Here is a 55679-nt window from a genome sequence, read left to right on the forward strand (position 1 = left end):
GAGCGGAGGGAGAAGCTTGAGCAGGGCCGCCGCGAACGAGAGCGGCGCCGGAAGGAGCCGATCAAAGCAGCGGCGTGATCACCGGCGAAGGTGTAACTCTCACGAGCAGGCGATTTGTTCGGGAACCGCTGAAGCAGTACACCCCTCATGCTGTTCTCGTAGTGTCCTCTGTGTCTCTGTTAGGACTTACGCAGTTGCTGTCAAAGTGAACTGGGGGTTGGCGAGGTAGGCACGGACGGCGTCGCGCGTGATGCTTAACTTTGCCTCGAACCAGCTCATTTGGGTGCGGATGCGGTTCCTCTCCAAGCGTAGAAAGGCGCGGATGGAGAGTCCGATGTGGTTGCGCTGCGCTCGGGCAGAGCGAACCTGCGCGCGCTCGACCCCGCAGAATTGCTTGAGTCCGCGATGGTACTGCTCGATCGACCACGCGAGGCCGGCATAGCGCTTCCGCTCCGGCTCCGGCATCGTCTCCTCGCTCGTGGCCCAGTAGTCCGCCTCCTTCGCGTTCCCGTTCTTGGAATCGATCCGAAAGACGCGAATGAAGCCATAGCCCCTCAGGTGCGCCCTCGCGCCCTCGGAAGGGATCGAGCACTGGGCGACCTGCCGATTCCCGGTTCCATCCGGGTTGACGTTGCGATCGTACCTCAGCCGGGTGACCCACTTCCACCCGTAGGCACGCACCACCTTCAGGTTGTCGAGCGCCGAGTACCAGGTGTCGAAGAGCACGCACTCAGGCTCGAAACCACGCGTGTAGGCGACCTCCAGCATGTCGCGGAAGTGCTCATTGTTCGTTTTGCCGTCGTTCTCTTTGTCGTAGATGCGGTAGTCGACCGGGATGTAGCGCTCGCCGTCCGTCCAGAGCAGGGTAAGCAGATTGATCCCGTCGACGATCCGCCCGTGCTTGCCCGACCAGTGGCGCCGTACCAGATCCATACGCAGGGCATACGGCTTGTCCAGCGTGGTGTCATCGAGCACCAGCACGCCCCGCTTCCGCTGCACCTGACTGCGCGCCTCGTCCCACAGCAGCTCGGGATTGGGCTCCAGCCGGTGCAGCAGGCGCGTAAATGCGTCGTGCGCTGGTGCTTGCGTGTCTCTCTCGGGCTGCACGCGGGCGGCTTCCGTGCCGCTCACGACGCGTTGGCTCGCGATTAGAAACTGAATGTAGTCGCTGTCAATCACTTTCGGTGCGTTCATAACTGTAAGCTACCTGCTTACAACCAACTGCGTAACTCCTATCTGTGTGAGGCGCAGTTTCCCCTTCTTGTACTCCGACGATGGCGACTTTCGTTCACCTCACCCCCGAGCGCCTGGTAGACCGCATCCTGCGCGCCGGGATCAGGGCGGGGCCTACGTGCTGGAAGGTGCCCGACGGCGTGTACGCGATGCCCACCACGCCCAACTTCTTCGTCTCGCACCAGTGGCTGCGCGAGCTGAAGCGGCGTGGCGACCGCACGTTCTGGGGCGTGTACTTCCGCGTTCCCAACGACCAGCTCGTCTACGTGGGGCACTACAACCAGAGGCACGAGCGTATGCCGGCCGGCGAGGCCGCCGCGATCCTCTTCGAGGCGGACGCGGCGCTTGGCTACGAGGTGATCATCCCGCGCGGTATCGCGCCCGGCGAGATCCACCGCGTTCGGCGCCTTTCGCAGCTGGTGGGATGGCGGTACTTCCCCGGCGCGCACGGGAAAGCGCCCTGCGCCTGTGAATCTTGCATCCAGCGGGGTGGATACGGCGCGCGACGAATCCGCGACCGATTTGGAGACGGATCATGACCGGCATTTCGATGCTCGCGCTGGCCCTCACGCTAGGCGCGCAGGAGCCGCGGTGCGATGCGCAGACCTTTGCCGCGATGTACCAGTGCGCGGTTGACCGCTATCGCCGGGCGCACGCGGAGCAGCAGCGCGTGTTCCGCGAGACCGCCGCGCGCCTGGAGCCGGACCCGCGCGGAAAGTTCCGCGCCGCCGAGCAGCTCTGGGAGCGCTTCCGCGAAGCCGAGTGCGACTTCCGCAGCTCCAGGTCGGCGGGCCGGCGCGAGTACCAGGTCGTGCGCCTGCGCTGCCTGGCGGAGCTCACCGAAGCCCGCACCGCCTCGCTGCGCGCGGAGAACGGATGATGCGAACCATCTCGATCAGCTTGCCCAGTGAGCTCAGAGCCGAAGTCGACCGACTCGCGGATGCCGAAGGCGTTTCGCGTAGTAAGCTGATCCGTGCGGCACTGCGTGAGCACTTTTTCGTCCGCCGGTTCCGGACTCTGCGGCAGGAGCTGATGCCGTACGCCGCTGCTCGAGGCATTTACACTGACGAGGACGTCTTCGTAGATCCTCCTACCGAGGAAGTGAATGCACCGCTATGACTGGTCGAGGCTCACGCCGCTGCAAGTAGGCAGGTATGCTGAATATTTCGTGAAGATGGAGTTCACTCTCTTCGGATTCGAGGTTTTCACGTCGGAGGTCGACGACCGCGGGGTCGACTTCGTAGTCCGGAATCAGGCCGGTCAGTTCTACGAGGTCCAGGTAAAATCGATTCGGGGCTACAACTACGCCTTTATCCCGAAAGCCAAGTTCTCCATCGCACCGAATCGGCTCGTCGCATTGGTGATCCTACAACCGGAGCAGGAGCCAGGAATCTACCTGATTCCCATGACTGCTTGGGTGTCGCCGAACGCGCTACTCGTTAGTCGCGATTATGAAGGGAAGAAGAGCATGCCTGAGTGGGGACTCAATCTTTCGAAGAAGAACCAGCATCTCCTCGACCCGTATCGGTTTGAGCGCGTCGTTACGTCGATTGATCGGCGCGGCTGATGAACGGCAACTGTTGCTTCAGCGGCTTGCGGCGAGGGTGCGGGCACCCGAGCTTGGGGCATCCACCCAAGGCACCTATTCAGGATGCACCGCCCATGATCCGCACCAGCCGCTACACTCTCGGGGCGCTCGCGCTCCTCCTGGGCGCGTGCGCGCCGCAGATGCCGCAGACCACGGGGAACGTCGCGGTGGCGGGGGGGGAGGTGGCGCGGTGGGAGCAGAGGGCGCAGAACGTCACCATCACGCGGGACGACTGGGGGATCCCGCACATCCGCGGCAGGACGGACGCGGACGCGGTGTTCGGGATGGTGTACGCGCAGGCGGAGGACGATTTCAACCGCGTGGAGACCAACTTCATCAACGCGATGGGGCGCCTGGCCGAGGCCGAGGGTGAGGCCGCGATCTGGCAGGACCTGCGCATGAAGCTGTTCATCGACCCCGACACGCTGCGCGCCCAGTACGCGGCCAGCCCGGCGTGGCTCCGCTCGCTGATGGACGCCTGGGCCGACGGGCTCAACTTCTACCTCCACACGCACCCGCAGGTCACGCCGCGCGTCATCCGCCGCTTCGAGCCGTGGATGGCGCTCTCGTTCAGCGAGGGGAGCATCGGCGGCGACATCGAGCGGGTGTCGCTGCGCGATCTGGAGGCGTTCTACGGGCGGCGCGCGGTGGCGGTGCGGCACGACGACGGCTTCAAGGAGCCGCGCGGGTCCAACGGCATCGCCATCGCGCCGCAGAACACGCTCAACCGGCGCGCGCTCCTCCTGATCAACCCGCACACCTCGTTCTTCTTTCGCGCCGAGCTGCAGATGGCGAGCGACGAGGGGCTGAACACGTACGGCGCGGTGACGTGGGGGCAGTTCTTCGTGTACCAGGGCTTCAACGAGCGCGCCGGGTGGATGCACACCTCGAGCGGCGTGGACGTGGTGGACGAGTTCCTGGAGACGATCGTGGAGCGGAACGGGCGCCACTTCTACCGCTACGGCGCCCAGGAGCGGCCCGTCATCGCTGACACCATCACCATCCCGTACCGCACGCCGGCCGGGATGGCGAGCAGGAAGTTCACCGTCTACAAGACGCACCACGGGCCCGTGGTGCGCGAGGCGGACGGGAAGTGGGTGAGCATCGCGCTGATGCAGAGGCCGGTGGAGGCACTCAGCCAGTCGTTTCTGCGCACCAGGGCGCGCAGCTACGCGGAGTTCCAGCGCGTGGCGGAGCAGATGAAGGCGAACTCGTCCAACAACACGATCTTCGCCGACGCGGAGGGGAACATCGCGTACAGCCACCCGCACTTCATCCCGCGGCGCGACGACCGCTTCGACTACACGAAGCCCGTGGACGGCAGCGATCCGGCGACCGATTGGAAGGGGCTGCACACGCTGGCCGAGGCGCCGCACCTGCTGAACCCGCCCAACGGCTGGATCCAGAACACCAACAACTGGCCGTACTCGGCGGCGGGGCCGTACAGCCCCAGGCGCGAGAACTTTCCGCGCTACATGGACGTGGCCGGCGAGAACCCGCGCGGCATCCACGCCATCATGGTGCTGGAGAACAAAAAGGACTTCACCATCGAGTCGCTGCGCGCGGCGGCGTACGATCCGTACCTGACGGCGTTCGCGCGGCTGATCCCCACGCTGCTGCAGGCGTACGACCGCACCCCCGCGTCCGATCCGCTCAAGGCGCGCCTGGCCGAGCAGATCGGGGTGCTGCGCGGGTGGGACTTCCGCTGGTCGGCGGCGTCGGTGCCCACCTCGCTGGCGGTGTTCTGGGGCGAGGAGATGTGGGGCCGTGTGGGCGCGGACGCGCGACGCGCGGGGATGAACGTGTACGACTACATCGCCACGCGCGCCACCGCCGATCAGAAGCTCCAGGCGCTCGCCACCGCCTCCGACCGGCTGCAGCAGGACTTCGGCGGCTGGCGCACGCCTTGGGGCGAGATCAACCGCTTCCAGCGCCTGACCGGCGCCATCGTGCAGCCGTTCACCGATGCGGGGCCCAGCATCGCGGTGCCCTTTACGTCCGCGCAGTGGGGCTCGCTCGCCTCCTTTGGCGCGCGCCGCTACCCGGGGACGAAGCGCTACTACGGCACCAGCGGCAACAGCTTCGTCGCCGTCGTCGAGTTCGGCGACAGCGTGCGGGCGCGCGCCGTCACCGCGGGCGGGCAGAGCGGCGACCCGCGCTCGCCGCACTTCAACGACCAGGCGGAGCGCTACGCCACCGGCAACCTGCGCGAGGTGTACTTCTACCCCGGGCAGCTTCGCGGGCACACCGAGCGGGAGTACCGGCCGGGGCGGTGAACGGCGCATCACACAGAGGGCACGGAGGGAACTTCGAAGGCACGGAGAAAGCCTTTCCCGGTGTTCCCGTCGTGCCCCTCTGTGCCTGTGTGTGAAGCGGCCCTTTTGCGGATCGCCCATCACCGATTATACTCCGCGAAGCCTTCCGCCTGCTCTCCCCCCGAGGCAATCTCCCATGCGTCCCATCCGGTTGTTCGTCGCCGTACTGCTCGCCACGGCGGCGGGCGCTGGTTCCATCGCCGCGCAGACCGCCACGCCGGAGCAGGAAGTTAAGGCGGTGGTCGAGCGGCTCTTCAACGGGATGCGGGCCGCGGACAGCGCGGCGGTGCACGCCGTCTTCCATCCGCAGGCGCGGCTGCAGACGACGGCGGTGCGCCAGGGCGAGCCGGTGCTGCGCACGGACAGCATCGAGGCGTTCCTGCGCGCCGTCGGCACGCCGCACACGGAGGTGTGGGACGAGCGCGTCTCCAACCTCGAGATCCGCACGGACGGCGGCCTGGCCACCGCCTGGATGGACTACGCCTTCTACATCGGCGAGCGGTTCAGCCACTGCGGGGTGAACGCGCTGCAGCTCTTCCGCACGAAGGACAGGGGGTGGCAGATCATCCAGATCATCGACACGCGCCGCCGCGAGTGCCCGCGCATCCCGGGCGCACGCCCCGCGCCCTGATCCGCACAGCCAGCCGCTCCGCGATGAAGAAGGCCGCCGGGGAGGCCGATCCGAGGTTCATCCCGGTGGTGGACGCCTTCACCGAGGATACAGAGGTAACGTCGGGGACGATGATGTCCGCGTTCGGCCTCAAGGTGAACGGGAAGATCTTTGCGATGGTGGCGAGGGGCCGGCTGGTGGCCAAGCTGCCGCGAACGCGCGTGGACGAGATGGTGGATGCCGGCCAGGGCGAGCGCTTCGACCCTGGGCACGGCCGGCGGATGAAGGAGTGGATCTCCGTTACGGCGGAGGACGTGGACTGGGTGGCGCTCGCGAGGGAAGCCCACCACTTCGTAAAGACGGCCTCGCGATAACGGCGGTACCGGCACCCGCCACGGAACCCCAACGACCGGGCGCGCGCCCGGGAAGGACCAGGAGACTTCATGCGCCGCATCGTATTCGCACTCGGCTTCGCCCTCGCGCTCGCCACTCCCGCGGCCGCGCAGGACACGGCACGCAGCTTCACGCCCTCGCACCTGGCGGTGGCGCGGGAGCTTCTGCAGGAGATCCAGATCCAGAAGCTCTCCATGGCGGGCGTGGAGGCCATGTTCGGCGAGCAGATCCGCACGAACCCGGAGATGGGCCGCTACCGCGAGGCCATGCTCGGCTGGGCACGTGACATCTTCTCCAGCGAGGAGGCGATCAACGCCTTCGCGGCGCTCTACGCCGGAGCGTTCAGCGAAGAAGACCTCCGTGCGCTGACCGCCTTCTACCGGACGCCGCTGGGGCAGCGGGTTGCCGCCATGCAGCCCGTGATGGCCGTGCGTGGCGCCGACCTGGGCCGGCGCCTGGCCGAGAGGAAGCAGGCCGACCTCATCGCCCGCCTTCAGCAGGTGGACAGCAAGCGCACCACGCCCTGAGACCCCGGACCGGCGGTGCGCGACGGGATGGTCACCGCGGTAAGCCGCGGCCCCGAGCATTCCTTCGGCAAGCCGAACCAGGAGCGCATCCGCCTCCTGGCCGGATTGGGGGTGGAGGGCGACGCGCACCAGGGCGCCACCGTACAGCACCTCTCGCGCGTGGCCCGCGACCCCACGCAGCCCAACCTGCGCCAGCTTCACCTGATCCACGCCGAGCTGCACGACGAGCTGCGGGCGGCCGGCTTCACCGTGCAGCCGGGCGAGATGGGTGAGAACGTGACCACGCGCGGCGTCGACCTGCTGGCCCTTCCCGTGGGCACGCGGCTGCACCTGGGCGGCGAGGCCGTCGTGGAAGTCACCGGCCTTCGCAACCCGTGCCATCAGCTCGACCGCTTCCAGCCCGGCCTGATGTCCGCCGTCCTCGGCCGCGACGCCGAGGGGAATCTGGTGCGCAGGGCGGGCATCATGGGCGTCGTCCTCGCGGGCGGCGAGGTGCGCGCGGGCGACGGCATCCGCGTGGAGCTCCCTCCCGAGCCCCACCACCCCCTCGTGCCCGTCTGAACAGGACGGCACGAGCTCTCCGTTCTCTTGCCATTTCCCTCCGTGTCTCTGTGTGAGGCGTGCCGTTGCCTTGACCCGGAGCCCGTACTCGCTTACCGTCCATGCGAGCGGATTCAGTTCCATCCACCGTGAGGGCCCCATGAACGTCAAGTGCGACTGTCCGGACTGCGACTGCACCGAGTGCTGCGAGAGCTGCGACTGCTGCAAGGAGAAGTGCTGCGGCTGAGCCCGGCGCTCTGTCGCTGCATGTGAAAGGGCGGTCCCCCGGGGCCGCCTTTCCCTTTCCACACCCCCACCGAACCCGACCATGACGGAAGCCACCCGCCCCCCGCTGCGCAAGATCGCCCTGGGCGACCTGGAAACCGAGATCGCCACCACGCGCCGCGTGCTGGAGCGCATCCCGGAAGAGCACTTCGATTGGAAGCCGCACGCGAAGTCGATGTCGCTGGGCGGGCTCGCCACGCACATCGCCACGATTCCGTTCTACGGGACGGCGGTGCTGGAGGGCCAGGAGTTCGACGTGGCCGCCCCGCTGCCGCCCAACCCGCTCGCCACGACGCGCGACGACATCCTGCGCCGCTTCGACGAGACGGCGGCCGCCTTTACCGCGCTGCTGGAGGGTGCGGACGACCTGTCGCTGCGCGAGCCCTGGACCCTTCGCAACGGCGAGCGGGTCGTGTTCACGCAGCCGCGCATCGGCATGCTGCGCGGGATGGTCGTGAGCCACATGGTGCACCACCGCGGGCAGCTCAGCGTGTACCTGCGCCTGCTGGACGTGCCGGTCCCCTCCATCTACGGCCCCTCGGCCGACGAACCCTGGTCCTGAAGCGGCGGCGCGCGCGGGGCGTTACCTTGTGCGCGGCACCGCCCGTGCGGCGGGTGCGCATCGTGCAGCGGAAGCGGACCGGTTCCGCATCCGCGTCACACCCACACGTGAGGACACATGAGACAACCGACGCGCCGCGGCCCTCCCGGCCGCGCTGCCGATAACGACGGTGAAGAGGGAGGCTTCAACGCGCCGGCCCGCGCCCGCGGCTCGCGCTCCGAGGATCTGCTGGAGATGGCGGACGCGCTGGAAGAGCAGGGCCGCGCGCTGTTGAGCCAGGCCCGCCAGCTCCAGCGCATCGCCCAGGGGATGGAGCGCTCCGAGGAGGACCGCCCCGCCCCTCGCGCCCGCCCGAGCACGGCCCCGCGCGAGCGCTCCGGCCCGTCGGAGCGATCAGGCCCCGGCTACGGCACGCGCGGCGGCTCGGCCGGCCGCACCGGTGGCGGCCCGCGCGGCGGCACCCGCGGCGCCCCACCCCGCTCCCGCGACCGCGACGAAGACGAGGCCCCGCGCGACGCGAAGCCGCGCCGCGGTCCCGGCAAGCCGCCCTTCAAGGGCCCGGCGCGGGGTCCGTCCAAAGGCCCCGGCCGCGGCGGCGGAGGCGGCGGGCGCAAGAAGTTTTGAGCACAAAGGAGGCGCGGAGAGATCATCTCTCCGCGCCTCCTTTCTATCGTGCGTCTTCAGGCGACCGCTATCTCACACAGAGAACACGGAGGGGAAGAGAAAGACACAGAGAAACAGCACAACTCTTCACTCGTGTTAGAGCAGCAGATCGGCGGGAATGCCCAGCTTGTCCCGAAGCGCTGCGATCTGCCCCTTGGAGAGATCACGCTTGCCGTTGAAGAAGTCGGACACCCGGCTCCGCCCGCCCATGATCTCCGCGAGATCCGCGCGGCTCATTCCTTTCTGGTCGAGCATGAAGTCGACCGCGTCCTGCGGCGTCAGGTCGGAATCATCGATCGGGTGGTTTCGCGAGTCGTAGTCCTCCACCAGGAGCGACAGCATCTCCAGCCGGTCGTACTCCTCGCTATAGGGACGTGGATCCAGGTCCAGGAGCCGGTCGATCTCTGCAACAGCGGCACCATATTCCTCCTCGGTGCGCAGAAGGCGCGGGGCCGGCATGTCGATGACGGTTTTCATCTATGCTCCATTGAAGTCCACAGCCGCGTGAGAGCCGTCGTAATCAGAGGCTACCCAACCTGTCGTACTCGTCGTGCGTGAGTACGTGGCGGATGTAGACCCGTTGCAAGTCGTACCTCATCGTGACCACCAGCCGGTACTTGTTCCCCCCGACGTCGAAGACCGTCACTCCGTTCCTCAAGAAATCCGCCGCGGGAAAATCGGCTCTGACCTCGTGCGGCGTCTGGTACTGCTTCGCCCTCATTGTGCGCCGCCACAGCTTCATCGGCTTTTCGGCGTGGGGGTGCTCTTTCCAGAACGCCGTCAGCCTGCTCTCGGTAATGATGCGAATGCTCCCTCCCCGGTGAGGGACTCCGGTTCCGTGGATCAGGGGGGGCTGTCGTTACCATAATGGTAACAGCTGACATGTCCACGTCAAGGGCCACGCCAATTCTCGCGTTGCATCCGTCTTCCCTGCTTTCTCTGTGGCTCCGTGTCTCTGTGTGAGCCCCGCCGTTGCAGTTCTCTTTCTGCGTCGCTGCGCCTCCGCGTGAGCCATGCAGTTGCAGTTTCACCCCGCTGCACGAAAAGCCACAGAGGAACAGCACCACCCTTTTCCGTTCCCTCTTGCAGTGCCTCTCTGTGTCTCTGTGTGAGGCTCTTTTCCTCAGCTCGCCGCCGCCGCGCGCACCTTGGCCTTGGGCAGCTCCGGCTCGGGCGTAAAGTCCTCGCCGGGGTTCACGAAGCGGTCCGACTCCCACGCGTACTGCCGGTCGTGCAGGTCGCGGTAGCGGCCGCCCAGCGCCATCAGCTCGGTGTGCGTGCCGCGCTCCACCACCTCGCCGGCCTCCAGCACCAGGATCTGGTCCGCGCTGCGGATGGTGGAGAGGCGGTGCGCGATCACGAACGAGGTGCGCCCCTGCCGCAGCCGCCACAGCCCCTCCTGGATCAGCGCCTCGCTCTCGCTGTCCAGCGCCGAGGTGGCCTCGTCCAGGATCAGGATGCGCGGGTCGGCCAGGATGGCGCGCGCGATGGCGATCCGCTGCCGCTGCCCGCCCGAGAGCTTGATTCCGCGCTCGCCCACGACCGTGTCGTACCCCTGCGGAAAGCCACGGATGAACTCGTCCGCGTTGGCGATGCGCGCCACCTCCTCGATCTCGTCTCGCGTGGCGTCGGGGCGGCTGAAGCGGATGTTGTCCGCCACCGTGCCGTCGAAGAGGAAGTTCTCCTGCAGCACCACGCCCAGCTGCGCGCGGTAGTCGCCCAGGCGGATGTCGTTCAGGTCGCGCCCATCCACCAGGAGCATCCCCCGCGAGGGGCGGTTGAAGGCCATCACCAGGCTCACCAGCGTGCTCTTTCCCGAGCCGCTGGAGCCCACCAGCGCCGTCGTGCTCCCGGCCGGGGCGTCCACCGTGACCCCCTTGAGCACCGGCTGCCCGGGGTTGTACTCGAACCACACGTCGCGCAGCTCGATGTCGCCGTGGATGCGGCCGATGGAGCCGCGCTCCTCGTCCTCCTCGTCCTCGGTGCGCATCTTCATGATCTCGCGGATGCGGTCCAGCCCCGCGAACGCCTCGCTGATCTGCGTGCCGATGGAGGCGATCTGGAAGACGGGCGCCGCCAGCAGCCCCGTGAGGACGGTGTACGAAAAGAGGTCGCCCAGCGTCATGCTGCCGTCGAGGATGGCACGCCCGCCCACCACGATCATCGCCACCGACACGAGCCCGATCACCACCGTGGCCGCCGAGCTGACGACCGACACCCCGGTGATGCTCTTTGCGATGTTGCGGAAGAGCTGGTTGACGCCGCGCGCGAACACCCGCTGCTCGCGCTTCTCGGTGCCGTACGCCTTCACCACGCGGATGCCGCCCAGCGTCTCGGTAAGGCGCCCCGTGATGCGCGCGTTGATCTCGTTACGCTCGCGGAAGACGGGGCGCAGGCTGGTAAAGGTGCGCGCCATCGCGCCGCCGAACACCAGCAGGATGACGAGGATGATGGCCGTCAGCAGCCAGTTGAGGTAGAAGAGCCACACCAGCGCCGCGAGCGCCGTCACGATGCCGCCCACCAGCTGGATGATGCCGGTACCCACCAGGTTCCGGATCCCCTCCGCGTCGGTCATGATGCGCGTTACCAGCACGCCGGATTGCGTGGAGTCGAAGTAGCCGACCGGCAGGCGGGTGACCTTGTTCATCACGCGGCGGCGCATGTCGTTGATGGCCCGCTGCGCCGTGACGCTGATGACCTGCGAAAGGGAGAACGAGGTCAGCGCCTGGATCAGCGTCGCCCCGGCCACGCCGATGGCGAGCGGCATCAGGAGCTGGGCGCGCCCCTTTCCGACCACGTCGTCGATCAGGAACTTGGATGCGGCCGCCGGCACCAGCCCGGCCACGCGCGAGATGAGCATCAGCACCATCCCGATGCTCAGCTTGCCGCGGTGCTGCCAGACCAGCGCGCGCGCCTCGGCCCACGCCTCGGCGGTGACCTTGTTCTTCTTCTTTTCCGAGCCGTTGGACAAAGCGCAATCTCCTTGAGTTCAGTCGGCGGCCGCGGTGCGCGGCGCCTCCAGCGGTGCCGCGAGCGGGGGCGCGCCGGCTTCCAGCATCGTAGCGCGCTCCGGCTTCACCTCGCGGAGACGGCGGACGAGCCAAAGCGTGAGCAGGTTGGCGGCGATGGCCAGCGCGCCCACTCGCGCGTATCCCAGCATCCGGCCGTCCGGCGCGCGGCCGATCATCAGCCCCCCCACGAAGGCGGCGATCCCCGCGGCGCCCTGCTGCACGGCGGCATTGAGGCTCATGAAGCTCCCGCGCCGCGCCGGCAGCACCACACCGGTCACCAGTGCCGTGGCCGCGATCATCCGCCCGGATCCCAGCACCATCATCAACGTGGTGGCGGTGAGCACCAGCGGCAGCCCGACGGGCGGCAGGTTGGTGACGGCCACGATGGGGACGATGCTCACCACCGCCGTAATCTTGAACACCCGCGCGTGGCCGAAGCGGTCGGCCAGCCACCCCATGGCGGGCCCGGTGAAGAGCGTCGCCAGCCCGCCGGCCAGGTAGATCAGGTCCAGCCGCGACTCCGCGACCCCGGCGTTGAAGGTCAGGTACGGGCTGAGGAAGGGGACCACCGTGAATGCGGCGAACATCAGCGCCGTCGTGAACCCCAGGGCGCGCAGGTGCGACGGCTCGCGCGCCACCGCCCACAGGTCGCGCATCGGCGATTTTCCCCGCGGCGCGGAAAGGTGCCTGCGCATGGGGGGGAGCGCCAGGGCGCCCGCGAGCACCACCCCCGCCGTGAGCGCCGCCAGCAGCACGAAGGGCGCCTGCCACCCCTGCCGCTCCGCCACCGAGAGCCCCAGCGGCAGCCCGAGCACCGACGCGGCGCTGAACCCGGCCATCACCACCCCGGTGGCGCGCCCCCGCCGCTCGGGCGGGATCTGGTCGCCGATGATGGCGAAGACGACGCCGGCCAGCACCCCGCCGCACGCGCCGGCCGCCACCCGCGCCGCCATCAACAGCGCGAAGCTCCCCGCCAGCCCGCAGAGCAGCGTCCCCACGGCGAACCCAGCAAGCAGCACCAGCAGCATCCGCTTGCGGTCGAAGCGGTCCATCACCGACGCCGCGAACAGCCCCGTGATGGCGGCGCTGAAGGTGTACGCGGAGACGAGCAGCGCAAACTGGCTCGCCCCGATGCCAAAGGAGCGCATGAGCTGCGGCCCCAGCGGCATGATGATCACGAAATCGAGGATGTGGCAGAACTGGACGGCGGTCAGCACCGCCAGCAGCACCCACTCGCTCCGCCGGCTGTTCGCGGCGGGTACAGTATCGGGCAACAGAAAGCTCTCTGGACGTATGTAAAGCGAATCACCGGGCGTGCGGCCCGGTGATTCGCGCCGTTCTCGTACCCCGCCGGGTGCGCGTCGTTCAGCGCGCGCCGGCCGCCTCCAGCGTCGGGTAGTCGACGTAGCCGCGCTCGCCGCCGGTGTAGAAGGTGGCGCGGTCGGGCGCGTTCAGCGGCGCACGCTCGCGCAGGCGGCGCGGCAGGTCCGGGTTGGCGAGGAAGGGGATGCCGAACGCCACCAGGTCCGCCTCTCCGCGGGCGATGGCCGCATCGGCCGTCTCGCGCCCGTAGCCGCCGTTGGCGATCAGCGCCCCGCGGAAGATGGCCCGCAGCGTGGGTGTGACGCGCGGCTCCGCCCCGGCCGCCGGCTCGGTGACGTGCAGGTACGCCAGCCCGAAGCGGTTGAGCGCGTACGTGGCGTACGCAAAGATCGCCAGCGGATCGCTGTCGCTCATCCCGTTCCCCGCGCTCACCGGCGAGATGCGCACCCCCACCCGGTCGCCGCCCCACACCCCCGTCACCGCCTCGGTGACTTCGAGGAGGAAGCGCGTCCGGTTCGCCACGCTCCCGCCGTACTCGTCGCGGCGGCGGTTGGCGCCGTCGCGGAGGAACTGGTCGATCAGGTAGCCGTTGGCGCCGTGCAGCTCCACGCCGTCGAAACCCGCCCGGTACGCGTGCCGCGCGCCGTCCTCGAACTGCTCCACCACGCCGCGGATCTCGTCGCGCTCCAGCGCGTGGGGGGTCACGAAGGGCTTCGGTCCGTCCGCGGTGAAGACGCTCCCCTCGATCCCCAGCGCCGACGGCGCCACCGGCTGGCTCCCGCCCGGCTGCAGCGACGGGTGCGACACCCGCCCCACGTGCCAGAGCTGGAGGAAGATGCGCCCGCCCGCCGCGTGCACCGCCTCGGTCACGCGGCGCCACCCCGCCACCTGCTCAGCGGTGTGGATGCCGGGCGTGCTCACGTACCCCGCCCCCTGCTGCGACACCTGCGCCCCCTCGGTCACGATCAGCCCGGCCGAGGCGCGCTGCGCGTAGTAGTCCGGCGCGAGGTCGGAGGGCACGCCTCCGGCTCCGGCGCGGCTGCGCGTCATCGGCGCCATCACCACGCGGTTCGCCAGCTCGTACGGTCCCACCCGGACCGGCTCGAAAAGGCTCCGCTCGTGCGTGCTGCTCATCACCACCCCCATCGTCTATTGGACAGGCTCCCGGCGGTGCGCAGGGTGCCAATTCGAAACCATTCAAGTTACAGATTGCAGCGCACTTGGCCCGGCGGCCGGGCCTCTCCCGGCCGTCGTGCGTTCCCGCCGCTACGGCTGCCGCAGCGCCGCCCTCGGCACCGTGCGCGCCGGCCGCAGCCGGGCGATCACCGTCTCGCGTTCGCCGGGCTCCACCGTCACCCGCGTGGTCCGCGTGGCGAAGCCGGGGCGCTCGGCCCGCAGCGTGTACGTTCCCGCCGCCACCCGGGCGAACTCGAACCCGCCCGTCTCGCCCGACGAAGTGCTGACGCGCGAGCTGTCCGCATCCGACACCAGCACCAGCGTCGCGCCTCGCACGGGGTTCCCCGCGCCGTCCGTGATCCGCCCGACCAGCCTTCCCGGCTCCTGCGCCGCGCCCTGCTCCGCCGCCAGCAGCATCCCTATCAGCAGCAGCAGAATCGGCGATCCTCGTACCACCCGGCTGAACCATGCCATGGTGTCCTCCTCCGCTCGCCCGCCCGGCCGCGCCCGGCACCCGCCGGTCCGCGGCCGCCGCGGTGAAATTTATCCTACACGGCGCCGGCCTCCGCCGCGCCGCGCCCCGCATCCTGGTACTTCTCCGGCGCGCCGCAGCACCCCGCCGCGCGCGCCTTCCCCATCACCTCGCGCCCGATCTGCGCGACGGTGACCCCCGCCAGCACCTCCTCCATCGCCGAGTGCGCGCGGACGAACACGCCCTGCAGCACCTCGACGATGTTCGCCCCCACGTTGCACTCGCGCGAGGGCGGCTGCGCATGCACGGAGAAGAGTTCGCCCCCGTCCTCCACGGCCCGATACACTTCCAGCAGGGTGATCTCGTCCGGATGGCGGGCCAGCACCGCGCCGCCGCCCACCCCGGGCTGAACGGACACCATCCCCGCGTTGCGCAGCGCCCCCACAATGCGCCGCACCACCACCGGATTGGTGTTTACGCTGGCAGCGATGCGTTCGGATGTCGAAGGTCCGTCGCTCCGCCACGCCAGGTACGCCAGCACGTGCACCGCCACCGCCACCCTGCTGCTGATCATCGAGCTCCTCGGAACGGTTGAACTGTAACCAGAATAGTTTCGAATAGGGGCCGAGTCAATGGCGATGGTAAACCAGGAGGGAATGTACCAGGAGCAGATGCATCAGCAGAGGATATATCGAAAGAGGCTATATCAGTATCAGATATATCACGAGCGCATGTAGCCGGCGCTGGAACCACGCAGAATCCGCCTGCGCGGACTCACGCTTGCGGGGGCGCACATCCCCCACCCTTTGTCATCCTGAGCGACGCGCCGCGCGGACTCAGCCCTCGCGCCGTCCTTTGGCGCGGAGCGAAGGATATACTGCGCGTTCCGAGGGTCTCGCGTGACGTGCGGGCCTCTTGCCTCGCCGGCTAGATCCTTCGGTCGCCGCAGGAGTCCTGCCGGCATTGCGTGCGTTCGTCGGGCGGCTTCCTCAGGATGACATAGAAAAACAAGGTGGCGTCCGACGCACTAACGCACTCCCTCCCTCACGGCGCCGCATCCCGCAGCCGGCGGTGCTCGGCCTGGCGGGCGCGGGCCTGCTGCGCCTCGCTGGCGCGGCCCACGCGCGTGAGGAGCTCCACCAGGCGCTCGTAGTCCACCACCAGGACGCGGTGGTTGGGGCTCGGCACCGCTTCCTGCGCGCGGATGCCGGCCCAGAGCGCGTCCGCGGCTTCGCTCTCGCGCGACTGCTGGACGAGGGCGTTGGAGAGCGCCAGGTGATACGTGGGGTTCGAGGGGCGTTGCTGGACCGCCGTACGAAGGAGCGCCTCCGCATCACGCCAGCGGCCCTGCCGGCCTAGCGTCGTCGCCTGCTCCCACGAGCGCCGGGCCTGCTCCTCCGCTGCGCGCTCCACCTCCTCGGCGCTGGGCGGCGGCGCGGCTGGGAGCGGCACAGGCGCCGGCGGGGGGGGCGGCGGCGGGGGCATACACGCGGGGAGCCCCGTCACGAGCAGCGCAAACGTCAGAGTTCGGATCTTCATCAGCTTCCCAGCAAGAGCAAGGTCGGCAGCGAGCTTTCCGCGGCAGGGACGGGTACCCGGCGCCATGAGACCGCGTTCCCCGTGCCACTGGCGATGTGGTGACAATCCGACATCTCACAACTGAGTTGATCGTTACAAAGGTCGGTCACCGCCATCTCGGCGTTCGGCGTCATCCTCGTCGCCACCGCCGCCGCCTGGATCCCCGTCCGCCGCGCCGCCTCCGTTGACCCCGCCATTACGCTACGGGGAGGGTGAGGGGGGCGGGGGAGATAAGGCACTGGGGAACTCGGGCGAGTGAACTCGCTGCAACAAAAGCACAAAGTCCGCCTGCGCGGACTCGGGGGCGAGATTGGCCCGGGTCGGTAAAACCGGCGCGGGCAGAAGGTCGCTCCACGCGCGGATGAAGGCCGCGGTAACCACGCGAACTTCGTCTCCGCGCACCGGCTGCGGCTCGCGAGACGGCTTCAGCCGTCTTCCCGTAGTTCCAGCCGGGGGCTTCAGCCCCCGGGATTCAGCCCCCGGTCCCTCGCGGGGGCGGGATTCACCCGGTGTTGCGCACCAGCGCGCCCCGCCCCTTGGCATTTCTGGTTGATCGGAGCGCGTGTACACCTTACGATGCGTCCCGCCGGGTGACCCCGTCGAAAACGTAAAGCCGACGTTCACACCAACGGAACGCCACGCATGCAGTCTCAGTCGTTCATCGACGCAACCGGGTTGGCCTGGGAATCCCCCGAACCCGGAGTGGAGCGGCAGGTCCTCGCCTACGATTCCACGCTGATGATGGTCCGCGTCCGCTTCGCCGCCGGGGCGACGGGCGCGCTCCACAGCCATCCGCACCGCCAGGTCAGCTACGTGGCGGAGGGCGCCTTCGAGGTCCAGATCGGCGACGAATCCCGTGTCCTGCGCTCCGGCGACAGCTTCATCATCGCGCCGGACGTGGTGCACGGAGTCGTTGCGCGCGAGGCCGGCGTCCTGATCGACGTCTTCAGCCCGGCGCGCGAAGAGTTCGTCGCCGAGCGGGGATGAATCGTGACGCCTTCGCGGGCGCTGGCGAGTCTCTGATGGTGATTGCAGCGCCGTCAGCCACATCTCGGGACAGGTGACAGGATGCCGCAGCTCTACGACGAGATCGGCCCCGGCTACACGCACTACCGCAGACCGGACCCTCGAATCGGCGACGCCATACTCGGCGCGCTGGGCGACGCGGAGAGCATGGTGAACGTAGGTGCGGGCGCGGGATCGTATGAGCCGACTGATCGCGCCGTCGTCGCCGTGGAACCGTCGCTCGAGATGATCCGGCAGCGCCGCGCGGGAAGTGCTCCGGTGGTGCAGGCCAGCGCGACGGACCTGCCGTTCCGGGAAGACGCGTTCGACGCGGCGCTCGCGATCCTGACGGTGCACCACTGGCCCGATCGCGTACGCGGCCTCGCCGAGCTCGCCCGGGTGGCGAGGCGCCGGATCGTCATCCTCACGGCGTCACCAGGCGCGTCCGGTTTCTGGCTCGTGGACGACTACTTTCCGGAGATCGGGGAGATAGACCGCCGCATCCTCCCGTCCATGGAGGAGATCGGGGGCGTGCTGGGGGAGATGGAAGTGCGTCCGCTGATTGTGCCGCACGACTGCGTCGATGGGTTTCTGGGGGCATACTGGCGGCGGCCGCACGCTTACCTGGACGCGGGCGTCCGCGGCGCGATCTCCCTCTTCTCCATGATCGGCGACGTGGAGCCCGGGCTGGCCCGCCTGCGCGCCGATCTCGCGGATGGCACGTGGGAGCGCCGGCACGGAGACCTCCTGCGCCGGACCGAGGTGGACCTGGGATACCGGCTCGTGATCGCGCACCGAGGAGGCGACCGCACGCCCTGAGCCGCAACGCCCGGCGGCGCGGCCCGGCACGTGCGCTGCGGTGCGGCGATCCCCGGCGTGCACCCCAAAGACAGGCCCAGCGGATGCCACACACCCGATCCATCGCCCTGGCCGCGATGCTGGCCCTCGCGGCCGGCGCCGCCGCGGCGCAGACCCCCCGCGCCACCGCCTCGAGCGCCTCGAGCGCCGCGCCCCCCGCGCTCACCGCCATCACCCGCGAGGAGCTCCGCCGCGACCTCTTCGCCATGGCGTCGGACTCGATGCGCGGGCGCGAGGGCGCGACGCAGGACGAGCTGCGCGCCTCCGTCTGGGTGGCGGAGCGCGCGAGGCAGGCGGGGATGCTGCCCGCGGGCGACGACGGCACCTACTTCCAGTTCTTCCCCCTGCGCCGCATCCGGCAGACGGCGGCGAGCACCGTGGCCATTGGCGGCGCGCCGCTGGCGCTGTGGGAGGACGCGGTCCTCCTCTCGCCGGTTACCGCGCGGGTGGACGCGGCGGTCGCCCGCGTGGAGGGCACGGGCGCCGCGACGGAGGGGCGCGTGGTGGTGGCGCGGCTGAGGGCGCCCACGCGCGTTCCCCCGCGCGGCGTGAGCCTGTGGGAGTGGCGCTACGCCATGGGCGCCATGCGCGAGCAGAGCACGGCGCTGCGCGCGGGGAACCCCGCCGCCATCGTGCTCGTCGCGGACACCGTCGCCGCGGTCGCCTTCGGGCGGATGCAGCACTGGCAGCGCGAGGGCCTCTACCTCCTGGACGAGCCGGGTACCGCGGTGCCCGCCGCCGCCGGCCCGCCCGTCTTCCTCGTGCGCGCGGAGGTGATGGAGCGCCTGGCGGATGGCGCCCGCTTCACCGCGGATCTCGGGGTGGAGAGCTTCGTCTATCCGTCGGTCAACGTGGTGGCGCGCGTCCCCGGCACCGATCCGCGCCTGCGCGCCGAGCACGTGGTGTTCAGCGGCCACCAGGACCACGATGGCATCGGCGAGCCGGTGAACGGCGACTCCATCTGGAACGGCGCCGACGACAACGCCACCGTCAGCGTGGCGCTCCTGGCCATCGGGCGCGCCTTCGCGAGGCGGCCGGGGCGGCGCTCGGCGCTCTTCGTGTGGCACGGGGCGGAGGAGCGGGGGCTGCTGGGCTCGCGCTGGTACTCCGCGCGGCCCACGGTGCCGAAGGAGTCGCTGGTGGCGGTGCTCAACGGCGACATGATCGGCCGCAACCACCCGGACAGCGCCGCGCTCCTGGGCTCCATCGCGCCGCACCGCAACTCGACCGCGCTGGTGGAGATGGCGCTGGAGGCCAACCGCCGCCACACCCGCTTCGCCCTGGACACCACCTGGGACGACCCCGCGCACCCGGAGGGATGGTACTTCCGCAGCGACCACCTGCCGTACGCGCGGGCGGGAGTGCCGGCCATCTTCTTCACCACCCTCCTGCACCCCGACTACCACACCCTGGAAGACGAGCCGGAGCGGATCGACGTCGCCAAGCTCACGCGCATGACGCAGTGGATGTACGCCACCGGCTGGGCCGTCGCCAACGCCGCCCAGCGCCCGCGCGTAGACCCCGGGTTCAAACTGGAGCGCTGACTTCGCGCCTGCTCGCGCACGAGTTTACCGGCGACCCCTGATTGCGCGGAGGACTTCGTGCAGCCTTGTGAGGACTGGATCTCGAACGGGAACGCAAGCCAGAGGGGCTACGTGAGCCGAGAATTCAGCGTGGTGATCGAAAGCGACTCGGAGGGCTACTACGTCGCTTCTGTCCCCGCGCTCCCCGGATGCCACACCCAGGCCCGGTCACTGGATGAGCTGATGGAGCGCGTCCCCGAGGCCGCCGAGCTCTGCGTCGAGGTGCAGGGTGACGATGTCGAGAGCATGGATTTCGTGGGCGTGCAGGCGCTGGATCGTCGCACCGCACAGCAGCAGGCCGAGATCGCCTGCATGGCTCACACAGAGACACAGAGCCACAGAGAGAACCGCAAAAGGTTTTCTCTGTGGCTTTCAGTTCCTTCTGTGGCCTCTGTGTGAGGCTTTCGCTGTTGTTCTCTCCCTGCGTCTCTGCGCCTCCGCGTGAGACCGCCGTTCGTCAGCCGACCACCGCCCCGTTGACCAGCGGGATCACCTCTTCGGCGAAGCGCTCCATCTCCTCCAGCTGCGGCGAGAACTGGAGGAGGAGCAGGTCCAGCCCGGCGCGCTCGAACTCAAGGATGCGCTCCGCCACCTGCTCCGGCGTGCCGACCAGCCCCGAGCGCAGGCCGCGGTTGGAGACGGAGTAGTCCTCCAGCGATACGCGCTGCTCGAGCTGCGTGTTGTTGAGCCAGTCCTGGTAGTTGGCGTACCCCGCGGTCCCCTCGCGCACCTCGGTGATGCGCGCCACCTCGCGCTGCGCCTCGGCCTCGGAGCCGCGCACGATGGCGTAGCCGGCCGCGCCGAACTTCATCGGCGGCAGCTCCAGCCGCTCGCGGCGCTCGCGAAGGTCGGCCACCTTGGCGGCGATCGTCTCCGGCGGGTCGCCGTGGGTGAGCCAGGCATCGCACTTCTGCGAGATCAGCGCCTTGGCGGCGGGCGACTCGCCCCCGGCGTAGATCGTGGGGCGCGGGCGCTGCACCGGCTTGGGCTCCAGGATGGCGTCATCCACCCCGTAGTACTTCCCCTGGTAGCTGAAGCGCGGCTCCTGCCACATCCCGTCCACCACGTCCAGCCACTCGCTGGTGCGGGCGTAGCGGTCGTCGTGCTGGTCGAACTGGATGCCGTACTTCTTCGCCTCGGTGGCCCACCACGATGACACGACGTTCAGCGACAGCCGGCCGTTGCTGATGCGGTCGATGTTGGCCGCCTGCTTGGCGAGGAGAGCGGGCTGATGAAAGGTGGGGCGCACCGCCACCATGATCTCCAGCCGCTCCGTGACCGCCGCCAGCGCCGCCGCCGTCGACCAGGCGTCCAGCGACGGGGCGTCCATCCCCTTGATGTCGTTCAGGTTGAGCTCCGCCACCAGCGTCAGGTCGAAGCCGATCTGCTCGGCCCGCTGCGTCAGCCGCTTGGCGTACTCCCACGACGCCGCCATTCCCTCGTCGGGAACGTTGCGCAGCCACCCGCCGAAGACCGGGAGCCAGAAGCCGAACCTCATACCCCCACCTCCTGCAGCACCGGCGCCTCGATCCCCGCCTGCTCCTCCAGGTAGTCCGCCAGCCGCGCGAACGGGTCGAAGCCGATCACGTTGGGCGCGTCGGCCACGAAGTTGGAGAGGGCGTTGATGTCGTAGAAGTAGAGCTGCCCGTCGCGCGCGTCGATCATGTACTCGATTCCGCCCACGTCGATGTGCGCGGCGCGCATGATCGCCTCCACCTGCTCGCGGATCTCGGCGGGGGGCTCATACCCTTCCACGCGCAGCCCTCGCTTGGGCGCGTCCACGGCGCAGATCTGCGCGTCGAGCTCGGCGCCGTCCACCCGCTGGCAGACGTCGGCGGGGCACAGGTCGAAGGAGTTGCCTGGGGTGTAGATGCGGATGCCGTACAGGTACTCGCCGCCCAGCACCTCCACGCGCACGATGCGGCTCTCCTCCTGCGGGATGAACTCCTGCACCAGCGCCACCGAGTCGATCCCCAGCTCCAGCTCGCCGGCCTCCGCGGCCGCCGCCAGCTCCGCCAGGGAGTCGAAGCGCCGCACCCCCGCGCCGCTCCCGCCGATGTTCGGCTTGATGACGATGGGAAAGCGCAGCCCCTCCGCCGCGCCTGTCGCCTGCGACGCGTGGTTGATGGCGCGCGCCTTCGGGTACGGCAGCCCCAGCCGGTGCAGCAGCGCGAGCTGGTGCGCCTTGGAGATCTCGGTGAGCCACGCGTCGTAGCCGTTGATGACGCGGATTCCCTTCTCGCGCAGGAAGCCCAGGTACGAGGTGGTGTAGAAGATGGCGTTCCCGTTGCCGCGGTTGAACGCGGACGGGCTCATCCGGTTGAACACCAGCGAGTACTCTGGCTCCTCGGCCGGATCGAAGGCATGCTCGCCCGCGTGGATCTTGACGTACGGGGTGCCGCGGCGGTCCAGCTCCGCGAAGAGCGGGCGGAACCACTCCGGGTGCTCGTAGAAGATGGCGATCGGGCGTTCAGGTGTAGCGGACATCGGCGCTCCTGTCGTGCTCTGAAGTATGTTGAAAAGCCGCAACTCCCGTTCGGGGGTCGCGGCCTCGTCGCTTCGTGGGACGGGGGTTGTCTCACCCCATCGTCGGTCAGGTCATGCCGACCCGTTCCCACGCACGCGCGCCGCGCCCCTCTGCCGGCGATGCCGGCAGGGACAACAGCACATGCGCATGGAAGCGTGGTTCGCCATGCCTTCGAGTGTAAACGGTTGCGGCGAAACGGGCAAGGGGTGCCGGGCCAGCGCCTCGCACCGGGGCTGGCCTGTGGAACGCGTAGCCCCATCCTTGCACCCGCGCCCCGCCATGAAAGCAACCATCTACGCCCGCGTCACCGGGGCCAAGCTCCGCCACCTGGTGCCCCCCGCCTACCAGGACGCCGTCACCGCCGACACCCGGCCTGAGGGCGAGTATTCGCTCCTCCTCTTCGCCCACACCCCGCGGGACGTGGTCCCCTCGCCGCCGGTCCGCAAAGCGCTCGGCCGCCTGGACACCCCCGCCCCCGACGGCATCCTGGCCGTGGGCACCGTCTTCACCGAGGAAGCGCTCGACCTTTTGGCCGCCGCCGGCGCGCGCCCCATCGCCTTTCGCAAAGCCAGGTGGACCGATGAATCCGCGCGAGCGCGCCAACTCTGAGGAGGAGCCATGAAGAACGAGTTGTTCGACGAACTGGTTGGGAGCATCAAAGAGGCAGGTGCTTACCTGCGGAGTGAGCAGACTCCTGCCGTGGTGAGCTTCGTGGCCGAGCCGGACCCCCGACCGATCCGCAAGCGGCTTGGGCTGACGCAGGATCAGTTTGCCGTGGCGCTCTGCGGAAGCGTGACGACACTCCGCGATTGGGAGCAGGGTCGTCGCGATCCCAGCGGCCCGGCAATGCGGCTCCTCCAGATCGCGGCCAAGCACCCGGAGATCATCCTCGAATCAGAGTAGTTTTCGGGCTCGGGATCACACCACGGGTTCGCTCCACCTAAGTCTACCGTTCCGCGAGCCGGATCTTCACCACCACCTTGCGGACGTCGTGGCGCGCGCCGGCCATGCATCCGGGCTTGTGCGCGTCCTCGGGGAAGAAGAGCGCCGCGTCGCCAGGGTTGAGGAAGAGGGAGGAGCTCACCTTCGGCTCCTCGAAGAAGAGGATGTCGTTTTCGTCGCTGTACGGCTCAGCGACGGTGAGTCGGTCTGTGGGGAGATAGAGGATGCGCTCGGAGCCGGAGGCGATCCACTGGACGTCGGCGTGGCGGCGGTGGGCCTCGAAGCGCTTCTCGGTGGACGGGCCCGTGGCGTACGACGAGACCAGCGCGAAGACGCGGTCGCCGTCGATGGCGTGGCGGCCATCGGGGAGGGCGGCGTCGAAGGCACGTAGCCAGGCGAGCGCCTCCGCCATCCCCGGCAGGGCGGGGAGGTAGCGGTCCGCGTGGTGGAGCGGGGTCAGGATCACTCGCCGCGCTCCACGTGGTCGATGCCGCGCGCGGTGATGCGAACGGTAAGGCCGTGGCGCCCCGTCGTCATCGCGAAGCCGTGGTCCTCGTGGTAGCGGACGATGCGCTCCGCGTCCTGGCGCGTGAGCTGGAGCGCGTCGGCGAGCTCATAGCCGTCCAGGTACTCGCTGTCGCCATGCTCGCTGGCGTCGTACAGCCGCTCCAGGAAGCGGCGGCGGTTCTCGCGGCGTGCGCGGACGTCGTCGTTCATCCGCCGCTCGCGGTGAAGAAGACCTGAGTCCAGTAGCTGGCCGCCACGCCCACGCCGGTGTGGGTCAGCGCGCAGTTCTCTATGTTGGCGCGGTGCCCGGGGCTGTTGATCCAACCGCGTACCGTGGCCTGCGCACCCCCGCCGTTCATGGCGATGTTCTCGGCGGCGCGCGTGAAGCTGAGCCCCTGCGCGCGCATGCGGTCCCACGGCTGCGTACCCTCCGGCGAGGTGTGGCTGAAGAAGCGGCGGCGCACCATGTCTTCGCTGTGCCGCTGGGCCGCGCGCGCCGCACCCTCGCTCCACACCAGCGGCGCGCACCCGCGGCTCTGCCTGTGCCGGTTGACAGCGGCATGTACGGCCTGCGCGTCGTTTGCCGGTGCTGCCGGCGCGCTCGCCACCCGCGCCGATCCACCGCCGCGCGCGGGCGGGGTCATCGTCGCGGGGGGAACGCACGCGGCCTGGAGCGCGAGCGCCGCCCACATTATCCACGTTCTCATTTCTTCATCCCGTTCAGCAGCTCGATCATGCGCACGTCCCAGGGGTCGCCGGCGGGGTCGTCGTCGGCGATCTCGGGGTTTTCCTGCGGCGTCTCCAGGATCAGCGGGATGTCGCGGCTGCGGGGGTCGGACAGGAGCCACCCGAACGCGTCCGCGCCGATCTCGCCCTCGCCGATCAGCAGGTGGCGGTCCTTGTTGCTCCCCATCGTCCCCTCGCTGTCGTTGAGGTGGATGAAACCGGGGTGCTCGCCCGTGGCCTCCTCCCACTCGTCCAGGATCTCGCCGACCCGCTTCTTCGATTCGTTCAGCGGGTAGCCGGAGGCGAAGAGGTGGCAGGTGTCCAGCCCGTATCCCGTGCGCTCCCGCAGCTCGTCAGGGACGTGGCGCAGGATGTCGCCCACCTCCGCGGCGGTGCGGCCGAGCGTCTTTCCGGCGCCGGCCGTGTTCTCCACCAGCACCCGTGTGGAGCCCTCCACCGCACGCAGCGCCGCGGTGATGGCGCGGGCGACGCGCTCCGCCGCGGCCGCCGTGTCGCCGTCGCTGGCGGAGCCCGGGTGGAAGCAGATCGCGCCCACCCCCAGCGCCGTCGAGCGCTCCAGCTCTTTCGTGAGGCCGGCGCTGGCCCGCACCCACTTCGCCTCGTCCGGCGTGGCGACGCCCAGCACGTACGCGCCGTGCACCACCACGTGCTCCGGCCTGATCCCCACCTCCGAGAGCGCGGCGTGGAAGCGGCGCACCTTCTCCGGCTTCATCCCCGCCTTTTCGCCGTAGAAGCGCGGCGGCGCGGTGAAGATCTGCAGCGCCCGCGCTCCGGAGTTGCCGGCCCGCAGCGCGGCCATGTGGATGCCGCCGTTGTCGATGGTGTGCGCGCCGATGAAGTGGGGCATGAGCGGCCGGGCTGAAGGGATCGGTGCGGGGGCGGTTCCCCCACCCCCCGGCCCCCTTCCCCCGCAAGCGGGGGAGGGGGTGACTACGGGCGGGGGTCCGCGCCGGGCGGATGGATCTCGGCACGCAAGGTTTGGAGCACCTGGTCGATCCGGTCGAGCACGTCCTCGTTTCGGAAGCGGATCACGCGGATGCCGCGCGCCGCGAGCGCGTTCGTGCGTTCCTCGTCGTGCTCGCGCTGATGTTCGTGGATCTCGCCGTCCACCTCGATCGCCAGCTTGCGCGAGGCGCAGTAGAAGTCGAGCACGAAGCGGTCGACCGGGTGTTGGCGTCGAAAAGGGACGTCGCAGAAGCGGTTGTCGCGCAACTCGTTCCAGAGCACCCGTTCAGCCGGCGTCGGATCCTTCCGCATGGCGCGCGCCGCTTGCAGTACCTGCGGGATGCGCCTGCCCGTGTGCTTGCGGTCCACGCCAGCTCCCGAGGATGCGGGGATGTGCTCCCGGAACTCCTCCAAGCTCCACACCCACCCCCCCGCGCCGCAACCCCCGGAACCGATCCGGTGCGCGCGGTGGCGCGTAAACACCGGTTGCCATTTCCAGCCGGTGCTACTAAACTAGCAGGCCGTCGCGGATCTCCATTCCGCGCGCCGCTCCTCCCCGGAGCACGCAGCACCCCAGCGGTCGGGAGGCCTCCCGTCTGCATCCGTCATCCGCACGAGGGATCTATGAAACGACTCCTGTTCGTCGCGCCCCTGCTGGCGCTCGCGCCGGGCATCGCCGCCGCCCAACGCGCGCCCGCCGGCGAGTCCGTCCGCATCGCCTACACCGAAGAGACGCTTCCCAACGGCCTCAAGGTGCTGTACCACGTGGACCGCTCGGCGCCGGTGGCGGCGGTGGCGGTGTGGTACAACGTGGGCTCCAAGCACGAGCAGCCGGGCCGCACCGGCTTCGCGCACCTCTTTGAGCACGTGATGTTCAAGGGGAGCCGCAACGTGCCGGATGGCAAGCACTTCGCCCTGCTGGAGGACGCCGGCGCCCGCGCCGGATCGGACATCAACGGCACCACCAACACGGACCGCACCAACTACTTCGAGACGGTGCCCTCCAACCAGGTGGAGCTGGCGATCTGGCTGGAGAGCGACCGGATGGGGACGCTGCTGGAGACGCTCAACACCGGCAAGCTGGACAACCAGCGCGAGGTGGTGAAGAACGAGCGCCGCCAGGGCGTGGACAACCAGCCGTACGGCGTGTGGCAGGAGCGGATGCTCGCCAAGGTCTTCCCCGCAGGCCACCCGTACCACCACTCCGTGATCGGGTCGATGGAAGACCTCTCGGCCGCCACGGTCGACGACGTCAAGAGCTTCTTCCGCACCTACTACGCGCCCAACAACGCCGTGCTGGTGGTGGCGGGCGACATCGACGTGGAGCGCACCAAGGCGATGGTGCGCAGGCACTTCAGCGACATCCAGCGCGGCCCGGCCCCGCCGCCGCTGCGCAGCATGACGCTGCCGCCCATCATCGGGCAGGGCTCGCGCGAGGTGATCGAGGACGCCAACGCCCCCGCCCCGGCCGTGTACATCGGCTTCCGCATGCCCGCCGCGCGCGACCGCCAGGGCGACGCGGTGCAGCTGCTGGCCGGGATGCTCACGTCGCGCACCGGGCCGCTCTTCCAGTCGCTGGTTCGCGGGCGGCAGGTTGCGACGGGCGCCGGCGCCTTCAACTTCGGCTTCGTGGACGGCGCCGACCTGATGATCGTGACGGCCACCGGCAAGCCCGGCTCCCGCCCCGACTCGCTGGAGGCCGCGCTCACCGAGGAGCTGGACCGCATCGCCGCCTCCATCACCCCGGCGGCGCTGGACCGCATCAAGGTCAACGCCCGCTTCGCCCTGATCAACGGGCTGCAGACGATGGGCGGCTTCGGCGGCCGCGCGGACGTGCTGGCGCAGGGGTACACCTTTTACCGCAACCCCAACTGGATCAACACGCGCCTCCAGGCGATCCAGGCCGTGACGGCGGCGCAGGTGCAGGCGCTGGTGCGCGAGCGGATGGTGCCCGCCAACCGCGCCGTGCTGGTGTTCGTTCCCAAGCCGCGCCCGGCCACCCCGGCCCCCACCACCGCCACGCAGGTGAACCGATGAACCGCTTTCTCCTTTCCGCCGCCTGCGCGGGAGTGATGGCCCTTGCGCTCCCCGCGAGCGCGCAGCAGCCCGCGCCCATCGAGCAGCCGCCCGCCCCGGGGCCGCTCCGCCCCTTCACCGTGCCCCCCGTACGCGAGATGCGCCTTTCCAACGGCGTGCGCGTGGTGGTGGTGGAGAAGCACTCCCTTCCCATCGTAACCGGCCGCGTGCTGGTGGCGGCGGGGAGCGTGTACGAGCCGGCCGAGAAGAACGGCCTGGCCTCGCTGACGGCGCAGATGCTGGACGAGGGGACGCGCACCCTCACCGGCCCGCAGCTCGCCGAGCGCGTGGAGGCACTGGGTGCGCAGCTCGGCACCGGTGCCGGCTACAACTACGCCACCGTCAGCGTCACGGCGCCCAAGGGCACCTTTGCCCAGGCGATGAACCTGGCCGCCACCACCCTCACCGAGCCCGCGTTCCTGGAGGGTGAGGTGACCCGGGTGCGCAACCAGCTGGCCGCGGCGTACATGAACAGCACCTCCACCGTGCAGGGGCTCGCGGCGATCGCCTTCAACCGCGCCGTGTACGATCCCGCGAGCGGCTACTCGCGCCCGGTGAGCGGCACCGCGGCCACGCTCCCCCGCATCAACCGCGGCGACGTGGTGGGCTTCCACCAGCGGATGTACTCGCCGGCCAACACCACGGTGCTCCTGGTGGGCGACGTGACGCCGGAAGAGGGGCGCCGCATCGCCGAGCAGGCGCTGGGCCGCTGGACGGCTCCCGGCGCGGTGCAGGCCACTCTTCCGGCCCCGGCGCCGGTGGCGTCGTCGGGCACGCGCATCATCCTGGTGGACCGCCCCGGTTCGGTTCAGTCCGGCGTCTTCGTGGGCCAGCCCGGTCTCGCGGCGACGAGCCCGGACGTCATCCCCATGAGCGCGCTGTCGCAGGTGCTGGGCGGCGGCTTCCGCGCCCGCATCAACATGAACCTGCGCGAGGCGCACGGGTGGACGTACGGCGCGTTCAGCGGAATGACCACCTTCCCCAACGCCGGCGACTTCGTGGTGAACTCGTCGGTGCGCACCAACGCCACCGACTCGGCCGTCGCGGAGATCGTGCGCGAGTACAGGCGCATCGCCACCGAGGCGGTGCCGCAGGAGGAGCTGCGCGGCTCGCTGGCGAACGTGGTTTCCAGCTTCCCCAACTCCGTGCAGACGGTGCAGGGCCTGGCGGGGCGGATGCAGACGCTGCTCCAGAACGGCCAGCCGCTCAACTACTACAACACGTACCTCCAGCAGATGTCAGCCGTGACCCCGGCCGACATCAGCCGCGTGGGCCGCGAGCGCCTCACGCCGGGCGCGCTGACCATCGTGGTGGCCGGCGACCTGTCCAAGATCGAAGCGCCGATCCGCGCCCTGAACCTGGGCAACGTCGAGGTGCTGGACGCATCGGGCACCAAGGTGCGCTGATCCCGCTGTCCCGGGGACGCAGGGAGGGGCCGCGGATTCGTCCGCGGCCCCTCCTCTTTTACGTTCGTCACCAATCACGCATCGAGAATCCGCCGCCTGGCGACTACACTCCCTCGGTGACCCTGGAGCGCCGCGGATCGTCCACTTGTGCCGCGCATGTGCGCTGCAACGCAGGCGCGTGACAGTCACGTGTAGACTTGCCCAGCGCGGCCATGTGGCATGATATTGGTCGGTCGGGTGGGACGTTCGGGGGGAATTCAACTGGTTACGTGGCAAAGGCATATGCGAATCTGTCGTCGGTGTTTGGTGGGGGCGCTGGGGCTGCTTGGGGTACCCGCGATGTCGAGCGCGCAGTCCACGGCGCCACGGGACACGGGGCTGATCGTGTCCACGATGGAGAGCGCGGTTTCGCAGCCGGTGACCAGGGCCGAGCGCCTGACCGTGACGGTGGACCTCTCCGATCGCACGCTCTTCGTGATGGATGGGCAGCGGGTGCTGCGGCGTTTTCCGGTGTCGATCGGCGCCGCGGGATACCCCACGCCGCAGGGGAGCTTCACCATCCGGCACATGATCTGGAACCCGAGCTGGCGTCCGCCGCCGTCCGGCTGGGCGCGCGGCAAGAGCTACGAGCCGCCCGGTTCCCCGGAGAACCCGATGGGGCGCATCAAGATTTTCTTCCGCGCGCCGGACTTCTACATCCACGGCACCGGGCTCACCAGCTCGCTGGGCCGCCCCGCGTCGCACGGGTGCATCCGCATGCGCAACATCGACGCGGCGGAGCTGGGGCGCATCCTGATGGAGCACGGCGGCGCCTCCCGCGACCCGGAGTGGTTCCAGAAGACGCTCGCCGAGGCGACCACCTCGCGTGAGGTGCGCCTCGCCAGGCCGGTCCCCGTCCGCATCCGCGCATAGCGGCTGCCCGCGGGCGTAAAGACGAGAGGCACGGAGAAGTCATCCGTGCCTCTCGTCGTTACATCCCCCAGCCGCCTCAGCGGGGCCGGAAGTAACTGTCGCCGGGCACCCGCCATCCGCTCCCCGCGCCCAACCCCACCGCGCCGAGGAAGAAACATCCGGACCACGCGTTCGGGGTCTTCTTCTCCCTGGGTGAGAGGGCACGCCCCAGAATCGCGCCCGACACGCAGCCGATGGCGCCGCCCAGCAACCCTCCCAGCGTCGGGTCCTTGGGCCAGAGCTCCGCTTGCAGGCGGTACTCCGAGCCGTCGAGCGGACGGGCGGCGGGGAACGACGGCGCGGGAGCGCTTGGAAGCGGGAGGGCTCGAGCAGGGGCCGGGGCTTGTGCCGCCAGGGGCGTGTTCCAGGCCAGCAGCGCGAACCCGAGAAGCAGATAGCTGCGTGACATCTAACGTTCTCCGCTAAAAGAGCGACGTCTGCTCGGACAGGAGCGACGGGTCCACGGGACGCATGCCGAGGCGGCGCTGGAGCTCGCGGGCGGTGGCGGGGCTGTGGCCCGAAAAGTGGTTGTTGAAGAAGCCAAAGATCTGCACCCCCTTCGTCGCCACGCGCCCGAGCACCTCCGTCCACGACTCGAGCTCCTCCTCGCGCGGGAACTGCACGTGCGAGTAGTCCACCACGTCACGGTTGGGGCCCATCCAGCGCACGTAGTGAAAGGGTGCGGTGGGGCGCATCGCCAGCTCCATCATCGTCTCGCGCGGAATCCACTTGCCGTCGCTGAGCGCCAGCGCCGCCTCGTGCTCCGCGAGCAGGGAGAGGAGCTCGGCGAGAACGGCCGGCTTCATCCACTTCCGGTTGCGCACCTCCACGGCGAAGCTCACGTCGCGCGGCAGCCCGGGGAGGAAGCGGCGGAGGGCGTCCAGCTCGTGAGGCTGGAAGTCGGGTCCCATCTGCACCAGGATCGGCCCCAGCTTGGGCCCCAGCTCGCGCGCCGCGTCCATGAACTCCGCGACGACGTCCCCCGCGTCCTGCAGGCGCCGCTCGTGGGTGATCTCCTGCGGCATCTTGAGGGCGAAGGTGAACCCTTCCGGCGTGCGCTCGGCCCACCCGCGCACCGTCTTCGGGGCGGGGACGGCGTAAAAGGTGGAGTCGACCTCCACCACGTCGAACGCCTTCGCGTACAGGCCGAGGAAGTCGGCGGGGCGCGTGCCGTCAGGGTAGAAGGCGCCCACCCACCCGGTGTAGTTCCACCCCTGCGTGCCGATGCGGATGCGGCCGGGCTCGGTCATTCGCCTCTAGTTGGTGCGGGTTAACTGCAGCCTCACACAGAGACACAGAGGACACTGCAAGAAAAGAAGAAGGGGTTCTCTGTGCCTTCGCAGTTCTCTCTGTGTTCTCTGTGTGATGCTTTTCAGTTGTGCTGCGCCGTCGCGCGGGCCAGGAGGCGGTGGAGGACGATGCGTGTGGCGGCCACGTAGTCGCGGTAGGGCGCGCGGCGATCCTCGGGGATCGGGCCGTGCTCCAGGTCCGCCTCCGCGTTGTGAAGCTGCTCCAGCTGGTCCGCCACGAGAGCCGGATAGTCGCGCGGGCGCTCCTCCATGAACGCGGAACCCAGCGCGTAGACGTAGCTGCGCAGGTGGTCCAGCGCGAACTCGACCGTGTAGCTGGGCTCCCCGCTCCGATTCGCGCGGTAGGTGTCCACGGGGAGCGGCGTGTGGCGCCAGCTGTACCATGCGCGGATGAACTCGCGTTGCGCTTCGTCCGTATCGCTCATTGCCGGAGTGCTCGCGGGCCGGTTTTCGCGGTCGAGGGGTGCGCGGGCAACTTCGATACCGATGCCGTTGAAACTCTCCGGGTACCGACCGCGTAGGGGCACAAGACCGCCGGAAACAACAGCGTTTTCACCTGGAGGACCCCGTGAGCAACCGCAATTCCGATTTCGAGAACGTGCTGAAGTGGATCGTGATCGTGATCCTGGCCATCTTCGCGCTGAAGATCGTCGCGACCGTGCTGGGGATCGCGTGGTTCCTGGGCGGGTTCCTGATCACCAAGATCCTGCCGCTCGTCGTCCTCGTGTGGCTGGTGATGAAGGCGGTGCAGTACTTCCGCGGCTCCAGCAGCACGAGCCCCACGCCTCCGCCGTCCAGCTTCTGACACGGCTCGGCGGAAGGATCGCGGGCGGCCCCTGAGCTCAGGGGCCGCCCGTCCGTGCTTCCCCCTGCGCCCAGTGCCAGCGCCCCTCCTCCAGCACCACCCGCACCGTTCCCTCGCGCTCCATCGCCGCCAGGAAGCCCAGCAGAGCCGCCCGGTTCAGCACCCACGACGACGGGTTGTCCAGCCGCATCCCCATCGCCGCGGCGAACTCCACGAGCAGCTCCTCGGTGGACCCAGGCGCGCGGCGCACCCGCTCGCCCAGCCAGTCGAAGGCGCGCTCCAGCGCCGCGAAGTTCTCGGCGAACACCGGGTTGCGCGCGTCGTTCTCCGGTTCGCCGTGGCCGGGGACGTACCAGGCGGCGGGGTGTGACTGGAGACGCCGAAGGCTGTTCTGCATCCCGCGCGCATCCACCAGGTACGGGACGCCGTGCTTGGCGAGCGGCTCGCTGCCAAAGAAGGCGTCCGCGGCGAAGAGGACGCCCTGCGCCGTATCCAGATCGACACCCACGCCGATCTGTGCCATGCTGTGACCGGCGAGGTCGACCAGCGAGAGAACGCGTCCGTCAACTGTAACGCTCTCCCCGGCGTGGACCACGTGGTCCACCGGGGACGGCTCTGCCTGGAGAAACTTGTTGGCGAGGCCGCTGACCGGCTCGGCGCCGCCGAACAGGTAGACGGGCTCCAGGCGCGGGTGGCGGATGGTCGCCTCCTCGATGGCGGGGGCGTACACCGGAATGCCGAAGCGGCGGACGAGCTGCGCGTTGCCGCCGTGGTGGTCCGCGTGGGCGTGGGTGTTGAGGATGGCGACAAGAGGGCGCCCCAGCTCCTCCGCGGCCCGCGCGATCCGGTTTGCGGCGCCGCGGTCGAGCCCCGTGTCGATGGCGACGAGCCCGCGCTCCGTCTCCACCAGCCCGCTGTTCACCGTTCCACGCAGGACGTGCACGCCGCCGCCGAGCGAGGTCAGCTCCATCCATCCTCCCCGTTCCATTCGTCGTGGAAGCGCCGCAGGAACTCCTCCATGAAGCGGTGCCGGCCCTCCGCCAGGCGGCGCGCGGCGGCGGTGTTCATCCTGTCGCGCAGGAGGAAGAGCTTCTCGTGGAAGTGGTGCGTGGTGCCGCCCGTTCCGGCGCGGTACGCGTCAAAGGTGGCGTGCAGCTCGGGCGCCGTCTCCGGATCGTGCAGCGGACGCCCGCGGCTCCCCCCGAAGGCGAAGGCCCGCGCGATCCCCACGGCCCCGATTGCGTCCAGGCGGTCGGCGTCCTGCACCACGGCACCCTCCAGCGTCCTTATGGGAGTGGCGACGCCGGCCCCCTTGAACGACAATCCGGCCACGATCTCGCACACGTGCTCAACGAGAGGCTCCTCCGCGCCGGCCTCTTGCAGCCAGCGGCGGATCTCGCGCGGGGCCACGCTGTCGTCGCCGGCGTGGAGCTTGTGGTCCCAGACGTCGTGCAGCAGCGCGGCGAGCTCCACGACGTAGGGATCGGCGCCCTCCTTGCCCGCCAGGCGCAACGCCGTGCGGCGCACGCGGTCCACGTGCCACCAGTCGTGGCCGGAGCCGTCGCCGTGCATGCGCTGGCGGACGAAGAGCTCGGTGCGCGCCAGGATCTCGTGCGGGCTCGTCATGTGCGGCGGGGTGCGTGTGCGGGCGTGGAGGCGCGCCCAATGTACGCGCCCGGCGGAGCCCGGCAAGCGTGCGGCACCGCGTGTGCGTCGCTCGCGTGCGGAGCCATCGAACCTCACCAGCCCCGGACCCCGCGGATGCCCACTCCCGTCTTCACCGTACCGCTCTACTTTGACAGCGATCCCGGCGGCGTCAGCGACCCGGAGCGGCTGCGCCAGGGCATCTCCGCCGTGGAGCGCACAGGCGACTTCCTGTGGCTGGCCTGCGACGAAACGCCCACGCTGGAGCGCCTGAGCCTGCGCCCGGATGGCAGCTTCGGAGCGCACCGGACGTACCCCCTGGCCGACTTCATCGACCTCCCCGCCGACGGCGAGGTGGACGTGGAGGGGCTGGCCTACGCCGCGCCCTACCTGTGGGTGGTCGGCTCCAACAGCCGCAAGCGGAGTAAGGCGAAGGAGGGGGAGGACGACGCGGAGTGCATCGCGCGGCTCGCAAAGGTGGAGACCGACGCCAGCCGGTACTTCCTTGCGCGTATCCCCCTGGCGCAGGACCCGGACGGCGGTGGGCTGGTCCCCGTGCGCTCGTCTCCTGATCCGGGCAATCCGGAGGCAGAGCTGACCGCCGCGCGGTTGCGGGGGAAGGGGTCGAAGGGCGGCATCTTTCGCGAACTCCAGGAGGACGCGCACCTGGGCCGCTTCATGCGCATCCCGGGCAAGGACAACGGCTTCGACATCGAGGGGCTGGCGGTGCTGGGCGACCGAATCTTCGTGGGGCTGCGAGGCCCGGTGCTGCGCGGCTGGGCGATCATCCTGGAGCTGGAGCCCGTCCCCGACCGCGAGCGCCCGGACCGCCTGCGCCTCCGCAAGATCGGCGACGACGGGGAGCGTTACAGGAAACACTTCCTGGACCTGGAAGGGATGGGGATCCGCGACATCCGCCGCGACGGCGACGACCTCCTGGTGCTGGCCGGCGCCACGATGGACCTCTCTGCACCCTCGACGCTCTGGCGCTGGCCGGGCGGCGCGAAGTCCGAGCGGCCCTCGCTGGTGCGCGGCAACGAGCTGCACCCCGCGCTGCAGCTTCCGCACGAGCGCGCCCGCCGCGACGATCACCCGGAAGCCGTGGCGCTCTTCCCCGGCGGCGCGCGCGCCTCGGTGATGGTGCTGTACGATGCCGCGTCCGAGGGGAGGCTGGTGCCCGGCGGGGTGCTGGCGGACGTCTTCGAGCTGGACGAATGAGCATGAGCCAGGGCCCGGCGCACATCTTCATCAAAAAGGGCGACGCGCTGCGCGAGGTGGACGCGGCGCTGGCGCGATGCGCGGAGCGCGGGCTGGATCGCGCGGCGGCGGGGTTCAACAAGTATCTGTTCGCCACCCAGGCGGACCAGACGATCGTCTTCCTGGCGAGCCGCGACGCCGCCCTCGCCGTGGAGCTGCGCGCAATTCCCGGGTGGAGCGAGCCGGGCGATCAGCCGCTTCAATGAAGTGCGTGAGTGCGTGAGTGCGTGGGCACGGCGCGGATCCGGCCCCCGAGTCCGCGCAGGCGGACTTTGTGCTGTTGTTGCCGCGAGTTCACTCGCCCGGGCGGGTTGTGACAGGTAACGGGCCAGTTTTCACATTCCGGAGATTCGGATGCAGACGGGAGAGATCGCGCTTCAGCCGGTTCAGGACGAGGAGCTGAAGCAGACGCAGCTCACCACGATGAAGCGCCGCGCGACGGGGCTGCTGGTGCTGGCGTTCGTGGTGTACGTCGCGGCGCGGATACTGGAGACGCGCTGGCCCGGCTTCGGGTACCTGCGCGCTACCGCGGAGGCGGCCATGATCGGCGGGCTGGCAGACTGGTTCGCCGTCACCGCCCTCTTCCGCTACCCGATGGGGATCAAGATCCCCCACACCGCCATCATCCCCAACCGCAAGGACCGGATCGGGAGGAGCCTGGGGAACTTCGTCCAGAACAACTTCCTCTCCCCCGCCATCATCCGCACGCGCCTTCGCTCTGCGGGGGCGGCGCGAAAGGGGGCCGAGTGGCTCGCCCGCCCCGAGCACGGCGAGTCGGTGGGAAGGCACGCCGCGGCCGCCGTTTCGGGCGTGGTGCAGGTGCTGCGCGACGAGGACGTGCAGGAGATCATCCAGGACAACGTGATGGGCCGCGTGCGCAGGACCCAGGTCACTCCCGTGGTCGCGCGTGTCCTGTCACTTGTCACGCAGGACAACCGGCACCAGGAGCTGCTCGATTCCGCCATCCGCCTGCTGGGGCGCCTGGTGGACGAGAACCACGGGATGATCCGCGAGCGCATCGGCCGCGAGACGCCGTGGTGGGTGCCGACGCAGGTGGACGACAAGATCTTCGAGAAGCTGGTGGGGAGCGTGGAGAAGACGCTTCACGAGGTGGCCTCCGACCCCGGGCACCCGCTGCGGGCGCGCTTCAACGAGGCGGTCGCGGAGTTCATCGTGCGCCTCCAGGAGTCGCCTCAGACCATTGAGCGCGGCGAGGCGTTCAAGGAGGAGGTCCTCAGCCACCCCGCGGTGCGCGAGTACTCCGCCTCGCTGTGGGGCGACCTCAAGGCATCGCTCCTCAAGAACGCCGCCGACCCGGAGAGCGAGTTCCGCCGCCGCATCGGCCACGCCGTCACACGCGTGGGGCAGTCGCTGGTGGAGGACGAGGAGCTGCTGGAGAAGGTGGAGCTGTGGATCGAGAACGCGGTGATCTACGTGGTGGAGCAGTACCGCCACGAGATCGCGGGGCTCATCTCCACCACCGTAGCCGCGTGGGACCCGGAAGACACCACGCGCAAGATAGAGCTCCAGATCGGCAAGGATCTCCAGTTTATCCGCATCAACGGCACGCTGGTGGGCGGCCTCGCGGGGCTCGCGATCTACGCCATCGGGCGCGTCTTTGGGGTGTAGGCGTGCGGCGGCGCGGAGAATTCGATCTCCGCGCCGCCCTCGCGATGTACGAAATCGTTGCGGCAAAGCAGCCTGCGCATTAGCATCAGCCCGAGCCGCAGCATCTTTTTCGCCCGCCGTTCGAGTCCACCTACGTCCCGTCGACGCGCCCTTCGATCCGCCCGCGCGAAACTCGCACGGCGGCGCCGCGTACTCAGGTGGCGATCCAACCCGTGAAGCCGCAGGACCTTACCCACCGCGGCACCCGCCGCGCCACGCCCGAGGAGACCATGACCGAGTCCTACACCAGCGGAGCCCCCTTCGCACGCCGTACCCTCGTACAGCGCGCCATCGGCGCCGCCCGGCTGGACATCCCCACCTATGAAGAGGTGGAGGCCGATCGCGATGCCACCGGTCAGGCCGCCGTGGTGGTGGCGGTGGCGGCGGTCTGTTCCGCCATCGGCAGCATCGGCCAGGGGACGACCGGGATGATCGGAGGGCTGATCATGGCGATCGTCGGATGGCTCGTCTGGTCCGGCGTCACGTACCTGATCGGGACGATGCTCTTCGGCGGCACGGCGGATTGGGGCGAGCTGCTGCGCACCATCGGCTTCGCGCAGGCGCCCGGTGTGCTCTACATCCTGGGGATCATACCCATCCTGGGTGGACCGGTCAGGATCGTGGTGATGATCTGGATCCTGGTGGCGGGGATCGTCGCCATCCGCCAGGCGCTGGACGTGAGCACGGGGAAGGCGGTGCTCACCGCGATTGTCGGATGGCTGGCGCTTCTGATCCCGATGATGCTGCTCGGCGGGATGGCGGCGATGGCGGGCGTCGGCCGCTAACCGCGTCGCTTGTGACGTGGCGGATGGGGGGCGGGCTCCTGGCGCTGGTGCTGGCGGCGGCGTGCGCCCGCCCCGGCGCCGGACCCCTTCCCGAGCAGGCTCCGGACATCATCGGGGCCGTCACCGGCCGCCGCGAGGTGCAGGGCGGGGTGTCCGTGCGGATCCAGCAGGATTCCATGCGCAGCGCCGGCTACCCCGTGGCGCAGGTGACGGTGGGGAGCGGCGCGCGCGTCCTGCGGCGCACCGCCGGCGGTCTCGCCCCCGCCGCCGTGGAAGAGCTGCGGGTGGGCACGCGCGTGCAGGCGTGGTTCACCGGGCCCGTGCTGAGGTCCTACCCGGCGCAGGCCACGGCCCGGTTGGTGGTGATCGTGCCCGAGCAGGCTCCGTAAAACGGCAGAGAGTTCGCACAGGAAAACGCGGCGGCCGCTCCCAAAAGGGTGCGGCCGCCGACGTTTGTGGAGCGGACTTCCGGTCAGCGAGGCGACGCGCCTTCCAGCAGCACCGGCGCGTAACGCCGGTGATAGACGGGCGCCAGGCGGACGCAGAAGTCTTCGGCCGTGCCGCCGCGCGCCAGGAAACAGCGCATCAGCGCACACTGCAGTGCCACGTACGCCGCGAACCGCGACGGGCAACTCTCCACGTACCGACGAGCAACTTCCATGGTAACCTCCCTTGGGCGATGGACTTCGCCCGTACCCGTACTTCGCATCCGATGTGCCGCCCCTCTCATATCCAAACGTGGCGCAAATGCTGGGAGTTTCGTTGTGCGGGGAGGACGTGGGGTGGGGTGGGTGTCCCATGCGGGGAGCAGCGGGTGGCCCATGGGGGGTGCGAGGGGGGCCCTCACCCCCGGCTCGTTACACTCGCCTGCCCCCTCTCCCGATAACAGGAGAGGGCTCCGCCCTCTGTTATCGAGAGAGGGGGCGGAACCCCGCGCGCTGCACCGCCGCCCCTGTAGGGGCGTGATTTGTCGCGTCCGTGTCCCGCGTGCGCGCGTGGCCTTGGGGTACCCGAGCTGATCTCGCCCCCCAGTCCGCGCAGGCGGACTTTGTGCTGTTGTTGCTGCGAGTTCACTCGCCAGGCCTCAATCCACGTACGTCTCAAAGAAACCGGGGAGCCGCGCGACGATCCGCCCGCGCTCGCGGATGGTGGCGGTGCCGCGCATCTGGACGAAGTGGCGGCGGCGGGGGCGCTCGCGGTCGGTGAGGTGGACGGAGGCGACCTCGACGTCCACGCGGAGGGCGGTGGAGGGGTCCTCGAAGTGGAAGCGGCGGGGGACCTGGATCGTGCGGCCGGCGGACCGGGAGGGCTGCGACTCGGTGAAGCGGATGGGGCCGGGGCGGTGCACGCCGCGAACGCCGTCCGCATCCACCAGGTAGGCGAAGAGGCCCTCGGTGGTCGTGGAGTCGCCGCGGACGACGCCGTAGAGGAGCGACATCTCCTCGCCCGAGGCGGAGCCCCACTCCCACGACACGTTCCTCCACACGCCCCAGTTGTGGTCGTGGTACGCCTGCGCGCCGCGCACCGCCTCGCAGCGGGGAAGGCACACCGTCCCCTCTGCGCGGGCGAAGAGGGCGGGGGCAACGTAGCCGGAGACGAGCGCCGCGCCGCCGAGGTCGGTGGGGGGGAAGTAGCGGCGCGGAGCGGGGGTGACGCGAAGGTCCACGCGCGCGCCGCCCGCATCAGCAGTGACGTGGTAGACGCCGTTCTCCTGCTTCACCCCCGCGCGCTCGCCGAAGCGCAGGTCGGCGGAGGCGGTGTCGAAGCGGATCTCGCGGTCGGTGAGGTTGCGGGTGAGGGAGCGGTGGGTGCCGTCCGCCTCGCGAAGCGTCAACAGGATCTGGCCGCCCCACTGCCCCGGCGTCCCCACGCGCCCGCCGACGGCCAGCGTCAGGTACACCCAGCGGCGCTCGTCCAGCACGACGTTGAAGTAGTGCCACTCCGCCCAGGTGCTGTCGCGCGCCGCATCGCCGGTGGGCTGGTGGAAGTGGTCGATCTCGCGAAAGAGCTGGTCGGCGGTGGGCGCGGCCCATGCGCGGTCCGCGTCCGAGTCGTCCCACTTGCCGTTCAGCAGCGCGGGGAGCGCCCGCGCGGCCCGCGCCCGCGAGGGGATCTCGCCGGTGCCGACGGCCTTCCAGACCCGGCCGCGCGCGAACAGCTCCACCTGCTTGCCGTCCAGGAGCGGAGACGCCGCGACGACGCCGTGCTCCTGGCGCGCGCGCGGCGACTCCAGCACCTGGCGGTGGATGAAGCGCGCGTGGTCGATTCCCAGGAAGAGCGAAGCGACGCCGCCCGATTTGAGCATCTCCGCGCTTACGCCGGAGGGGACGACGACCACGTCGCCGCCGCCCACGAGTTCCTTGTCACGCGCCTGCTCCAGCATCGCCTCGCCCACGGCCAGGAGCACCACCATCACCGCCACGCCCAGCGCGTAGCCGCCCAGCAGGAAGAGGGCGCGCCCCGGGCGATTGCGCAGCTCGGCGAGCGCCAGGCGGAGGATCACGGGCGTTCTCCCGCGCTCACCACCAGCCCGTCCGCCATCTCCACCACGCGCGGCGCGCTCTCGGCCACCTTGGCGTCATGGGTGACGACGACCAGCGTCGTCCCCTCGCCGTTGAGGCGCGCGAAGAGGGCGATGATCTCGGCGCCGGTGCGGCGATCCAGCTCGCCGGTGGGCTCGTCGGCGAAGATCACCTCCGGCCGGTTCGCCAGCGCGCGCGCGATGGCCACGCGCTGCTGCTCGCCGCCGGAGAGGTGCGGCGGGCGGTGGCCCGTGCGGTGCCCGAGCCCCACGTAGTCGAGCAGCTCACGGGCGCGGTCGCGGCGCTCGCGCTTGGGGACGCCGGCCTCGGCCATGGGGAGCTCCACGTTCTCCGCGGCGCTGAGGACGGCCAGGAGGTGGAAGCGCTGGAAGATGAAGCCGACCTTCCGCAGCCGCAGGCGGGAGCGCGCCCCTTCCTCCAGCCCGTACAGGTCTTCACCCAGCAGGCGCACGGTCCCGCGGGTGGGCGGATCGATGCCGGCCAGCACGTTGAGCAGGGAGCTCTTTCCGCACCCCGACGGCCCCACCACTGCCACCATCTCGCCGGCGGCCACGTCCACCTCCACCCCGCGCAGCGCCCGCACGGCGTCGCCCTGGTAGGGGTATTCCTTGATGATACCGCGCGCCTCGATCACGTGGCGTGGCTGGCTTGTCACTTGTAACCCTGGTTGATGCGGGGTGCCCTCACCCCCGGCTCGTTACACTCGCCAGCCCCCTCTCCCGATAACAGGAGAGGGCTGCGCCCTCCTGTCATCGAGAGAGGGGGCGGAGGGCGGAGATCGGTGTGCTCTTCGGGGCCCGTCGCACTCCCCCGGCGCTCCTCCGGGACCCGCAAAGGTGCCGATGATGCGCCGATACGCTCCCCCCTCTCTCGGTAACAGAGGCGCCAGCCTCTCCTGTTATCGGGAGAGGGGGCTGGGGGGGTGAGGGGCCCCTCACTCCGCCTCTTCCCGTAGCGCCTGCGAGAGCGCGGAGCGCACGGCGGCGAGGCCGGGGATGCACCCGGCCAGCCCTCCGATGGCGATCACCAGGCCCATGGCGAGGGCAACGCGCTCGGCTTCCCAGGCGAAAAAGGTCATCCGGGCGGGGATGCCGGGGAAGGAGAGGAGGATGCGGTCCAGGCGGCGTGCCATCCACAGGCCCAGCGGGAGGCCGGCCAGGCACCCGACGGCGGCGAGGACGAGTCCCTCGGTGACCACGGCGAGCAGGATGCGGCCGCGCGCCACGCCGATCGCCCGCAGCGTCGCGATCTCGCCGAAGCGCTCGCGCACGCCGATGGTGACGATGGTGGAGATCAGGAGCGCCGTCACCACCATCGCGATGCTCCCCAGGATGGTGGCGAGCTGGCGGAAGTAGAGGAGGCGCCGGTCCATCTCGCGCATCAGCTCGCGCGTGGAGAGAGCGGTGACTTCCGGGATCGCGGCGGCGATGCGGCGCGCCAGGTCGTCGCCATCCGCCCCGTCGGCGACGGCGACGCCGAAGAGCGAGACCTCGCCGGGCCTTCCCGTCGCCCGCTGCACTTCGCCGATGGGCATGGCGAGGGAGCGCTGCTCCGCATAGTCGTACAGGAAGTCGCCCACGCCGCTCACGCGCACCGTGCGCGTGTCGCGGCGCCCCAGCGACACGTCCGCGCCCGCGAGCAGCAGCGTGCTCCCCACGCGGATGCCGTCCAGCCGCGCCATCGGCTCGCTGACCACCACTTCGCCAGGGCCGGGCTCGCGGCCCTCCACGATGCGGTAGAGGAACTGCGCGCCGGGGGTTATCCCCGTGGTGAAGAGCGGCGCCCCGGCGGAGTCGCCGCGCACCACGCGGAACTGCGCGCCCAGCACCGGCGCGACGGACTTCACCCCCGGGATGCGTGCGATGCGCGCGCCCACCGCGTCGCCACCGGGGATGCCGGCCTCGCTATCGAAGGGGAGGATTCCCTTCGGCGTTACGCGTAACGCATAGCCGCTCACCCCCAGCAGCTCGCCGAAGGAGCGGGTGAGGCCGGAGGCGAGCATGGTCATGTCCAGCAGGAGCGCGGCGGACACGGCGATCCCCGCCAGCGCCAGCGCCGTGCGCCCGCGGCGGCGCCCCAGCGCGCGCAGCGAGGCGGCTACGATCACCGCTCCCCCAGCTTCTGCGGCGCGACCTGCACCACGCGCCAGGCGGCGAGCGCTCCCGCCAGGGCGCCCAGCGCCAGCCCCAGCAGCGCCGCCAGGACGACGATGCGAGGCGTTACAAGTGCGAAGCGCAGCGTGGTGTCGTAGACCTGCGCATAGTAGGCATTGACGATGCGCGCCACGATCATCCCGAGCACCGCCCCTGCCGCGCTCCCCACCACCGCGATCGCGATCGCCTCCAGCACGATGGCGCGGAAGACGGTGCCGCGGCTCACCCCGATCAGCCGCAGCACTCCCATGTCGCGGCGCCGCTCGTCCACCCGAATCACCATCACGCAGAGGAGGAAGATGGCGCTTGCCAGGATCGTCACGATGCCGATGGCGTCGTGGAAGCGGGAGACTACGGCAAAGGTGGCGCTGGTGCGCTCGGCCAGCCCCGTGCTGGAGTAGGCGCGCGTGCCGAGCGCCGTCGTCTCGATCCACCGCGCCGCCGAGTCGCCCCGCGCGCCGGGGGCGAGCACCACGGCGAAGCGGTCCACGCGGTCGTGGTTGGGGAGGAGGGCTTCCAGGTCGGGCAGGTGGAAGCGGACCTCGAGGTCGTTGCGGGCGATGCGGTTGGGGTCCGCGGCGCGCTCAAAGATGCCGGCGACGACGAAGGGGCGCGGTGGGTGGCCGCTAGCCAGGGCGCGCACGCGGACGGTGTCGCCCACCTGCAGCGGTACGGTCTCGGCCACGCGTCGCTCGATCAGGAGGCCGGGCACGGGATCGGCTGCCAGTGCCGCGGCGAGCGCCAGGCTCAGGAGCAAAGGGTCCTCTCGGTCATGCGGGGGAAGCTAGCCGGTGAAAAGCAGGTACGTCCAGCGGGGGGTTGGTGGATGCAGTGGGCGGTGCGGAGGGCGGGGGTCAGGAGGGAGGTGAGGGTGGGCAGGCACCGCAGGTCTGACCCTACCGTCTCGTGATAAGTTATGGGTCGGGCGGCAGGTGGTGGGGGAGGGTAAGGGTGAAGGTGCTGCCGGTGCCGGGGGCGCTGCGGACGGTGAGGTCACCGCCCAGGATGCGCGCGTACTCGCGTGCCAGGGGGAGGCCCAGGCCGGTGCCGCCCTCGCGGCGCGTCATCGTGGGCTCCACCTGGTAAAAGGGCTCCCAGACGCGCTCCACGTGCTCGGCGGCGATTCCGGGGCCGGTGTCCTCCACTTCGACCGCCACGCCGCCGTCGTGGGGGCGGACGCGCACGACCACTCCACCATGCTCGGTGAACTTGAGCGCGTTGCCGACCATGTTCGTGAGGATCTGGCGCACCATCCCCAGATCCGTGCGGATGCGGGGGGTGGCCTCGGATTCGATTTGAAGCGTGAGGTGCTTGCGCTCGGCGGCGCCGCACAGGGCGTCCACCACCGAGCCGGCGAGGGAGACGAGGTTCACCTCCTCCGGCTCGGGGCGCTTGGCGCCGGCTTCGAGGCGCGCGACGTCCAGCACCTGCTCGATGAGGCCGAGGAGGTGGCGCTGCGACGCCCGCATCCGCGAGAGGGCGTGCGCCTGGCGCTGGTTGACGGCGCCGTAGATCTCGTCCGCCATCAGCGAGGCGTACCCCTCCAGCGCGTTCAGCGGGGTGCGCAGCTCGTGGCTCATCGTCGCCAGGAAGTTGCTCTTGGCGTGGCTGGCCTCCTGCGCCGCCTCGTACAGCCGCGCGTTGCGCACGGCGATGGCGGCGTGGTTCGCCAGGAGCGAAAGGAGGCGCAGGTGCTCGCCGGTAAAGGCGGGGGCGCCCGGCGGGTTCACCACGGCGATCACGCCCAGCCCCTCGTCGCCCACGCGGAGCGGCGCCGCGGCGAGCACGCCTACACCGAGCTGTGACAGGTTACGCAGCGGCGCGGGCGCGTCGGGATCGCCGGTGTCCAGGATGAGCGGCGCGCCGCCGCGGAGGACCTGCTCGGTGAGCGAGCCCGCCAGCACCCCCTCCAGCCCCTGGATGGGCACCAGCGGCCCGGTCGCTACGGCCGTCCTCACCCGGTCCTGCGCCTTGCCCGTCACCAGCGTCAGCCCCGCACCCGCGGCGCCCGTCAGCTCCTCCGCGATCCCGACGATGCGCGCCGTCACCTCGGCGGGGTCGAGGGTGGAGGAGAGCGCCTCGGCGGCGGCGAGAAGGGCGCGGCTCTCGTCGGCGCGACGCCGCTCGCCTGCCAGGAGGCGGGCGTTGTGCATCGCCATGGCGGCGGAGTCGGCCAGAGCCTCGAGCACCCGGACGTCTTCCGGGGTGAAGGGCTCGGCGCGGTCCACCACGCCGAGGACGCCGAACGACTCACCGAAGGCGCGCATCGGCGCCAGGATGACGTTGCGCACGCCCAGCCGATGAAAGGTCGCGAGCGTTCCCGTGCCGCCGGGGATCTCGCCCGGCGAGTTGTAGACCAGGGTGCGCCCCTCGCGCTGCACGATCTCCAGCGACGAGCCGGCGAGCGGGAAGACGGCCCCGTTCACCTGCGCCATGATGCCGAGCGCCGGCCCCACGCGCGCCCTGCCGTCCCCGCGCGCCGCGTTCACGTAGGCGCCGCGCGATCCCAACAGCTCCATGGCGGAGCGGGTCGCGAGATCCAGCACGCGCGCGGGGTCCAGCTCGGACACCAGGAGGCGCCCGATCTCGCGGAGGGCGCGGCTCTCCTCGGCGCGCAGGGCGGCGTCGGCGGCGGCGGCTTCGGCCTCCACCTGGCGCTCGATCAGCGCCCGCTCCAGCCGCAGCCGCTCGGTGATGTCGTAGAAGGCGACCATTGCGCGGTCCACCTCCCCCGCCGCGTCGCGCAGCGGCACGCCTATCCCCAGCACCGTGCGCTCCTTTCCGTCCGGCAGGGGGATGACCATCTCCACCTCGGGCGTCGCCTCGCCGCGGAGGGCGCGAACCAGGGGGATATCTTCCGGGTCAAAGGGCTCGCCGGCGGGGGTGCGGAGCGGCCAGTGCGCCAGGTAGCTCCCCGCGTCGTCGTCGCCCAGCTCTTCCGACGTGCGCCCGCCCAGGCTGGCGCCCGCGGGGTTGACGTACGCGATCCTCCCCTCCGGCGCCCACGCTACCACCACGCCGACCGGCAGCGTGTCGAGGATGTCGAAGAGGGCCCGCCGCTCCGCCTCGGCCGCACGGCGGGCGCGCACCGGGTTCGTCACCTCCACCGCGACGACGAGGAGGTGGCGGCGGCCGTCCGGGACGTCCACCATGCGCACGTTCAGCCGCAGCCACACCGGGCGCGGCCCGGTGGGAGGCACGCGGAGCTCCGCCACTTCCCACGGCTCGCCGGTCTCCACCACCCGCTTCACCCGCTGCTCCGCCTCCGACCCCGCCCAGCCCGGGACGATCTCGGCCGGCGTGTGCCCCGCCAGCGAGCCCGGCGCGCGCCAGGGGGCGGTGAGCAGGGTGTGGCAGGCGGCGTTGGCCTCGCGCACCTCCAGCGTCTCCGCATCCAGCAGCGCGACGGCGACGGGGAGGTGGGCGACCATCGATGCCAGGCGCGCTTCGCGCGTGGCGGCCGTTTCGGGCGCGGGAGTGGCGCGCGGGGTGGCGTGCCGCACGTGAACGCGCAGGTCGCCGGAGGGGAGCGGCTCGGCCTCCACCTCCCAGGTGCGCCCGGCCCCGCGCGCGCCCGCCACACGGAAGCAGACGGCGGCGCGGTCCTCCATCGCCCGCTCCAGCGACTCGGCCTCCGGCGTCCCGCGCCACCCCGGGAGCGCATCCCACAGCGACGACACCCCCTCGCGCTTCCCCAGCAGGTGGAGGATCTCCAGCAGCGAGGCGTTTACGTAGCGGAAGCGCCAGTCCGGCGCCAGCACGCACACGCCTTCACGCGCGGCGCCGTAGCGCGCTTCGTGGTCGCGGTGGCGGGCTTCTGGGCTGGGCATGGCGCGGGGCCAGGGTGTGCGTGACGGAACCGGCGGTGTGGTGGCAAGAAGACGGCCACCCGTGATCTCGCACGGAGGGACGGACGCACCGAGAAAGAATCGCCTACATGCCTCTGTGGTCCCAGCTTGAGCCGGAACGCGTCAGGTCAGTTCTGATAGCGGTCGGATGCCTGGGATGCTCTCCACCATCGCTCGCTCCTCCGACGCGAGGTCGAGGAGGTGGCGCGGGTCTCCGGTAATGTGGTACTCCGCGCCGGCGTCTAGCAGCCGTACTCCAAGTTCCAGCTCTGGATACGTCCCGGCGAGCGAGTTCCAGAGGCGGACCCACTCCCGCAACGCGTCAGGTGCGATCACAGTATTTGCGATCACTCCCAACGACTTCACAACTGCGGTTGAGAGGATAGGGAGCAGACCGCGTTGCGCGTAGAGCCCCGCGACCGACGCCATCTCGCCGCTCCAATGTGAGCTCGATCGGGCTTCTAGCCACCGCTTCAGTATTTCTTCACTAGCCCCCAGATCAGTTGTAGTCTCTTCCAACCTTATCGGAATTATGGCAAGAGCGGAGAGCGCCTGTTCCCATTCTCCGCTGTCGGCTAGGAGCTTAGAGATGCGGAATTGCAGCGGACGGCCTCCCGGTGTCAGCTCCATTGCCCTCTGATATCGTGCGATTGCTTCGCTCCGTTTATTTGCGAGCTCCAGTGAGTAACCCGCTAATGCCTGGATGACGAAATCGTCGGGCGCGAGTTCAGCCGCTCTTACAGATGCGTCTGCTGCCGCCTCTGGATTGTGCCGGGCATGTTCAACGCTGCTTAATGTTATCCATGCAAGCGATTCGTTTGGGTCTAGCTCGACCGCACGTAGAAGTTGCAACTCCCCCTGCTCTAATTTCCCCATATCGAGCAGTAGTTTTCCAAGTAGTGCTCTCGTGTGTGCGGTTTCTTCTAGAGCGATGGCCTCGGTGTAAGCTTCAACACCCTCAATAGTACGCCCAACAGACGCAAGAGCAGATCCTCGTATCCGAAGGAACCACGGGTCTTTCTCCGCCTCAGGCGTGTCCATCACGAGTTGGAGCACATCGTCAAACCGCCTCATTGCCATGTACACGATCCCAATAAGACGGGTTAATACTCGCTGGTTAGTATCTAATTTGCTTACTTCCTGAAGGCACTCTAGACATTGCTCAAACTGCTGCAAATTGAATAAACTATCTGCTTTGCGCATGTAATCGGTAGGTGCTCCCCGCATGTGAACGAGCAGTTCGGCGAATTCCAACGCCTGCGGAAAATCTCGTTGATCGCTGGATCTCAAAAATTGTTCTTCCCACGCGCGGATTTGGTTGTCCTGGGAAAACGAGGTCATATCCCATTCATTCAGCGCGCGAAAGAAATATTCCCGGTCCATTGGGTTCATTGTTTCGGTGGACTGCAGCCGCTTCTCCAGTTCGGCTTTTGTATACCAGTATCGCAGGAAGTCGACGAACAGGCGGATCGGCTCTCCTCGTTGCTTCTTCACCTCAAGTGAGAGGCGGAGCAGAGGCTCCATAAGCTCGTAGTACGATTCGCGGCCCACGCTGAAGGAGCGGACGAAGCCGCGTTCTTTGAGCAACTTGAGCTGGGCGGATGCCGTCTGCTGCGTGATGAAGCAGCGTTGCGCGATCTCCTTTACTGGGACGGCGTGCCGGATTTCACACAGAAAGTCGACGACCTTCCGTTGCTGCGGCGAGAGTGACTGCATCCGCGCCTGGTAGTACGGCGTCAGGTGGTCCATCGTGGTCAGGAATGGATCCACCAGCTCGTCCAGGGTCTCGCGTGTGAGGAATTCGGAAAAGATGACGTAGATCCGATGGTTGCCCCCCGCGAGGTGGTGCACCGCACGGATTCGTGCGCGCCCGACCGGGGTGCTGACGAAAGAGGCCAGGTCTTCGCGACCGCTGAGCTCCGCGATCTTCTGGAGGAGCTCGATCGCCTCATCGACCGAGAGCTCCTTCAGGTGGCGGACTCGAAAGAACCCGTAGAATGGCGAGCTCTGGAGGGAGATCCCGCTGAACAGACCCGGTGCGGTCGCGAGGATGGTCCACGAAGCGCGGTCCTGCAGATACGCGCGGAATTGCTGCTGCCCTACGTCGTCCAGCCCCTCGAATAACTGATCGAGGTTCTCGGTGAGCAGGAAGACTGTGCGGTCGCCAACGAACTCGTCCAGCAACGCGACGGCTTCGCGTTCGGCTTGCTCCGGCTTGTGCGCGAAGAGCCCGTCAATCCTCGGGGCCATCCCAACCTGCGGATATTCCTCATCCAGCGCGCGCAGGACTCGGATTACGAAATCTAGGAATGACGCGATCCCCCACTCCTCCTCGCGCAGCCACGCAATCCGAATCTGGTCCGCCAGCTCGGGTATGGCGCGAACACGGTGGTAGACGAGGGACGCGAGGTGCGTCTTGCCGATGCCGCGTGGGCCGACGATCAGTGTGTGGTGCTTGGCGGTGCCGAGGACGCTTTCGCGGACGAGGGTAACGAGGCGGCTCGCCAGGCGTTTGCGCTGGACGAAGATCCGCTCGATCACGTCCTCGGGCATCATGCTCGGGGTGAAGTGCGAAAGGAAGGTGACCATTGTCAGAGGCCTCGATGAAGGCGCCACCAGCGGCGGATGATGGGGACGCGGAATGAGTACGTGCCGTCGCGCGGATTCTGCACGACGTAGTGGTCGCGCTTCAGGAGGTCGAGCGTGTCGTGAACGTCCTGCTTGGCGATTCCGGTATGCTGTGCGTCCACGGCATTGCGCAGCTCGGCGAAGGGAACCGCATTTTCAGCGGTCGCGAGGTGATCGAGAATCGCGAACGCGACATCGATGGCTTCACCTTCGTAGTACGTGCGGATACGCTCCACGTAGTGGCGCAGGTGCCAGGGGTCCTGCGCGTCGGCGAGGCGTTCCTCGATGATCGCATCCACGGCCGCGGTACTGTGGTCGTCCCGCTCCGTCAGGCTGTCGACGACGTGGTGGATGTAGAACGGGAGCCGGTCCACTGCCTCCGCGATATGCCCGGCGAGCGCATCGGGGTCCGCGGACGTGAGCTGCTCGCCGTCGACCAGGCGCCGCGCGAGCGTCCTTGCGTCGGATTCCGAGAGTGACTGCATGTCGATGGTGAGCATGTCGTTCACCGGATCGTTCGCGTAACCGCCGCGCTTCAGCGACGACAGCACGTTGTGCAGCCCAATTGACCCGGTGAACACCATCCGAACGGTCGCGTGGTGCTGGCGGAGCGCCCTCAGCGAGTCCAGTACGTCCATCGCGAGCTCCTCCCCGAAGCGCGCCTTGAGGTTGTAGAGCATCAGCGGGATCTCGTCCCAGAAAAAGAGGACCTGCTGCTTCTGGAAGCTCGCGAGATCCGCGATGGTCGCGTCGAGGAGCGCCTTCCAATCCTGGTCATCGAAGGCGGGGAACTTGATGACGGCTCCCATCTCGAATCCTGCTAGCGCGCCCATCAGTGCGCGTGCGCGGCTTTTGCCACGATCCCGGGCACTGAGACTGCTGTCGACGTCCTCCACCACCTTCTGCACGAACTCCAGAGGGGTTCGCACTCCCTCGAGATCGCGGTAGAAGACGAGCGTGCCGGAAGGGCATTCAAGCTTCATCTTCTTCAACACGGTGGTCTTGCCGATCCGGCGCTCGGCCGTGAGCAGAACACTCTGACGGTCCAGGACCTTCCAAAGGCGATCGATTAGCGCGCCGCGGCCGATTACCTCCGATGGTGCGATCTGACCTCCTGGGTTCGCTCTCATAACGGGGATCTCCCATCGTACGTTGAAACCGTTGTACGTTGATTTCAACGTATAACTAGCGTCGTTCGCAAGCAAGGGGCTGCGTTGGTCGGAGGACGCCACAACATTTGTTTTCACTTCGTTCAGTATTGACTGAACGAAACGAACGCTATAGTTTGCGGTCCTCGAAATCCCCTGACCCGGTGAGCGAATGGAAGGATCGGTACAGCAGTTCGTGGAGCGGATGGGGCTCCTTTGCGAGCGCGAGGGGATGCCCCGCGGGGCCGGGCGCATGTTCGGGCTCCTGCTGATCGGCGACCGGGCGTACTCGCTGGACGAGCTCGCGGAGAAGCTGCAGGCGAGCAAGGCGTCCGTCAGCACCAACGCGCGCATGCTGGAGTCGCTGGGGCTCATCGAGCGGGTGTCGTCGCTGGGGGACCGGCGTGACTTCTACCGCGCGGGCGACGATCCGTGGGAGAGGATGCTCCGCGTGGCGCAGGGGCGCTGGATGGACATGATCCAGCTCTTCGACGAGGCCCGCGAGAGCCTCCCCGCCGACCGCGCCGTGGGGTGCGAGCGCCTGTGCGGGGCGGCCCGCTTCCACCGGCTCCTGGTGGACCGGGTGGAAGGACTGATCCAGGAGTGGAAGGAGACCCGCCGCGCCAGCCGCCGCACCGCGGGCGATGCGGCGTGACGCGAAACAGCGCGGCCGGTGGTTCGGCCTCGCCCCGAAACCTTGAGACGAAACGTTCAGACATGAGATCGCATAAAGGGTATCGCCGCGCGGCGGCCGCCCTCTTCCTACTTGCATTCGCGCCCCCGCTGGCGGCCCAGACGCCGGTGGCCGGGCGACCCGGGGCCGGCGCGACGCTCTCGCTGGATGACGCGCTGCGCGTGGCCGAGGACGCCAGCGAGACGGTGGCCGTTGCGCGGGCCGGGGTGACGCGGGCGCGCGGGCAGGTGCTGCAGGCGCGCAGCCAGCGGCTTCCGCAGATCGCCGGGAACCTGTCGTACTCGCGCACGCTGGCTTCGCAGTTCGCGGGGTTCGGGGGCGCCGGTGGGGACACCACGGGAACGGGTTCGATCGCCGGGTGTCCCGTGCCGCCGCCCACCGGGCCGTACACGCCCAACCCGGCGCTCCCCATTGCACAGCGGGTGGACTCGCTGGAGCAGCGGCTGCGCTGCGCGGGGCAGGGGGCGAACCCTTTCGCGGGGCTCAGCAGCGCCGGCTTCGGCAGCGAGAACACCTGGCGCTACGGGGTGACGGCGCAGCAGAACCTGTTCAACGGCGGCGCGCTCAACGCGCAGAACCGCATCGCGGACGCGGGGCGGCGCGTGGCCGAGGTGACGCTGAGCACCCAGCGCGCGCAGCTCGCCCTGGACGTGACGCAGGCGTACTTCGACGCGGGGCTCGCCAACCAGCTGGTCGACATCGCGGAGGCGACGCTGGCGCAGGCGGAGACGACGCTGCGGCAGACGACGCTCGCGCGGCAGGTGGGGAACCAGCCGGAGTTCGACCTGCTGCGCGCCCAGGTCTCGCGCGACAACCTGCGCCCGGTGCTCATCCAGCGCCGGGCCGAGCGCGACCTGGCGTACCTGCGCCTCAAGCAGCTCCTGGACCTTCCGGCCGACGCGCCCATCACCCTCACCACGCCGCTGGACGACGCGCGGCCGGTGTCGGTGGCGCGCTTCGCCAGCCGCGACGGGGCGCTGGGCGACACATCCACCGCGTTGCGCGCGCCCGTACGGCAGGCGGCGGAGGCGGTGCGCGTGCAGGAGGAGCAGCGGCGGATCGCGCGGGCGGCCTCGCTGCCGAGCGTGGCGCTGACCTTCAGCTACGGGCGGGTGGCGTTCCCGCAGGAAGTGCTTCCCGCGTACGACGACTTCCGCACCAACGCCAGCGTGGGGGCGGGGCTCTCGGTGCCCATCTTCACCGGCGGGCGGCTGCGCGGCGAGCGGCTGGTGGCCGAGGCCAACCTTGCCGAGGCGCAGGCGCAGTACCGCCAGACTCGCGAGGCGGCGTCACTCGATACGCGCACCGCGCTGGAGCAGCTGGAGGCGGCGCAGGCGTCGTGGCAGGCATCGACCGGCACGGTGGAGCAGGCGCGGCGCGCGTACTCCATCGCCGAGATCCGCTACAGGGAAGGGATCTCCACGCAGATCGAGGTGGCGGACTCGCGCATCCTCCTGCAGCAGGCGGAGGCCAACCGCGCCCAGGCCGCGCGGGACCTGGCGGTGGCGCGCGTGAGGCTGGCGCTCCTTCCCGACCTCCCGTTCAACCTGGGCGGCGCGGCGCGCATGCCGGCTTCGGGCGCGGGGCAGAACACACAACAGCAGCGGCCGCGACAGCAGCAGCCGCCCGCGACGGATCCCACACAGGCGGCGTTTACCGGAGGCGGTCAATGAGGAATAGAGGAATGCGCGGCTTCGCGGCGGCGTCGGTGCTGGTGCTTGCGGCGTGCGGGCGGGAGTCGGACGCGGCGGTGGCCAAGGGGCCGGCGGAGATCGTGCTGGGACCGGAGGCGATCGAGGTCGTGTCCACCCGCGAGGTGTCGTCCGGGCCCACGCTTTCCGGCACGCTGGCGGCGGAGCGGGAGGCGACGGTGACGGCGCAGCTCGGCGGGACCGTGTTACAGGTGACGGCGGACCGCGGGCAGCCAGTGCGCGCGGGGCAGACGCTGGGGCGCATCGACGACTCCGCGATCCGCGACGCGGTGATCTCGGCGCAGTCCGGGGTGAGGTCGGCGCAGATCAGCGTGAGCACGGCGCAACGCAACGCGGAGCGCGCGGCCACGCTCAACCAGGCCGGCGCCGTGGCGGACCGCGACCTTGAGCTGGCGCGCACTCAGCTGGCGACGGGTCAGGCGCAGCTCGCCGACGCCCGCACGCGGCTGGCGCAGGCGCGGAAGCAGCAGTCCAACACCATCATCTCCGCGCCGATATCAGGCATCGTGAGCGCGCGGCCGGTGAGCGCGGGCGACGTGGTGCAGCCGGGGACGCCGCTCTTCACCATCATCGACCCCGGCAGCATGCGGCTGGAGGCGGCGGTGCCGGCGGAGCAGCTCAGCGCGCTTCGCATCGGGACGCCGGTGAGGTTCACCATCAGCGCGTACCCGGGGCGCACCTTCACCGGCACCATCCAGCGCATCTCCCCCGCGGCCGACCCGGCCACGCGGCAGATCCCGGTGGTGGTGACGATCCCCAACCAGGACGGGGTGCTGGTCGCCGGCCTCTTCGCCGAGGGGCGGGTGCAGGCGGGGGCGCGGCAGGCGGTCACGGTGCCGGCGGACGCGGTGGACGAGCGCGGCGTAGCGCCCAGCGTGCTGCGGCTGCGCGCCGGCAAGGCGGAGCGGGTGACGGTGCAGCTCGGCGCGCGCGATTCGGAGACGGACCGCGTGGAGGTGATCACGGGGCTGGCGCCAGGCGACACGGTGCTGGTGGGCGCGGCGGTCGGCACCACGCCGGGAGCTCCCGTACGGGTGCGCGCCGCGGGCGCCGCCCCGGCCCGGTAAGGAGAGCGCGCCATGTTCATCTCGGATTTCGCCATCAAGAAGCCCGTCGTCACCGTGGTGACGATGCTGGCGCTTGTGGTGTTCGGTCTCTTTGCGCTCTGGAACCTGGACACCGACGAGTTCCCGGAGGTAGCGCCCCCCATCGTCAACGTGGCCGTGCCGTACCCCGGCGCCTCGCCGGACATCGTGGAGCGCGAGGTGGTGGAGCCGATGGAGGAGGCGATCGCCGGGATCAGCGGCGTGGACCGCGTGACCTCGCAGTCGCTGGACGGCTTCGGCACCATCCTGGTGGAGTTCAACTTCGAAAAGGATCTGCAGCAGGCCACGCAGGACATCCGCGACGCCGTGTCGCAGATCCGCGGCGACCTGCCGCCGGAGATGGAGGAGCCGATCCTCACCCGCTTCGACCCGAACGACCAGCCGATCGTCTCGCTGACCCTTTCGTCCGAGGCGCTGCGCTCCCCCGAGCTCACGCGGCTGGCCGACCCCGGCGTCACGCGGCAGCTGCGCGGGCTGCAGGGCGTGGCCGAGGTGAACGTGGTGGGCGGCGTGGAGCGCGAGCTGACGGTGGAGGTCGATCCGCAGCGCATGCAGGCGGCGGGCATCGGCATCCCGCAGGTGGTGCAGGCGGTGCAGTCGCAGAACCTGGCCGCACCCGTGGGGCGCATCAACGGCGCGCTCGACGAGCGCACCATCCGCCTGCGCGGCCGCCTTGCGGACCCCGCCGAGTTCTCGCAGCTCGTGGTGGCGCAGCGCGGCGGGCAGATCATCCGCCTGGGCGAGATCGCCAGCGTGCGCGACGGCACCGAGGAGGCGCGGTCGGTGGCGCTCTTCAACGGTCGTCCCGCGGTGGGGATCGAGGTGGTGAAGTCGCAGGGGTACAGCACCACCGCAGTCGCCGAGCGGGTGCTGGCCGAGATCACGGAGCTTCAGAAGACGCTGCCGGCCGGCGTGAAGCTGGACGTGGTGCAGAACGCGGGCGAGCGGGTGGAGAACTCGGTGGACAACGTGCAGGAGACGCTGTTCGAGGGCGCGCTCCTCACGGTGCTGGTCGTCTTCATCTTCCTCAACTCGTGGCGCAGCACCATCATCACGGGCCTGGCGCTGCCGGTGTCGGTGCTGGCCTCGTTCACGGCGGTGTGGGCCTTCGGCTTCACGCTCAACACGATGTCGCTGCTGGGCCTCTCGCTCGCCATCGGCATCCTGATCGACGACGCCATCGTGGTGCGAGAAAACATCGTGCGCCACGTGGAGATGGGTAAGGACCACTACACGGCGGCGCGCGAGGGCACGGACGAGATCGGCCTGGCGGTGGCGGCCACGACGTTCTCCATCGTCTGCGTCTTCGTCCCCATCGCCTTCATGGGGAGCCTGGCGGAGCAGTGGTTCGCGCCCTTTGCGCTCACCATCGCCTGCTCGGTGCTGGTGTCGCTCTTCGTGTCGTTCTCGCTGGACCCGATGCTCTCCGCCTATTGGCCGGACCCGCACGTCCCCGAGAACGAGAAGTGGTGGATCACGCGCACGCTGGACCGCTTCAACCGCTGGTTCGACCACCAGGCGCACCGCTACCGCGGCGTGATCGGGTGGGCGCTGGACCACCGGCTGTTCATCGTGATGCTGGCGCTGGGGATGTTCCTGGGCGCCCTGCAGATCCCCGCCACCGGCATCCTGGGCTTCGCCGTGGTGCTGGCGATGGCGCTGCTGGCCTCGGTCGTCGCCCCGCTCGTCCCCATCGGGCGCAGGCGCCGCGCGAAGGTCCTGGGAGGGATCGGGCGCGCGGTGGTGGTGCTGGGCTCGCTGATGGTGGGGATGATGGCCGCGGGGATGGTGCCCGTCGTCTACAAGCTGGGCGGCGAGTTCTTTCCCAAGGACGACCGCAGCGAGTTCATGGTGGAGATCGACACGCCGCCGGGCTCCAACCTGGCCTACACGCAGATGAAGGCCGAGGAGGTGGCGGCGCTGGCCCGCGCCAAGCCCGAGGTGCGCTACACGTACACCACGGTGGGCGGGCGCGGCGGCGCGGTGGACGAGGCGACGGTCTACGTGCGCCTCACCCCCAAGGGCGACCGCAAGCGCGGGCAGGAGGTGATCTCCGCCGAGCTTCGCGAAGAGGCCAAGCGCATCGGCGGCGCGCAGGCGGCGCTGGCCACGGGCGGCTTCGGCAACCAGAAGCAGATCCAGATCCAGCTGCGCGGCCCGGACCTGGCCACCCTCAACACCCTCGCCGAGCAGGTGATGGGCGAGGTGAAGCAGGTGCCCGGGGCGGTGGACGTCAGCCTCTCCACCAAGGGCCAGCGCCCGGAGCTCACGGTGGAGCTGAACCGCGGGCTGGCGGGCTCGCTGGGCGTGACGGCGGGGCAGGTGGCGCAGGCTCTCCGCCCCGCCTTCGCCGGGATCGACGCGGGCGACTGGGTGGACCCCTCGGGCGAGACGCGCGACGTGTACGTGCGCTTCTCCGCGGAGGCGCGCAGCCGCACGGCCAACCTGGAGGCGGTGCCGCTGGTGCTCCCCCCCACGGGCGCGGGTGGGCCGGTATCCGTGCCGCTGGGGCAGGTGGCCCGCGTGCAGCGCAACCTGGGCCCCGCCGTCATCAG

59 protein-coding genes (1 of these 59 running past the window's edge) are annotated in these 55679 nt (G+C 69.6%); 30 read left to right on the forward strand and 29 right to left on the reverse strand.

What is annotated here, in order from left to right; genetic code table 11:
* Positions 1–186 precede the first annotated feature (186 nt).
* A complete protein-coding gene (locus tag VF584_05385; protein HEX8209598.1) occupies positions 187–1194 on the reverse strand; it encodes a transposase in 1008 nt (335 codons plus the stop codon).
* A gap of 80 nt (positions 1195–1274) precedes the next feature.
* Here VF584_05385 and VF584_05390 point away from each other — a divergent pair, with 80 nt between their 5' ends.
* From VF584_05390 to VF584_05440, 11 genes are all read left to right on the forward strand, one after another.
* Positions 1275–1772, forward strand: a complete 498-nt coding sequence (locus VF584_05390; GenBank protein HEX8209599.1) for a hypothetical protein — start codon at positions 1275–1277, stop codon at positions 1770–1772.
* Positions 1769–2113 (forward strand): lysozyme inhibitor LprI family protein, encoded by a 345-nt coding sequence (locus tag VF584_05395; GenBank protein ID HEX8209600.1) that lies wholly within the window; start codon positions 1769–1771, stop codon positions 2111–2113. Before VF584_05390 ends, VF584_05395 begins: the two co-directional genes overlap by 4 nt.
* Positions 2110–2352: a ribbon-helix-helix protein, CopG family gene (locus tag VF584_05400; GenBank protein HEX8209601.1), complete on the forward strand. Its 243-nt coding sequence runs from the start codon at positions 2110–2112 to the stop codon at positions 2350–2352. The genes VF584_05395 and VF584_05400 overlap by 4 nt, the downstream gene beginning before the upstream one ends.
* Positions 2339–2800 carry a hypothetical protein gene (locus VF584_05405; protein ID HEX8209602.1) on the forward strand — a complete coding sequence of 154 codons (462 nt, stop codon included), beginning with the start codon at positions 2339–2341 and terminating at the stop codon, positions 2798–2800. The genes VF584_05400 and VF584_05405 overlap by 14 nt, the downstream gene beginning before the upstream one ends.
* Positions 2801–2895: 95 nt before the next feature.
* A complete protein-coding gene (locus tag VF584_05410; GenBank protein ID HEX8209603.1) occupies positions 2896–5097 on the forward strand; it encodes a penicillin acylase family protein in 2202 nt (733 codons plus the stop codon).
* 175 nt (positions 5098–5272) lie between these two features.
* Positions 5273–5767 carry a nuclear transport factor 2 family protein gene (locus VF584_05415; GenBank protein ID HEX8209604.1) on the forward strand — a complete coding sequence of 165 codons (495 nt, stop codon included), beginning with the start codon at positions 5273–5275 and terminating at the stop codon, positions 5765–5767.
* 23 nt (positions 5768–5790) lie between these two features.
* Entirely contained in the window at positions 5791–6120 is a 330-nt protein-coding gene (locus VF584_05420) for a TfoX/Sxy family protein (protein HEX8209605.1), read from the forward strand.
* 69 nt (positions 6121–6189) lie between these two features.
* On the forward strand, positions 6190–6666 hold the full coding sequence (locus tag VF584_05425; protein ID HEX8209606.1) for a DUF2059 domain-containing protein: 477 nt from the start codon (positions 6190–6192) through the stop codon (positions 6664–6666).
* A 27-nt stretch (positions 6667–6693) separates the two neighbouring features.
* Positions 6694–7227: an MOSC domain-containing protein gene (locus VF584_05430; protein HEX8209607.1), complete on the forward strand. Its 534-nt coding sequence runs from the start codon at positions 6694–6696 to the stop codon at positions 7225–7227.
* A 307-nt stretch (positions 7228–7534) separates the two neighbouring features.
* Positions 7535–8053: a DinB family protein gene (locus VF584_05435; GenBank protein ID HEX8209608.1), complete on the forward strand. Its 519-nt coding sequence runs from the start codon at positions 7535–7537 to the stop codon at positions 8051–8053.
* Positions 8054–8170: 117 nt separating this feature from the next.
* Positions 8171–8677 carry a hypothetical protein gene (locus VF584_05440; protein ID HEX8209609.1) on the forward strand — a complete coding sequence of 169 codons (507 nt, stop codon included), beginning with the start codon at positions 8171–8173 and terminating at the stop codon, positions 8675–8677.
* Positions 8678–8812: 135 nt separating this feature from the next.
* Here VF584_05440 and VF584_05445 read toward each other — a convergent pair whose 3' ends face one another.
* The 8 genes from VF584_05445 to VF584_05480 all read right to left on the reverse strand — a co-directional run bounded on the left by VF584_05445 (position 8813) and on the right by VF584_05480 (position 16237).
* Positions 8813–9193, reverse strand: coding sequence for a helix-turn-helix domain-containing protein (locus VF584_05445; GenBank protein HEX8209610.1), 381 nt, complete (start codon positions 9191–9193; stop codon positions 8813–8815).
* Between the two features lie 43 nt (positions 9194–9236).
* Positions 9237–9458, reverse strand: coding sequence for a type II toxin-antitoxin system HigB family toxin (locus VF584_05450; GenBank protein ID HEX8209611.1), 222 nt, complete (start codon positions 9456–9458; stop codon positions 9237–9239).
* Positions 9459–9839: 381 nt separating this feature from the next.
* Positions 9840–11687 carry an ABC transporter ATP-binding protein gene (locus tag VF584_05455; GenBank protein ID HEX8209612.1) on the reverse strand — a complete coding sequence of 616 codons (1848 nt, stop codon included), beginning with the start codon at positions 11685–11687 and terminating at the stop codon, positions 9840–9842.
* A gap of 18 nt (positions 11688–11705) precedes the next feature.
* Positions 11706–13001: an MFS transporter gene (locus VF584_05460; protein ID HEX8209613.1), complete on the reverse strand. Its 1296-nt coding sequence runs from the start codon at positions 12999–13001 to the stop codon at positions 11706–11708.
* Positions 13002–13092: 91 nt separating this feature from the next.
* Positions 13093–14184 (reverse strand): alkene reductase, encoded by a 1092-nt coding sequence (locus VF584_05465; protein ID HEX8209614.1) that lies wholly within the window; start codon positions 14182–14184, stop codon positions 13093–13095.
* 132 nt (positions 14185–14316) lie between these two features.
* Entirely contained in the window at positions 14317–14700 is a 384-nt protein-coding gene (locus VF584_05470) for a carboxypeptidase-like regulatory domain-containing protein (protein HEX8209615.1), read from the reverse strand.
* Between the two features lie 74 nt (positions 14701–14774).
* The gene (locus VF584_05475) at positions 14775–15272 is read right to left on the reverse strand and encodes an Rrf2 family transcriptional regulator (protein HEX8209616.1); all 498 of its coding nucleotides are present in this window, start codon (positions 15270–15272) and stop codon (positions 14775–14777) included.
* Between the two features lie 470 nt (positions 15273–15742).
* On the reverse strand, positions 15743–16237 hold the full coding sequence (locus VF584_05480; GenBank protein HEX8209617.1) for a tetratricopeptide repeat protein: 495 nt from the start codon (positions 16235–16237) through the stop codon (positions 15743–15745).
* Between the two features lie 681 nt (positions 16238–16918).
* Here VF584_05480 and VF584_05485 point away from each other — a divergent pair.
* From VF584_05485 to VF584_05500, 4 genes are all read left to right on the forward strand, one after another.
* Positions 16919–17263 (forward strand): cupin domain-containing protein, encoded by a 345-nt coding sequence (locus VF584_05485; protein ID HEX8209618.1) that lies wholly within the window; start codon positions 16919–16921, stop codon positions 17261–17263.
* An 81-nt stretch (positions 17264–17344) separates the two neighbouring features.
* A complete protein-coding gene (locus tag VF584_05490; protein HEX8209619.1) occupies positions 17345–18100 on the forward strand; it encodes a class I SAM-dependent methyltransferase in 756 nt (251 codons plus the stop codon).
* A gap of 83 nt (positions 18101–18183) precedes the next feature.
* A complete protein-coding gene (locus VF584_05495; protein ID HEX8209620.1) occupies positions 18184–19683 on the forward strand; it encodes a M28 family peptidase in 1500 nt (499 codons plus the stop codon).
* A gap of 111 nt (positions 19684–19794) precedes the next feature.
* Positions 19795–20121, forward strand: coding sequence for a type II toxin-antitoxin system HicB family antitoxin (locus tag VF584_05500; protein ID HEX8209621.1), 327 nt, complete (start codon positions 19795–19797; stop codon positions 20119–20121).
* Positions 20122–20179: 58 nt separating this feature from the next.
* Here the strand turns inward: VF584_05500 and VF584_05505 are convergent, their stop codons facing one another.
* On the reverse strand, positions 20180–21220 hold the full coding sequence (locus VF584_05505; GenBank protein HEX8209622.1) for an LLM class flavin-dependent oxidoreductase: 1041 nt from the start codon (positions 21218–21220) through the stop codon (positions 20180–20182).
* A complete protein-coding gene (locus VF584_05510) occupies positions 21217–22209 on the reverse strand; it encodes a hypothetical protein (protein HEX8209623.1) in 993 nt (330 codons plus the stop codon). Before VF584_05510 ends, VF584_05505 begins: the two co-directional genes overlap by 4 nt.
* A gap of 319 nt (positions 22210–22528) precedes the next feature.
* On the opposite strand from VF584_05510, the gene VF584_05515 reads away from it, so the two are divergent.
* Positions 22529–22858 (forward strand): hypothetical protein, encoded by a 330-nt coding sequence (locus tag VF584_05515; GenBank protein HEX8209624.1) that lies wholly within the window; start codon positions 22529–22531, stop codon positions 22856–22858.
* Positions 22859–22867: 9 nt separating this feature from the next.
* Complete coding sequence (locus VF584_05520; GenBank protein HEX8209625.1) at positions 22868–23152, forward strand: helix-turn-helix domain-containing protein; 285 nt, start codon at positions 22868–22870, stop codon at positions 23150–23152.
* A 43-nt stretch (positions 23153–23195) separates the two neighbouring features.
* On the opposite strand, the gene VF584_05525 is transcribed toward VF584_05520, so the two are convergent.
* The 5 genes from VF584_05525 to VF584_05545 form a co-directional block, all read right to left on the reverse strand.
* Positions 23196–23657, reverse strand: a complete 462-nt coding sequence (locus VF584_05525; protein ID HEX8209626.1) for a YhcH/YjgK/YiaL family protein — start codon at positions 23655–23657, stop codon at positions 23196–23198.
* Complete coding sequence (locus VF584_05530) at positions 23654–23908, reverse strand: hypothetical protein (protein ID HEX8209627.1); 255 nt, start codon at positions 23906–23908, stop codon at positions 23654–23656. The genes VF584_05525 and VF584_05530 overlap by 4 nt, the downstream gene beginning before the upstream one ends.
* Positions 23905–24405: a CAP domain-containing protein gene (locus tag VF584_05535; protein ID HEX8209628.1), complete on the reverse strand. Its 501-nt coding sequence runs from the start codon at positions 24403–24405 to the stop codon at positions 23905–23907. Before VF584_05535 ends, VF584_05530 begins: the two co-directional genes overlap by 4 nt.
* Positions 24402–25292 carry a deoxyribonuclease IV gene (locus tag VF584_05540; GenBank protein HEX8209629.1) on the reverse strand — a complete coding sequence of 297 codons (891 nt, stop codon included), beginning with the start codon at positions 25290–25292 and terminating at the stop codon, positions 24402–24404. Before VF584_05540 ends, VF584_05535 begins: the two co-directional genes overlap by 4 nt.
* Before the next feature lie 83 nt (positions 25293–25375).
* Complete coding sequence (locus VF584_05545) at positions 25376–25759, reverse strand: endonuclease domain-containing protein (GenBank protein HEX8209630.1); 384 nt, start codon at positions 25757–25759, stop codon at positions 25376–25378.
* 255 nt (positions 25760–26014) lie between these two features.
* On the opposite strand from VF584_05545, the gene VF584_05550 reads away from it, so the two are divergent.
* The 3 genes from VF584_05550 to VF584_05560 all read left to right on the forward strand — a co-directional run bounded on the left by VF584_05550 (position 26015) and on the right by VF584_05560 (position 29784).
* Positions 26015–27427 carry a pitrilysin family protein gene (locus tag VF584_05550; protein HEX8209631.1) on the forward strand — a complete coding sequence of 471 codons (1413 nt, stop codon included), beginning with the start codon at positions 26015–26017 and terminating at the stop codon, positions 27425–27427.
* Entirely contained in the window at positions 27424–28872 is a 1449-nt protein-coding gene (locus VF584_05555; GenBank protein HEX8209632.1) for a pitrilysin family protein, read from the forward strand. The genes VF584_05550 and VF584_05555 overlap by 4 nt, the downstream gene beginning before the upstream one ends.
* 339 nt (positions 28873–29211) lie before the next feature.
* Complete coding sequence (locus tag VF584_05560) at positions 29212–29784, forward strand: L,D-transpeptidase (GenBank protein HEX8209633.1); 573 nt, start codon at positions 29212–29214, stop codon at positions 29782–29784.
* Positions 29785–29860: 76 nt separating this feature from the next.
* Here VF584_05560 and VF584_05565 read toward each other — a convergent pair whose 3' ends face one another.
* The 3 genes from VF584_05565 to VF584_05575 form a co-directional block, all read right to left on the reverse strand.
* Entirely contained in the window at positions 29861–30232 is a 372-nt protein-coding gene (locus tag VF584_05565) for a hypothetical protein (protein ID HEX8209634.1), read from the reverse strand.
* A gap of 13 nt (positions 30233–30245) precedes the next feature.
* Positions 30246–31073: a DUF72 domain-containing protein gene (locus VF584_05570; GenBank protein HEX8209635.1), complete on the reverse strand. Its 828-nt coding sequence runs from the start codon at positions 31071–31073 to the stop codon at positions 30246–30248.
* A gap of 122 nt (positions 31074–31195) precedes the next feature.
* On the reverse strand, positions 31196–31558 hold the full coding sequence (locus VF584_05575; GenBank protein HEX8209636.1) for a hypothetical protein: 363 nt from the start codon (positions 31556–31558) through the stop codon (positions 31196–31198).
* Between the two features lie 143 nt (positions 31559–31701).
* Between VF584_05575 and VF584_05580 the strand changes: the two genes are divergently transcribed.
* Entirely contained in the window at positions 31702–31938 is a 237-nt protein-coding gene (locus VF584_05580; GenBank protein HEX8209637.1) for a hypothetical protein, read from the forward strand.
* A gap of 37 nt (positions 31939–31975) precedes the next feature.
* Here VF584_05580 and VF584_05585 read toward each other — a convergent pair whose 3' ends face one another.
* Entirely contained in the window at positions 31976–32908 is a 933-nt protein-coding gene (locus VF584_05585) for an MBL fold metallo-hydrolase (protein ID HEX8209638.1), read from the reverse strand.
* The gene (locus VF584_05590) at positions 32899–33564 is read right to left on the reverse strand and encodes an HD domain-containing protein (GenBank protein HEX8209639.1); all 666 of its coding nucleotides are present in this window, start codon (positions 33562–33564) and stop codon (positions 32899–32901) included. Before VF584_05590 ends, VF584_05585 begins: the two co-directional genes overlap by 10 nt.
* A 135-nt stretch (positions 33565–33699) precedes the next feature.
* Between VF584_05590 and VF584_05595 the strand changes: the two genes are divergently transcribed.
* The 5 genes from VF584_05595 to VF584_05615 all read left to right on the forward strand — a co-directional run bounded on the left by VF584_05595 (position 33700) and on the right by VF584_05615 (position 37681).
* Positions 33700–34800 carry a DUF3616 domain-containing protein gene (locus VF584_05595; GenBank protein HEX8209640.1) on the forward strand — a complete coding sequence of 367 codons (1101 nt, stop codon included), beginning with the start codon at positions 33700–33702 and terminating at the stop codon, positions 34798–34800.
* The gene (locus VF584_05600) at positions 34797–35045 is read left to right on the forward strand and encodes a hypothetical protein (protein ID HEX8209641.1); all 249 of its coding nucleotides are present in this window, start codon (positions 34797–34799) and stop codon (positions 35043–35045) included. Before VF584_05595 ends, VF584_05600 begins: the two co-directional genes overlap by 4 nt.
* A 148-nt stretch (positions 35046–35193) precedes the next feature.
* Positions 35194–36468 carry a DUF445 domain-containing protein gene (locus VF584_05605; GenBank protein HEX8209642.1) on the forward strand — a complete coding sequence of 425 codons (1275 nt, stop codon included), beginning with the start codon at positions 35194–35196 and terminating at the stop codon, positions 36466–36468.
* 197 nt (positions 36469–36665) lie between these two features.
* Positions 36666–37292, forward strand: coding sequence for a YIP1 family protein (locus VF584_05610; GenBank protein ID HEX8209643.1), 627 nt, complete (start codon positions 36666–36668; stop codon positions 37290–37292).
* A gap of 11 nt (positions 37293–37303) precedes the next feature.
* The gene (locus VF584_05615) at positions 37304–37681 is read left to right on the forward strand and encodes a DUF3221 domain-containing protein (protein ID HEX8209644.1); all 378 of its coding nucleotides are present in this window, start codon (positions 37304–37306) and stop codon (positions 37679–37681) included.
* Between the two features lie 83 nt (positions 37682–37764).
* On the opposite strand, the gene VF584_05620 is transcribed toward VF584_05615, so the two are convergent.
* The 8 genes from VF584_05620 to VF584_05655 form a co-directional block, all read right to left on the reverse strand.
* Positions 37765–37953: a hypothetical protein gene (locus tag VF584_05620; protein ID HEX8209645.1), complete on the reverse strand. Its 189-nt coding sequence runs from the start codon at positions 37951–37953 to the stop codon at positions 37765–37767.
* Positions 37954–38376: 423 nt separating this feature from the next.
* A complete protein-coding gene (locus VF584_05625; GenBank protein HEX8209646.1) occupies positions 38377–39795 on the reverse strand; it encodes a hypothetical protein in 1419 nt (472 codons plus the stop codon).
* Complete coding sequence (locus tag VF584_05630; protein ID HEX8209647.1) at positions 39792–40490, reverse strand: ABC transporter ATP-binding protein; 699 nt, start codon at positions 40488–40490, stop codon at positions 39792–39794. The genes VF584_05625 and VF584_05630 overlap by 4 nt, the downstream gene beginning before the upstream one ends.
* A gap of 279 nt (positions 40491–40769) precedes the next feature.
* Positions 40770–41942, reverse strand: a complete 1173-nt coding sequence (locus VF584_05635) for an ABC transporter permease (GenBank protein ID HEX8209648.1) — start codon at positions 41940–41942, stop codon at positions 40770–40772.
* A complete protein-coding gene (locus VF584_05640) occupies positions 41939–42745 on the reverse strand; it encodes an FtsX-like permease family protein (GenBank protein ID HEX8209649.1) in 807 nt (268 codons plus the stop codon). Before VF584_05640 ends, VF584_05635 begins: the two co-directional genes overlap by 4 nt.
* Before the next feature lie 157 nt (positions 42746–42902).
* Positions 42903–45818, reverse strand: coding sequence for a PAS domain-containing protein (locus VF584_05645; protein HEX8209650.1), 2916 nt, complete (start codon positions 45816–45818; stop codon positions 42903–42905).
* 141 nt (positions 45819–45959) lie between these two features.
* Positions 45960–48425, reverse strand: coding sequence for a MarR family transcriptional regulator (locus VF584_05650; protein ID HEX8209651.1), 2466 nt, complete (start codon positions 48423–48425; stop codon positions 45960–45962).
* Positions 48426–48427: 2 nt separating this feature from the next.
* Positions 48428–49594 carry an AAA family ATPase gene (locus tag VF584_05655; GenBank protein HEX8209652.1) on the reverse strand — a complete coding sequence of 389 codons (1167 nt, stop codon included), beginning with the start codon at positions 49592–49594 and terminating at the stop codon, positions 48428–48430.
* A 190-nt stretch (positions 49595–49784) separates the two neighbouring features.
* On the opposite strand from VF584_05655, the gene VF584_05660 reads away from it, so the two are divergent.
* The 4 genes from VF584_05660 to VF584_05675 form a co-directional block, all read left to right on the forward strand.
* Positions 49785–50267 (forward strand): MarR family transcriptional regulator, encoded by a 483-nt coding sequence (locus VF584_05660; GenBank protein HEX8209653.1) that lies wholly within the window; start codon positions 49785–49787, stop codon positions 50265–50267.
* Positions 50268–50329: 62 nt separating this feature from the next.
* Complete coding sequence (locus VF584_05665; protein HEX8209654.1) at positions 50330–51979, forward strand: TolC family protein; 1650 nt, start codon at positions 50330–50332, stop codon at positions 51977–51979.
* Positions 51976–53085 carry an efflux RND transporter periplasmic adaptor subunit gene (locus VF584_05670; protein ID HEX8209655.1) on the forward strand — a complete coding sequence of 370 codons (1110 nt, stop codon included), beginning with the start codon at positions 51976–51978 and terminating at the stop codon, positions 53083–53085. The genes VF584_05665 and VF584_05670 overlap by 4 nt, the downstream gene beginning before the upstream one ends.
* Positions 53086–53097: 12 nt before the next feature.
* Positions 53098–55679 carry the 5' portion of an efflux RND transporter permease subunit gene (locus tag VF584_05675; protein ID HEX8209656.1) on the forward strand. Its footprint extends 778 nt past the window's final position, so the window shows 2582 of its 3360 coding nt (coding positions 1–2582); the start codon lies at positions 53098–53100; its stop codon lies off the right edge, out of view.

Origin of the sequence: Longimicrobium sp. (assembly GCA_036389135.1) — a bacterium.
Lineage (GTDB): Bacteria > Gemmatimonadota > Gemmatimonadetes > Longimicrobiales > Longimicrobiaceae > Longimicrobium.

What these genes read in the sequence shown, in the direction of transcription:
- VF584_05410 (HEX8209603.1), top strand. Translation starts at nt 2,896, where the DNA reads ATGATCCGCACCAGCCGCTACACTCTCGGGGCGCTCGCGCTCCTCCTG.
- VF584_05575 (HEX8209636.1), bottom strand. Translation starts at nt 31,558, where the DNA reads ATGAGCGATACGGACGAAGCGCAACGCGAGTTCATCCGCGCATGGTAC.
- VF584_05540 (HEX8209629.1), bottom strand. Translation starts at nt 25,292, where the DNA reads ATGCCCCACTTCATCGGCGCGCACACCATCGACAACGGCGGCATCCAC.
- VF584_05475 (HEX8209616.1), bottom strand. Translation starts at nt 15,272, where the DNA reads ATGATCAGCAGCAGGGTGGCGGTGGCGGTGCACGTGCTGGCGTACCTG.
- VF584_05570 (HEX8209635.1), bottom strand. Translation starts at nt 31,073, where the DNA reads ATGACCGAGCCCGGCCGCATCCGCATCGGCACGCAGGGGTGGAACTAC.
- VF584_05670 (HEX8209655.1), top strand. Translation starts at nt 51,976, where the DNA reads ATGAGGAATAGAGGAATGCGCGGCTTCGCGGCGGCGTCGGTGCTGGTG.
- VF584_05520 (HEX8209625.1), top strand. Translation starts at nt 22,868, where the DNA reads ATGAAGAACGAGTTGTTCGACGAACTGGTTGGGAGCATCAAAGAGGCA.
- VF584_05560 (HEX8209633.1), top strand. Translation starts at nt 29,212, where the DNA reads ATGTCGAGCGCGCAGTCCACGGCGCCACGGGACACGGGGCTGATCGTG.
- VF584_05600 (HEX8209641.1), top strand. Translation starts at nt 34,797, where the DNA reads ATGAGCATGAGCCAGGGCCCGGCGCACATCTTCATCAAAAAGGGCGAC.
- VF584_05445 (HEX8209610.1), bottom strand. Translation starts at nt 9,193, where the DNA reads ATGAAAACCGTCATCGACATGCCGGCCCCGCGCCTTCTGCGCACCGAG.
- VF584_05565 (HEX8209634.1), bottom strand. Translation starts at nt 30,232, where the DNA reads ATGTCACGCAGCTATCTGCTTCTCGGGTTCGCGCTGCTGGCCTGGAAC.
- VF584_05440 (HEX8209609.1), top strand. Translation starts at nt 8,171, where the DNA reads ATGAGACAACCGACGCGCCGCGGCCCTCCCGGCCGCGCTGCCGATAAC.
- VF584_05450 (HEX8209611.1), bottom strand. Translation starts at nt 9,458, where the DNA reads ATGAAGCTGTGGCGGCGCACAATGAGGGCGAAGCAGTACCAGACGCCG.
- VF584_05430 (HEX8209607.1), top strand. Translation starts at nt 6,694, where the DNA reads ATGGTCACCGCGGTAAGCCGCGGCCCCGAGCATTCCTTCGGCAAGCCG.
- VF584_05655 (HEX8209652.1), bottom strand. Translation starts at nt 49,594, where the DNA reads ATGAGAGCGAACCCAGGAGGTCAGATCGCACCATCGGAGGTAATCGGC.
- VF584_05415 (HEX8209604.1), top strand. Translation starts at nt 5,273, where the DNA reads ATGCGTCCCATCCGGTTGTTCGTCGCCGTACTGCTCGCCACGGCGGCG.
- VF584_05555 (HEX8209632.1), top strand. Translation starts at nt 27,424, where the DNA reads ATGAACCGCTTTCTCCTTTCCGCCGCCTGCGCGGGAGTGATGGCCCTT.
- VF584_05495 (HEX8209620.1), top strand. Translation starts at nt 18,184, where the DNA reads ATGCCACACACCCGATCCATCGCCCTGGCCGCGATGCTGGCCCTCGCG.
- VF584_05405 (HEX8209602.1), top strand. Translation starts at nt 2,339, where the DNA reads ATGCACCGCTATGACTGGTCGAGGCTCACGCCGCTGCAAGTAGGCAGG.
- VF584_05620 (HEX8209645.1), bottom strand. Translation starts at nt 37,953, where the DNA reads ATGGAAGTTGCTCGTCGGTACGTGGAGAGTTGCCCGTCGCGGTTCGCG.
- VF584_05665 (HEX8209654.1), top strand. Translation starts at nt 50,330, where the DNA reads ATGAGATCGCATAAAGGGTATCGCCGCGCGGCGGCCGCCCTCTTCCTA.
- VF584_05530 (HEX8209627.1), bottom strand. Translation starts at nt 23,908, where the DNA reads ATGAACGACGACGTCCGCGCACGCCGCGAGAACCGCCGCCGCTTCCTG.
- VF584_05435 (HEX8209608.1), top strand. Translation starts at nt 7,535, where the DNA reads ATGACGGAAGCCACCCGCCCCCCGCTGCGCAAGATCGCCCTGGGCGAC.
- VF584_05535 (HEX8209628.1), bottom strand. Translation starts at nt 24,405, where the DNA reads ATGAGAACGTGGATAATGTGGGCGGCGCTCGCGCTCCAGGCCGCGTGC.
- VF584_05595 (HEX8209640.1), top strand. Translation starts at nt 33,700, where the DNA reads ATGCCCACTCCCGTCTTCACCGTACCGCTCTACTTTGACAGCGATCCC.
- VF584_05470 (HEX8209615.1), bottom strand. Translation starts at nt 14,700, where the DNA reads ATGGCATGGTTCAGCCGGGTGGTACGAGGATCGCCGATTCTGCTGCTG.
- VF584_05605 (HEX8209642.1), top strand. Translation starts at nt 35,194, where the DNA reads ATGCAGACGGGAGAGATCGCGCTTCAGCCGGTTCAGGACGAGGAGCTG.
- VF584_05400 (HEX8209601.1), top strand. Translation starts at nt 2,110, where the DNA reads ATGATGCGAACCATCTCGATCAGCTTGCCCAGTGAGCTCAGAGCCGAA.
- VF584_05390 (HEX8209599.1), top strand. Translation starts at nt 1,275, where the DNA reads ATGGCGACTTTCGTTCACCTCACCCCCGAGCGCCTGGTAGACCGCATC.
- VF584_05485 (HEX8209618.1), top strand. Translation starts at nt 16,919, where the DNA reads ATGCAGTCTCAGTCGTTCATCGACGCAACCGGGTTGGCCTGGGAATCC.
- VF584_05385 (HEX8209598.1), bottom strand. Translation starts at nt 1,194, where the DNA reads ATGAACGCACCGAAAGTGATTGACAGCGACTACATTCAGTTTCTAATC.
- VF584_05550 (HEX8209631.1), top strand. Translation starts at nt 26,015, where the DNA reads ATGAAACGACTCCTGTTCGTCGCGCCCCTGCTGGCGCTCGCGCCGGGC.
- VF584_05645 (HEX8209650.1), bottom strand. Translation starts at nt 45,818, where the DNA reads ATGCCCAGCCCAGAAGCCCGCCACCGCGACCACGAAGCGCGCTACGGC.
- VF584_05480 (HEX8209617.1), bottom strand. Translation starts at nt 16,237, where the DNA reads ATGAAGATCCGAACTCTGACGTTTGCGCTGCTCGTGACGGGGCTCCCC.
- VF584_05420 (HEX8209605.1), top strand. Translation starts at nt 5,791, where the DNA reads ATGAAGAAGGCCGCCGGGGAGGCCGATCCGAGGTTCATCCCGGTGGTG.
- VF584_05505 (HEX8209622.1), bottom strand. Translation starts at nt 21,220, where the DNA reads ATGAGGTTCGGCTTCTGGCTCCCGGTCTTCGGCGGGTGGCTGCGCAAC.
- VF584_05650 (HEX8209651.1), bottom strand. Translation starts at nt 48,425, where the DNA reads ATGGTCACCTTCCTTTCGCACTTCACCCCGAGCATGATGCCCGAGGAC.
- VF584_05490 (HEX8209619.1), top strand. Translation starts at nt 17,345, where the DNA reads ATGCCGCAGCTCTACGACGAGATCGGCCCCGGCTACACGCACTACCGC.
- VF584_05585 (HEX8209638.1), bottom strand. Translation starts at nt 32,908, where the DNA reads ATGGAGCTGACCTCGCTCGGCGGCGGCGTGCACGTCCTGCGTGGAACG.
- VF584_05510 (HEX8209623.1), bottom strand. Translation starts at nt 22,209, where the DNA reads ATGTCCGCTACACCTGAACGCCCGATCGCCATCTTCTACGAGCACCCG.
- VF584_05425 (HEX8209606.1), top strand. Translation starts at nt 6,190, where the DNA reads ATGCGCCGCATCGTATTCGCACTCGGCTTCGCCCTCGCGCTCGCCACT.
- VF584_05395 (HEX8209600.1), top strand. Translation starts at nt 1,769, where the DNA reads ATGACCGGCATTTCGATGCTCGCGCTGGCCCTCACGCTAGGCGCGCAG.
- VF584_05515 (HEX8209624.1), top strand. Translation starts at nt 22,529, where the DNA reads ATGAAAGCAACCATCTACGCCCGCGTCACCGGGGCCAAGCTCCGCCAC.
- VF584_05660 (HEX8209653.1), top strand. Translation starts at nt 49,785, where the DNA reads ATGGAAGGATCGGTACAGCAGTTCGTGGAGCGGATGGGGCTCCTTTGC.
- VF584_05590 (HEX8209639.1), bottom strand. Translation starts at nt 33,564, where the DNA reads ATGACGAGCCCGCACGAGATCCTGGCGCGCACCGAGCTCTTCGTCCGC.
- VF584_05465 (HEX8209614.1), bottom strand. Translation starts at nt 14,184, where the DNA reads ATGAGCAGCACGCACGAGCGGAGCCTTTTCGAGCCGGTCCGGGTGGGA.